Annotated in this window: 55 protein-coding genes and 2 pseudogenes (2 of these 57 only partly in view); 34 read left to right on the forward strand and 23 right to left on the reverse strand. The window is 58.8% G+C overall.

What is annotated here, in order from left to right; all coding sequences use genetic code 11:
• Both ACG74X_RS07500 and dusB read right to left on the reverse strand, forming a co-directional pair.
• Nucleotides 1–366 carry the start of a two-component system sensor histidine kinase NtrB gene (locus tag ACG74X_RS07500; RefSeq protein ID WP_411233689.1) on the reverse strand. Its footprint begins 741 nt before the window's first position, so the window shows 366 of its 1107 coding nt (coding positions 1–366); it begins with the start codon at nt 364–366; its stop codon lies beyond the left edge, outside the window.
• Nucleotides 363–1319 carry a tRNA dihydrouridine synthase DusB gene (gene dusB / locus ACG74X_RS07505; RefSeq protein ID WP_411234189.1) on the reverse strand — a complete coding sequence of 319 codons (957 nt, stop codon included), beginning with the start codon at nt 1317–1319 and terminating at the stop codon, nt 363–365. The genes ACG74X_RS07500 and dusB overlap by 4 nt, the downstream gene beginning before the upstream one ends.
• 207 nt (nt 1320–1526) lie before the next feature.
• Here dusB and ispF point away from each other — a divergent pair.
• The 3 genes and pseudogenes from ispF to ACG74X_RS07520 form a co-directional block, all read left to right on the forward strand.
• Nucleotides 1527–2006 (forward strand): annotated as a pseudogene (ispF, locus tag ACG74X_RS07510) (2-C-methyl-D-erythritol 2,4-cyclodiphosphate synthase); the annotation flags it as partial.
• Nucleotides 2006–2491 (forward strand): phosphatidylglycerophosphatase A, encoded by a 486-nt coding sequence (locus ACG74X_RS07515; protein ID WP_411234191.1) that lies wholly within the window; start codon nt 2006–2008, stop codon nt 2489–2491. The pseudogene ispF and the gene ACG74X_RS07515, both read left to right, overlap by 1 nt.
• An 8-nt stretch (nt 2492–2499) precedes the next feature.
• Nucleotides 2500–2976: a CinA family protein gene (locus tag ACG74X_RS07520; protein ID WP_411233690.1), complete on the forward strand. Its 477-nt coding sequence runs from the start codon at nt 2500–2502 to the stop codon at nt 2974–2976.
• A 6-nt stretch (nt 2977–2982) separates the two neighbouring features.
• Here ACG74X_RS07520 and ACG74X_RS07525 read toward each other — a convergent pair whose 3' ends face one another.
• Complete coding sequence (locus ACG74X_RS07525) at nt 2983–4398, reverse strand: MmgE/PrpD family protein (protein WP_411233692.1); 1416 nt, start codon at nt 4396–4398, stop codon at nt 2983–2985.
• Nucleotides 4361–4804 (reverse strand): type II toxin-antitoxin system RatA family toxin, encoded by a 444-nt coding sequence (locus tag ACG74X_RS07530; RefSeq protein WP_411233693.1) that lies wholly within the window; start codon nt 4802–4804, stop codon nt 4361–4363. Before ACG74X_RS07530 ends, ACG74X_RS07525 begins: the two co-directional genes overlap by 38 nt.
• Nucleotides 4805–4890: 86 nt before the next feature.
• On the opposite strand from ACG74X_RS07530, the gene hpt reads away from it, so the two are divergent.
• The 3 genes from hpt (at nt 4891) to ACG74X_RS07545 (ending at nt 6937) form a co-directional block, all read left to right on the forward strand.
• Nucleotides 4891–5433, forward strand: coding sequence for a hypoxanthine phosphoribosyltransferase (hpt, locus tag ACG74X_RS07535; RefSeq protein WP_411233694.1), 543 nt, complete (start codon nt 4891–4893; stop codon nt 5431–5433).
• Nucleotides 5434–5585: 152 nt separating this feature from the next.
• Nucleotides 5586–6050 carry a c-type cytochrome gene (locus ACG74X_RS07540; RefSeq protein ID WP_411233696.1) on the forward strand — a complete coding sequence of 155 codons (465 nt, stop codon included), beginning with the start codon at nt 5586–5588 and terminating at the stop codon, nt 6048–6050.
• Between the two features lie 5 nt (nt 6051–6055).
• On the forward strand, nt 6056–6937 hold the full coding sequence (locus ACG74X_RS07545; protein WP_411233697.1) for a c-type cytochrome: 882 nt from the start codon (nt 6056–6058) through the stop codon (nt 6935–6937).
• Here ACG74X_RS07545 and lipA read toward each other — a convergent pair.
• Nucleotides 6934–7884, reverse strand: a complete 951-nt coding sequence (gene lipA / locus ACG74X_RS07550) for a lipoyl synthase (protein ID WP_411233698.1) — start codon at nt 7882–7884, stop codon at nt 6934–6936. The genes ACG74X_RS07545 and lipA overlap by 4 nt on opposite strands.
• Before the next feature lie 159 nt (nt 7885–8043).
• A complete protein-coding gene (locus ACG74X_RS07555) occupies nt 8044–9084 on the reverse strand; it encodes a DUF6456 domain-containing protein (RefSeq protein ID WP_411233699.1) in 1041 nt (346 codons plus the stop codon).
• Nucleotides 9085–9329: 245 nt separating this feature from the next.
• Between ACG74X_RS07555 and ACG74X_RS07560 the strand changes: the two genes are divergently transcribed.
• Nucleotides 9330–9641: a DUF6477 family protein gene (locus tag ACG74X_RS07560; protein ID WP_411233700.1), complete on the forward strand. Its 312-nt coding sequence runs from the start codon at nt 9330–9332 to the stop codon at nt 9639–9641.
• Here the strand turns inward: ACG74X_RS07560 and ACG74X_RS07565 are convergent.
• A complete protein-coding gene (locus ACG74X_RS07565; protein WP_411233701.1) occupies nt 9634–11178 on the reverse strand; it encodes a trimethylamine methyltransferase family protein in 1545 nt (514 codons plus the stop codon). The two genes, ACG74X_RS07560 and ACG74X_RS07565, sit on opposite strands and share 8 nt — an antisense overlap.
• Before the next feature lie 205 nt (nt 11179–11383).
• Here ACG74X_RS07565 and ACG74X_RS07570 point away from each other — a divergent pair, with 205 nt between their 5' ends.
• The 14 genes from ACG74X_RS07570 (at nt 11384) to gluQRS (ending at nt 24542) form a co-directional block, all read left to right on the forward strand.
• Nucleotides 11384–11560: a hypothetical protein gene (locus ACG74X_RS07570; RefSeq protein ID WP_411233702.1), complete on the forward strand. Its 177-nt coding sequence runs from the start codon at nt 11384–11386 to the stop codon at nt 11558–11560.
• 97 nt (nt 11561–11657) lie between these two features.
• Nucleotides 11658–13229, forward strand: a complete 1572-nt coding sequence (guaA, locus tag ACG74X_RS07575) for a glutamine-hydrolyzing GMP synthase (protein WP_411233703.1) — start codon at nt 11658–11660, stop codon at nt 13227–13229.
• Nucleotides 13220–13834 carry a COG3650 family protein gene (locus ACG74X_RS07580; protein WP_411233704.1) on the forward strand — a complete coding sequence of 205 codons (615 nt, stop codon included), beginning with the start codon at nt 13220–13222 and terminating at the stop codon, nt 13832–13834. The genes guaA and ACG74X_RS07580 overlap by 10 nt, the downstream gene beginning before the upstream one ends.
• Nucleotides 13835–13973: 139 nt before the next feature.
• Nucleotides 13974–14831 (forward strand): DMT family transporter, encoded by an 858-nt coding sequence (locus tag ACG74X_RS07585; protein WP_411233705.1) that lies wholly within the window; start codon nt 13974–13976, stop codon nt 14829–14831.
• A 120-nt stretch (nt 14832–14951) separates the two neighbouring features.
• A complete protein-coding gene (locus ACG74X_RS07590; RefSeq protein ID WP_411233706.1) occupies nt 14952–16277 on the forward strand; it encodes an OmpP1/FadL family transporter in 1326 nt (441 codons plus the stop codon).
• A 116-nt stretch (nt 16278–16393) separates the two neighbouring features.
• A complete protein-coding gene (locus ACG74X_RS07595; protein ID WP_411233707.1) occupies nt 16394–17305 on the forward strand; it encodes a DMT family transporter in 912 nt (303 codons plus the stop codon).
• A gap of 57 nt (nt 17306–17362) precedes the next feature.
• Nucleotides 17363–18229 (forward strand): ATPase, encoded by an 867-nt coding sequence (locus ACG74X_RS07600; protein WP_411233709.1) that lies wholly within the window; start codon nt 17363–17365, stop codon nt 18227–18229.
• Nucleotides 18230–18232: 3 nt separating this feature from the next.
• A complete protein-coding gene (gene metA / locus ACG74X_RS07605) occupies nt 18233–19177 on the forward strand; it encodes a homoserine O-succinyltransferase (protein ID WP_411233711.1) in 945 nt (314 codons plus the stop codon).
• A gap of 9 nt (nt 19178–19186) precedes the next feature.
• Nucleotides 19187–20140, forward strand: coding sequence for an alpha/beta fold hydrolase (locus ACG74X_RS07610; protein ID WP_411233713.1), 954 nt, complete (start codon nt 19187–19189; stop codon nt 20138–20140).
• A gap of 54 nt (nt 20141–20194) precedes the next feature.
• Nucleotides 20195–21064, forward strand: a complete 870-nt coding sequence (gene ppk2 / locus ACG74X_RS07615) for a polyphosphate kinase 2 (protein ID WP_411233714.1) — start codon at nt 20195–20197, stop codon at nt 21062–21064.
• Complete coding sequence (locus ACG74X_RS07620; RefSeq protein WP_411233715.1) at nt 21057–21674, forward strand: TetR/AcrR family transcriptional regulator; 618 nt, start codon at nt 21057–21059, stop codon at nt 21672–21674. Before ppk2 ends, ACG74X_RS07620 begins: the two co-directional genes overlap by 8 nt.
• A 36-nt stretch (nt 21675–21710) precedes the next feature.
• Entirely contained in the window at nt 21711–23075 is a 1365-nt protein-coding gene (gene trmFO, locus ACG74X_RS07625) for a methylenetetrahydrofolate--tRNA-(uracil(54)-C(5))-methyltransferase (FADH(2)-oxidizing) TrmFO (RefSeq protein WP_411233717.1), read from the forward strand.
• Between the two features lie 13 nt (nt 23076–23088).
• A complete protein-coding gene (locus ACG74X_RS07630) occupies nt 23089–23700 on the forward strand; it encodes a class I SAM-dependent DNA methyltransferase (protein ID WP_411233718.1) in 612 nt (203 codons plus the stop codon).
• On the forward strand, nt 23697–24542 hold the full coding sequence (gluQRS, locus tag ACG74X_RS07635; RefSeq protein WP_411233720.1) for a tRNA glutamyl-Q(34) synthetase GluQRS: 846 nt from the start codon (nt 23697–23699) through the stop codon (nt 24540–24542). The genes ACG74X_RS07630 and gluQRS overlap by 4 nt, the downstream gene beginning before the upstream one ends.
• Nucleotides 24543–24581: 39 nt before the next feature.
• Here gluQRS and hisI read toward each other — a convergent pair whose 3' ends face one another.
• The gene (hisI, locus tag ACG74X_RS07640; protein ID WP_411233722.1) at nt 24582–24944 is read right to left on the reverse strand and encodes a phosphoribosyl-AMP cyclohydrolase; all 363 of its coding nucleotides are present in this window, start codon (nt 24942–24944) and stop codon (nt 24582–24584) included.
• Nucleotides 24945–25012: 68 nt separating this feature from the next.
• On the opposite strand from hisI, the gene ACG74X_RS07645 reads away from it, so the two are divergent.
• Nucleotides 25013–25465 carry an iron-sulfur cluster assembly scaffold protein gene (locus ACG74X_RS07645; protein ID WP_411233724.1) on the forward strand — a complete coding sequence of 151 codons (453 nt, stop codon included), beginning with the start codon at nt 25013–25015 and terminating at the stop codon, nt 25463–25465.
• A gap of 186 nt (nt 25466–25651) precedes the next feature.
• Here ACG74X_RS07645 and ACG74X_RS07650 read toward each other — a convergent pair whose 3' ends face one another.
• From ACG74X_RS07650 to ACG74X_RS07670, 5 genes are all read right to left on the reverse strand, one after another.
• Nucleotides 25652–25786 carry a hypothetical protein gene (locus ACG74X_RS07650; RefSeq protein WP_411233726.1) on the reverse strand — a complete coding sequence of 45 codons (135 nt, stop codon included), beginning with the start codon at nt 25784–25786 and terminating at the stop codon, nt 25652–25654.
• Nucleotides 25787–25872: 86 nt separating this feature from the next.
• The gene (gene recG, locus ACG74X_RS07655; protein ID WP_411233728.1) at nt 25873–27966 is read right to left on the reverse strand and encodes an ATP-dependent DNA helicase RecG; all 2094 of its coding nucleotides are present in this window, start codon (nt 27964–27966) and stop codon (nt 25873–25875) included.
• Nucleotides 27963–30206 (reverse strand): NAD-dependent DNA ligase LigA, encoded by a 2244-nt coding sequence (gene ligA / locus ACG74X_RS07660; RefSeq protein ID WP_411233730.1) that lies wholly within the window; start codon nt 30204–30206, stop codon nt 27963–27965. The genes recG and ligA overlap by 4 nt, the downstream gene beginning before the upstream one ends.
• Before the next feature lie 210 nt (nt 30207–30416).
• Complete coding sequence (ctrA, locus tag ACG74X_RS07665; RefSeq protein WP_411233732.1) at nt 30417–31127, reverse strand: response regulator transcription factor CtrA; 711 nt, start codon at nt 31125–31127, stop codon at nt 30417–30419.
• A 115-nt stretch (nt 31128–31242) separates the two neighbouring features.
• On the reverse strand, nt 31243–31515 hold the full coding sequence (locus ACG74X_RS07670; protein WP_411233734.1) for a DUF1153 domain-containing protein: 273 nt from the start codon (nt 31513–31515) through the stop codon (nt 31243–31245).
• A gap of 149 nt (nt 31516–31664) precedes the next feature.
• Here ACG74X_RS07670 and mnmA point away from each other — a divergent pair, with 149 nt between their 5' ends.
• Nucleotides 31665–32804: a tRNA 2-thiouridine(34) synthase MnmA gene (mnmA, locus tag ACG74X_RS07675; protein ID WP_411233736.1), complete on the forward strand. Its 1140-nt coding sequence runs from the start codon at nt 31665–31667 to the stop codon at nt 32802–32804.
• A gap of 144 nt (nt 32805–32948) precedes the next feature.
• The gene (locus ACG74X_RS07680; RefSeq protein ID WP_411233738.1) at nt 32949–34691 is read left to right on the forward strand and encodes a glycosyltransferase; all 1743 of its coding nucleotides are present in this window, start codon (nt 32949–32951) and stop codon (nt 34689–34691) included.
• A 39-nt stretch (nt 34692–34730) separates the two neighbouring features.
• On the opposite strand, the gene ACG74X_RS07685 is transcribed toward ACG74X_RS07680, so the two are convergent.
• The 3 genes from ACG74X_RS07685 to ACG74X_RS07695 are packed head-to-tail and all read right to left on the reverse strand — an operon-like array spanning nt 34731 to nt 36747.
• The gene (locus ACG74X_RS07685) at nt 34731–35396 is read right to left on the reverse strand and encodes an alpha/beta hydrolase (protein WP_411233740.1); all 666 of its coding nucleotides are present in this window, start codon (nt 35394–35396) and stop codon (nt 34731–34733) included.
• Nucleotides 35393–36022: a DNA-3-methyladenine glycosylase family protein gene (locus tag ACG74X_RS07690; protein ID WP_411233742.1), complete on the reverse strand. Its 630-nt coding sequence runs from the start codon at nt 36020–36022 to the stop codon at nt 35393–35395. The genes ACG74X_RS07685 and ACG74X_RS07690 overlap by 4 nt, the downstream gene beginning before the upstream one ends.
• Nucleotides 36019–36747 (reverse strand): precorrin-6A/cobalt-precorrin-6A reductase, encoded by a 729-nt coding sequence (locus ACG74X_RS07695; protein WP_411233745.1) that lies wholly within the window; start codon nt 36745–36747, stop codon nt 36019–36021. Before ACG74X_RS07695 ends, ACG74X_RS07690 begins: the two co-directional genes overlap by 4 nt.
• Before the next feature lie 88 nt (nt 36748–36835).
• Here ACG74X_RS07695 and ACG74X_RS07700 point away from each other — a divergent pair, with 88 nt between their 5' ends.
• Both ACG74X_RS07700 and ACG74X_RS07705 read left to right on the forward strand, forming a co-directional pair.
• Nucleotides 36836–38077, forward strand: coding sequence for an MFS transporter (locus tag ACG74X_RS07700; RefSeq protein WP_411233747.1), 1242 nt, complete (start codon nt 36836–36838; stop codon nt 38075–38077).
• Between the two features lie 96 nt (nt 38078–38173).
• Nucleotides 38174–38428: a hypothetical protein gene (locus ACG74X_RS07705; RefSeq protein WP_411233749.1), complete on the forward strand. Its 255-nt coding sequence runs from the start codon at nt 38174–38176 to the stop codon at nt 38426–38428.
• A 10-nt stretch (nt 38429–38438) separates the two neighbouring features.
• On the opposite strand, the gene ACG74X_RS07710 is transcribed toward ACG74X_RS07705, so the two are convergent.
• The 3 genes and pseudogenes from ACG74X_RS07710 to cysS all read right to left on the reverse strand — a co-directional run.
• Nucleotides 38439–39212 carry a squalene/phytoene synthase family protein gene (locus tag ACG74X_RS07710; RefSeq protein ID WP_411233751.1) on the reverse strand — a complete coding sequence of 258 codons (774 nt, stop codon included), beginning with the start codon at nt 39210–39212 and terminating at the stop codon, nt 38439–38441.
• 85 nt (nt 39213–39297) lie between these two features.
• Nucleotides 39298–40911, reverse strand: coding sequence for a citramalate synthase (gene cimA, locus ACG74X_RS07715; RefSeq protein WP_411233753.1), 1614 nt, complete (start codon nt 40909–40911; stop codon nt 39298–39300).
• A 526-nt stretch (nt 40912–41437) separates the two neighbouring features.
• Nucleotides 41438–42575 (reverse strand): annotated as a pseudogene (cysS, locus tag ACG74X_RS07720) (cysteine--tRNA ligase); the annotation flags it as partial.
• Between the two features lie 255 nt (nt 42576–42830).
• Between cysS and ACG74X_RS07725 the strand changes: the two are divergent.
• Together ACG74X_RS07725 and ACG74X_RS07730 are read left to right on the forward strand one after the other, a co-directional pair.
• Nucleotides 42831–44012, forward strand: a complete 1182-nt coding sequence (locus tag ACG74X_RS07725) for a pyridoxal phosphate-dependent aminotransferase (protein WP_411233755.1) — start codon at nt 42831–42833, stop codon at nt 44010–44012.
• The gene (locus tag ACG74X_RS07730) at nt 44012–44350 is read left to right on the forward strand and encodes a TfoX/Sxy family protein (protein WP_411233757.1); all 339 of its coding nucleotides are present in this window, start codon (nt 44012–44014) and stop codon (nt 44348–44350) included. The genes ACG74X_RS07725 and ACG74X_RS07730 overlap by 1 nt, the downstream gene beginning before the upstream one ends.
• A 54-nt stretch (nt 44351–44404) precedes the next feature.
• Here the strand turns inward: ACG74X_RS07730 and ndk are convergent, their stop codons facing one another.
• Complete coding sequence (gene ndk / locus ACG74X_RS07735) at nt 44405–44827, reverse strand: nucleoside-diphosphate kinase (RefSeq protein WP_299789107.1); 423 nt, start codon at nt 44825–44827, stop codon at nt 44405–44407.
• Between the two features lie 172 nt (nt 44828–44999).
• Here ndk and ACG74X_RS07740 point away from each other — a divergent pair, with 172 nt between their 5' ends.
• The 5 genes from ACG74X_RS07740 to ACG74X_RS07760 all read left to right on the forward strand — a co-directional run bounded on the left by ACG74X_RS07740 (nt 45000) and on the right by ACG74X_RS07760 (nt 49620).
• Entirely contained in the window at nt 45000–46853 is a 1854-nt protein-coding gene (locus ACG74X_RS07740) for an ABC-F family ATP-binding cassette domain-containing protein (protein ID WP_411233759.1), read from the forward strand.
• A 104-nt stretch (nt 46854–46957) separates the two neighbouring features.
• A complete protein-coding gene (locus ACG74X_RS07745; RefSeq protein WP_411233761.1) occupies nt 46958–47581 on the forward strand; it encodes a MarC family protein in 624 nt (207 codons plus the stop codon).
• A 95-nt stretch (nt 47582–47676) separates the two neighbouring features.
• Nucleotides 47677–48258, forward strand: coding sequence for a TIGR02281 family clan AA aspartic protease (locus ACG74X_RS07750; protein WP_411233763.1), 582 nt, complete (start codon nt 47677–47679; stop codon nt 48256–48258).
• Between the two features lie 74 nt (nt 48259–48332).
• Complete coding sequence (locus ACG74X_RS07755) at nt 48333–49148, forward strand: arginyltransferase (protein WP_411233765.1); 816 nt, start codon at nt 48333–48335, stop codon at nt 49146–49148.
• Nucleotides 49149–49245: 97 nt separating this feature from the next.
• On the forward strand, nt 49246–49620 hold the full coding sequence (locus ACG74X_RS07760; RefSeq protein ID WP_411233767.1) for a cupin domain-containing protein: 375 nt from the start codon (nt 49246–49248) through the stop codon (nt 49618–49620).
• Nucleotides 49621–49690: 70 nt separating this feature from the next.
• Here ACG74X_RS07760 and ACG74X_RS07765 read toward each other — a convergent pair whose 3' ends face one another.
• The 3 genes from ACG74X_RS07765 to ACG74X_RS07775 form a co-directional block, all read right to left on the reverse strand.
• A complete protein-coding gene (locus tag ACG74X_RS07765) occupies nt 49691–52042 on the reverse strand; it encodes a TRAP transporter large permease (protein WP_411233769.1) in 2352 nt (783 codons plus the stop codon).
• 14 nt (nt 52043–52056) lie between these two features.
• Nucleotides 52057–52986 carry a TRAP transporter small permease subunit gene (locus ACG74X_RS07770; protein ID WP_411233771.1) on the reverse strand — a complete coding sequence of 310 codons (930 nt, stop codon included), beginning with the start codon at nt 52984–52986 and terminating at the stop codon, nt 52057–52059.
• Between the two features lie 116 nt (nt 52987–53102).
• Nucleotides 53103–54188 carry a TRAP transporter substrate-binding protein gene (locus ACG74X_RS07775; protein ID WP_411233773.1) on the reverse strand — a complete coding sequence of 362 codons (1086 nt, stop codon included), beginning with the start codon at nt 54186–54188 and terminating at the stop codon, nt 53103–53105.
• Between the two features lie 636 nt (nt 54189–54824).
• On the opposite strand from ACG74X_RS07775, the gene ACG74X_RS07780 reads away from it, so the two are divergent.
• Nucleotides 54825–55569: the 5' portion of an acetolactate synthase 3 large subunit gene (locus ACG74X_RS07780; protein ID WP_411233775.1), read on the forward strand. Its footprint extends 1010 nt past the window's final position; 745 of the gene's 1755 nt are visible here — the first part of the coding sequence; it begins with the start codon at nt 54825–54827; the stop codon falls past the right edge of the window.

A 55569-nucleotide genomic window follows, 5' to 3' on the forward strand; every position in this document is an offset into this window, starting at 1 on the left:
CCCTGCCAATTCGCGCGGGCTGATCAGCAGGATCATACAGGTGTCATGGCCCTGCACCGGCGCGATCTGCAAATTGCACACCAAAGGCGCCCGCGACCCGGTGCCAATATCCACATCGTTGACAAACAAAGGCGTGCCGTTGTCACGGGCGCGGGCAAGGCTTTTTTCCATCGGGGCATCGACGGTCACCCTGTCCCAGATGGGCTGACCGCGCAGCCATTTGGCCGAATTGTTCAAAAAGCCTTCTGCGGCGGGGTTCATATCGACAATCCGGTCCTGCGCGTCGATCACAATCGCCGGAACCGGCAGCGACGACCAGATGGCGGCCTCATCGATCGCAGGCACAATGTCCGATGAGGCGGTCATGCGGCGCATTGCCTGTTGTCCAGCAGCGCCTCTGGCAGGGCTGCAAACACCCGCTTTGGGTCTGTGTCGGTCAGGATGGACTTGCGCAACGCGGGCGCGGTGCCCGCGTCTTGCATATACCAGCCCAGATGTTTGCGCGCGACACGCGACCCCAGATCGGCGCCATAAAACGACAGCATGGCGTCGTAATGCGTGCGGACCATGTCAACCAGGGCTGTGCCGGTCGGGATCATGGGACGCGGCGTGCCAAACAGGTCCGCCGCGATCTCGGCCAGTTTCCAGGGCTTGCCCTGCGCGCCGCGTCCGATCATCACGCCATCGGCCCCGCTTTGCGCAAGCGCCCTGCGCGCCGTATCGGAATCACGGATGTCCCCGTTGGCAATGACCGGAATGGACACGGCATGTGTCACCTGCCGGATCGCGCGCCAATCGGCCTGGCCCTTGTAGAACTGACAGCGTGTCCGACCGTGGATCACAATCATCGCAATCCCCAGCGCTTCGGCCCGTTGCGCCAGATCGGCGGCATTGTGGCTTGCGTCATCCCAGCCCAGCCGCGTTTTCAACGTCACCGGCACCGACACCGCAGAGACCACAGCTTCTATCAGGCGGCAGGCATGATCCAGATCGCGCAGCAAGGCAGAGCCGGAATACCCACCCACAACTTTCTTGGCCGGGCATCCCATATTGATGTCGATCACCTGCGCGCCCATGGCTTCGACCCTGCGCGCGGCCTCGGCCATCGCGTCCGGTGTGCGACCGGCCAGCTGCACCGAGGTGTTGCCAATCCCCGCCCCCAGCTCGGCTTTTTCACGGGTGCCGGGGCGTGCGGTCAGAAATTCACCGCTTGCGATCATCTCGGACACCACCCGCCCTGCGCCAAACTGCGACACCAGACTGCGAAACGGCAGATCGGTGATCCCGGCCAAAGGTGCCAAAAGCACGGGTGGCGACATCAGACTGTGAAAACTGGTCAAAGACACCGAGGCATTCCTTGTTGGACGTTCGTGAGCTACGCTGAGCGGGGCGTTTGATCAATGAATTTAGCCTGAAAAACAGACCGCGACAGAGCATTTGCCTATTTATTGGGCAAACAGCCCAGAGAGATTGCACAGGCCCCAGACAGTTCGTAGACACAGCAGCGCGAGGCAAAGGGATGAGTGATGAAAATTCGACTGGGCAACGGGTATGACGTTCACAAGTTTGGCCCCGGGGATCATGTCACCCTGTGCGGTGTGACCGTGCCTCATGATCACGCGCTTGTCGGGCATTCCGATGCCGATGTCGGGATGCATGCCATCACCGATGCGCTGTATGGTGCGCTGGCCGAGGGCGATATCGGTCAGCATTTTCCGCCGTCCGACCCGCAATGGAAAGGTGCGGCAAGCGACATCTTTCTGAAACACGCGGCCCATCTGGTGCGCGATCGCGGGTTCGAGATCTGTAACGTCGATTGCACGCTTGTCTGCGAATTTCCCAAGATCGGCCCACATGCGCAACAGATGCGTCAAAGCCTGGCCGACCTTCTGAACATCCCTGTGTCAGACGTATCGGTCAAGGCCACCACATCGGAAAAGCTGGGCTTTACCGGGCGCGGAGAAGGGATCGCGGCGCTGGCCACCGCGGCTTTGGTGGCACCATGATGAAGCTGGTCGCGACCTTTTTTGGCGTCGGGCTTTTGCGCCCTGCCCCCGGCACATGGGGATCACTGGCAGCGCTGCCGGTGGCTTATGCCATTCTGGCATTTGGCGGATTTTGGTTATTGGTCAACCTGACGGTCTTTGTGTTCATGTCAGGCTGGATCGCCACCAAAGAGGTGACGCGCGGCAAAGAGGACCACGACCCGTCCTATATCGTGATTGACGAAGTGGTCGGTCAATGGATCGCGCTGTTTCCGGTGGGGTATGGGGCGCTCATGATGGGGGTGTCGATTGATGCGTTGTGGCCCGGCTGGATAGCGGCCTTTGTCCTGTTCCGGGTGTTTGACATCACCAAACCCTGGCTTGTCGGGCGGGCGGATGCCCGCAATGACGCTTTGGGGGTCATGATGGATGATGTCTTTGCCGGGTTCTTTGCGGCGATTGGCGTGATCGCGCTGGCGGCGTTTGCGCATCTGGTGCTGATGTGACCGATCCTGTGGCAAAAAGTATTCTGCGCCGGGCCACGGCATTGGGGATCACCGTCACCACCGCCGAAAGCTGCACCGGAGGAATGGTGGCGGCCGCGATCACGGATATTGCCGGGTCCTCGACGATTTTCGAACGCGGCTTTGTGACGTATTCAAATGTCGCCAAGACAGACATGCTGGGCGTGGCCCCCGCCACGTTGGACGAATTCGGCGCCGTGTCCGAACCCGTGGCCGCCGAAATGGCGCAAGGCGCTTTGATGCAGGCGCAAGCCGGTTTGGCCGTGGCCATCACCGGGATCGCAGGCCCCGGCGGATCAGAGCATAAACCGGAAGGTCGGGTTTGTTTCGGGCTGGCCTCGGGCTCCGGGGTGACTACACAGACGGTCGAGTTTGGTGCCCTTGGGCGCGCATCGGTCCGTGCCGCGTCTCGCGACCATGCGCTGCGCCTGTTGGACCAGGCGCTGGCCGGAATGCCGTCAGCCTAGAATTTGTCAGTCGAACGCAGCCCCGGTCATGACGTGTGACAAATCAAGAGGGCTTTGCAGGTCGTTGCACAGCGCCCAAATCGTGTCTGCACGCGACGCGCCCAAAAGCGCCGCCGCCTTTGCCCGGACACGGGCCTCGCGATCACTCAGTGACATCGGCGCGTCAAGATCAAAACGCGCGACCGGCCCTGCGCCCGAATGTAATGTAACCGACACGCGGGACTGGGTTTCGGTCAAACTGTCATCTGCGCTGACGCGGACTTTGTCGCGCAGCGCGATAACCCCCGGATCAGCGCAAAGCGCGTCGGAATAGCTGTCCAACGCGGCTGTGGACCGCCCAAGCATGGCCATGGCGGTGACGGTTGAATAGCTGAATTTCGCGCCCAGCCCGGTGGTTGGTGCAGGCTGGTTGCAGACCGTCATCCACCTTGGATGGGTCGCAATGTCGATCTGTGCGATATCGCTGAGATCCAATGCAGGCAGCGTTGCCAGCGCTTCGAGCGTGGCATGGAGCCCGTGGCAGCAGGCATGGAACTTGTGGCTGACATCGGTAAACAGCCAGGTTGCGCCAAGCTCTGCAATCGCTGTGTCAACCGCGCCTTCGCCGGAATGGACCGCTCCGAAACCCAGTGGTCCGTCCATCGCACCCGGATTGGGCACAAATCCACGCGCCACCAGACTTGCGGCTTCGACACCGTTTGCGGCAGCAATCCCGGCGTTGAAGGGTTTGCCCATCGTACCGAACTGTGCCTTCAGACCCGAGGCGCGCGTCGCCGTCAGACCCAGGGTCGCTGCGGTCTGGTCGGTGTCAAACCCCAACACCCGCGCGCATGCGGCAGCAGCACCAAAGGCACCGGCTGTCGCGGTCTGGTGAAAGCCGGTTTGATAATGCGACCGGCCCAGCCAGATCCCGGCCCGAATGGACACTTCCATCCCGATCAAGGCCGCCTCAAGAAAGGTGGCGGAGGACACCGTTTCGCGCTCTGCCATGGCCAGGGCTGCCGACAGGATCGCCACACTGGGATGGCCGATATGGGCGAAATGCGTGTCGTCATAATCCAATGCGTGCGATGTCGTGCCATTGGTAAGCGCGGCAGCACGGGCGGGCAGCCTGGTGGACGTGCCGAACACCGACGCCTGCGGGCTGCCACCTTCGTCCAGAACCTGCGCGCGGCAAATCCGCGAGACGGGTTCTTGGGCACCAGCCACCCCAACCGCCAGCCAATCCAGCAGCGACAGGCGCAACACATGCATCGCATCGGCATCCATCTGGCCGGCCCGTGCGGTGGCCGCAAAGCGGGCAAGCGCGGGTGTGATCGTGTTTTGTGATGTCATTGTCATCCCTTTCTGGGCCATCCCGTCCGGACGCGCCCCGCCACCGCTGTCAGGAATATAGCTGTGCCGCGCGGCGTTCGAACGCACGCACGATCCGCTGCATCGCCTCGTAAAAGAACATCCCCGCAGCGCCTTGAAGAATGCGGTTCTTGAATTCAAAATCGACAAAGAACGTCACTTCGACACCATCCTCGACATCCCTGAACGCCCAGTTGGAATGCATGTGCCGGAACGGTCCGTCCAGATATTCGGTGTCGATCTTTTTCTCGTCAGGCCAAAGCACAACACGGCTGCCAAAGCGTTCGCGGAACACTTTGAAGCTGATCACCAGATCGGCCAGCATTTCCTCGTGATCGCCTCGGTCTTCGCGCGACCGGATGCGGGCTGCGGCCGTCCAGGGCAGAAATTTGGGATAATTGGCCACATCCGCCACCAAAGAATACATTTGGTCCGCTGTGTACGGAAGGGTACGGGTTTCGGAATGTGTCGGCATCTGCTCTGCGTCATATCTGGTTTGGTTTTGGTCGTGACAGTGGCGGTGGATGTCGTATTGTGCGCGCGAAAAATCAAGGAAAACCTATGTCTGAGCGTCCTTATGTCATCGACGAGATGATTTCAGCCAAGGCCATCGCCGCCCGTATCGAAGAATTGTGTATCGCCATCCATAAAGAATTCAAAGACACCGACAAGCTGGTTGTTGTGGGGCTGTTGCGGGGCAGTTTTGTGTTTATTGCCGATCTGGTGAGGGAACTGGATTTGCCCGTCGAGGTCGATTTTCTGGAAGCGTCCTCTTACGGCGACAGCATGGAATCCAGCCGCGAGGTGCGCATCCTCAAGGATCTGCGCGGTCAGATCGAGGGGCGCGATGTGCTTGTTGTCGAAGACATCGTCGATACCGGTCACACGCTTAAACATGTCACGCGGCTTTTGGCGTCCCGCAAACCCGGACGGCTGCGCACGATTGCGTTGCTGGACAAACCATCGCGCCGCGAAACCGATGTTGCCGCAGATTGGATCGGGTTCTCGATTCCGGACGAATTTGTCGTGGGCTATGGCATCGACTACGCGCAACGCAATCGGAACCTGCCCTATATCGGAAAGGTCCGTTTTCCCGACGTCTGACGCGCGGGTGCATCGGTGTAGCACCGATCGGCAACAAGCCGCGCAGATGGCGATATCACGAAAAGGTTGGGGCCGTTTTCAAAAACTTTCCTTTTGTTTCAAACGATCTGGGGTATCGTGATCAAAGTTTGATCTTGCTCAGGAGCATCCCAATGAAAACACTAGTGACCACAGCCATCGCAGCCGCCACGTTTGTGACAGCCTCCGCTGCATTCGCCCAGTCCGATTTCAGCGACGAGGTCAAAGCGCGTCAGGGACAGTTCCGGATCATGTCGATCAACTTGGGCATCCTGGGCAGTATGGCCAAAGGAGAGATCGAATATGACGCCGAGGCGGCACAGGCCGCGGCGGACACATTGGTCGCTGTCTCGACAATCCAGCAGGCTCCGCTGTGGCCCGAAGGGTCCGATGACATGAGCCTCGACGGAACCCGCGCGCAGACAACCATCTGGGATGAAAACGCCGATTTCCTGTCCAAATGGGCCGATTTTGGCACCGGTGCCGTTGCTCTTCAGGCGGCTGCGGGCGGTGGTCAGGCCGCGCTTGCGCCGGCAATGGGGCAAATCGGCGGCAGCTGTAAAGCCTGCCACGACAAACACCGGACCCCCGAAGAGTAATCAAAATGCGGCCGGTTCTATGGATAGGTGGTGCGGTTCTGGCGTCGATTGCGGCGGCAGGGCTGTTCCTGACGCGGGCCGTTCCGGTCGATGCCGCCGCGTTTGACGGCGTTACCGCCGACGCCGAGCGCGGTGAATCGGTGTTCATCGCGTCCGGCTGCGCGTCCTGCCATGCCGCCCCGGACGCCGAAGGTGACGCCAAGCTGGTTTTGGCGGGCGGAGAGCGGTTTCCCTCTGATTTCGGCACCTTCGTCGCCCCCAACATTTCCATGCATACCGAACACGGGATCGGCGATTGGTCATTGGCCGATTTTGCCTCGGCGGTCAAAAAAGGCGTGTCGCCGGATGGCGGGCATTATTATCCGGCCTTTCCCTATACATCTTACGCGATGATGACGGATCAGGACGTGGCTGACCTGTGGGCCTATATGCAAACCCTGCCCGCCGATGCCACGCCCAGCGAGGCCCATGACGTTGGATTTCCGTTCAACATCCGCCGTGCTGTCGGGGCCTGGAAACAGCTTTATCTTGATCCCGGCTGGGTGATGGAGGACGCGCCGACACCGGAACTGGAACGGGGGCGCTATCTGGTCGAGGTGCTGGCCCATTGCGCCGAATGTCACACGCCACGGACCGCTTTGGGGGGGATGGATGAAAGCCGCTGGATGGAAGGCGCGCCAAACCCGTCCGGGCGTGGGCGTATTCCGGCCTTGACCCCGGAAGAGTTCACATGGTCCGCCGTTGATATCGCCTATTATCTGGAAACCGGCTTCACCCCCGATTTTGACAGTGCAGGCGGCCATATGGTGGCTGTGATCAACAATTTCGCGCAGCTTCCGGCAAGCGACCGAGAGGCGGTCGCCGCCTATATCAAGGCCCTGCCCTAAGCGTTTGCCAGTTTGGCTTCGCGATTGGCCCGCAGCCGCGCGAAGTCATCCCCCGCATGATAGGACGACCGCGTCAGGGGCGTTGCCGATACCATCAAAAAGCCTTTGCCAAATGCCGCAGTTTCATACCCGGCGAATTCTTCTGGCGTGACAAACCGGTCCACCGCGTGATGTTTGGGGGTGGGCTGTAGATACTGACCGATGGTCAGGAAATCGATATCTGCCGCGCGCATGTCATCCATGACCTGCCCCACGGATTGCCGATCTTCCCCCAGCCCGACCATGATGCCGGATTTGGTGAAAATCGACGGGTCCAGTTCTTTCACGCGCTGCAACAGACGCAGCGAATGGAAATAGCGCGCGCCGGGGCGCACCTGGGGATAAAGGCTCGGCACTGTTTCAAGATTGTGGTTGAACACATCCGGGCGCGCCGCAACCACGGTTTCCAGCGCATCTGGTCCACATTTCAGAAAATCAGGCGTCAGGATCTCGATCGTGGTGTCGGGTGCGCGGTGGCGGATGGCGCGAATGGTCTGGGCAAAATGCGCGGCCCCGCCATCTTCCAGATCATCGCGATCGACCGACGTGATGACAACGTGGTTCAGTCCCAGTTTCTGCACCGCATCCGCCACGCGCCCCGGTTCAAACGCATCCAGCGTGTCAGGGCGCCCGGTGGCAATGTTGCAGAACGTACATCCACGGGTGCAGATGTCGCCCATAATCATCATTGTGGCGTGGCCCTGGCTCCAGCATTCGCCTGCGTTGGGACAGCTTGCTTCTTCGCACACGGTCACAAGCTTGTTCTCGCGCATGATTTTGCGCGTTTTGTTATAGCCCTCTCCCGAGGGGGCTTTTACCCGAATCCAGTTGGGTTTCTTGGGTTGTGCATTGTCCGGACGGTGGGCTTTTTCCGGGTGGCGCTGTTCGGGTATCTTGATATCACGCAACGGTTTTTCCCCGCAATCTGAGCTTTGGCTGTGCTTAGCATAATGCCCCACAAGAAGGAGTGCCAGTGTTGCATAGCCGCATTGCAGCCGTGGAATTTCGCATCAGATCTCAAAGGCTCCGGGACAGGCCATTGCGGTGACCTGCCCCGGAGCTGCGTGTCAGCCGATCAGCGCGTCCGCCTTGCCGCGTGTGCTTTGATAAAACAGGCTCAGGCGTTGCAGGGCGATGCGCAAAACAACCTTGCCGGACCGGGCCGACCATCCCATACGCTTTTCCGTGGCCTCCAGACCTTCACGCAGGCAGCAGCACCGCAACACAACATCGCTTAATCCCGGGCCAAGATCCTGAATCGCGTCAAGGGTGCGAAGAATGGCCTCGCGGCGGCGCAGATCAGACTTGGTTTTCGCCCAGTCATAGTGCTGTTGCAACGCCTCTGGCCTGTCCCAGCCCAGCAAATCGTCCGGCGCGAAACCCGCAACCGCGTAATCCTCGAACAGGCGGTCGCCTGCCATGATAAAGTCAGAGGCCAGAAACGGCCGACCATCCGGCCCCTTGCGCCGCGCCAGTATTGCCATCGGGCTTTCGAAACCGGGCCCGGTCGACACCGCGCGGTTGCGGGATCGGCGGTCGGGGTTCAGATCGCCAAACGCGTCATGGCCATCCTCTGTGGCCTGCGCGGCGCGACAATCCTTGGCAGCGATCAGCGCCGGCAGCTCGGCCCGCCCCTCATGGGTGATCCGGTAGCGTTTGACGGTCGTGCCGCCTTCTTCGGCCACCCATTTTCGCAGGATCAACGCAGCGGCCAGATCAATACCAAGAGAGCTGATCACATGCGTCTGGCCTTCACCGACCACCCGCACAATCGCAGGCTGCGGCAGGTCGCGATTGTAAAGCAGCATCGCACCGGGCTGGCTCAGATGGCGCAATGCATCGGATGCAGCATCAATCGCCGCCTCATCCCGAGCACCGGATTCGCGCGCAGGCTCCATCTCGGCCAGCGCCTTGTCCAAAAGCGGGTCATCGCGCATCGCTTCGAGCTTGCGCACCTGGCGCAGCACCGTCGACGCGTGGCATCCATCGATCCGTGCAATTTCGCGGATCGGCTGACCCTTGGCAACATGGGCCAGATACCGGCGTGCGGCATCCGGCAAAAGTGCGTCAAAACCATCGCGTGTTTTCAGTTGTGGTAATTCAGTCATTCATATCCCCCATAGGCTGTCTGTCAAATCAATCCCCAGGCTTATCCACAGACATGCACAACCTAAAGATGTATTGGTTTCAGATTTGTTAACTTTTGACCACTTCAATCGGTTTTGTTTCCAAATAGTAAACAATTTTAATCAGGACCGTGCGCTGCTCTTGGCCGGGCGCAACACACCCTAGGGTTGTGTCATCCTGATCCCTGTTCCGCGTTGACATCCAGCGCCACCAAAAGGGGAAACACATGCAAGATCTACTGACCCAACTGTCCAACCTGCGTCGCCCACGCCTGCTGATCCGCGCAGCACGTATTGCGGTGCCCGATTACCGCCGCGCTACGCGCCTGCCCCGCTTGCTGGGCTACGGTATGACGCAGAAATCAGGCCCTGCCCTGATGAGACTGATGTGCCTTGAGGCCGAAATGAACGACAAACGTGAAAACGGCGATGCCTCTTACAGCATCGCCGATCATGTCGAGCTTCTGACCGCGGTCATGGGCGAGTCGCATCTGATGCGGGCACAGATGACCCCTCCGCAGCTGCGGTCGGTCACATAAAGCTGTCCGGCATCGACGCTTTCTTTTTGGCAACATACTCGGTCAGCGCGTCATCAATGGCCGGGTCCAGGGGGGGCTGGCGGTAGTTGTCGATCAGGTATTGCACCCGTTCGGTGGCCAAAGCCACAGTGTCCCGCGCGCCTTCCTCGGACCAGGTCTCATAGGGTTTGAAGTCAAACACTTCGGCCCGCCAGAACGCCGATTTGAAATTGGCCTGTGTGTGCGCGCAGCCCAGATAATGACCGCCCGGTCCAACCTCTGCAATTGCGGCCATGGCCTGGGCGTCTTCGTCCATGGCCACGCCCTGCGCCATTTTGTGCAGCGCGCCAAGCTGGTCGGCATCCATGACGAATTTCTCGAACGACGACACAAGCCCGCCTTCAAGCCACCCGCAGGCGTGCAGCATGAAATTCACCCCCGACAGCAACCCCATATTCAGGCTGTTGGCGGTTTCGTAGGCGGCCTGCGCATCGGGCAGTTTCGACCCGTTAAAGCTGCCGGCTGACCGGAATGGCAGCCCCAGACGGCGCGCCAGCTGCCCGGCCCCATAAGTGATCTGGCTGGCCTCGGGCGTGCCGAATGTGGGCGCGCCAGAGTTCATGTCAATCGACGTGACAAACGCGCCAAAGATCACCGGCGCACCGGGCCGGATCAACTGGCTATAGGCGATGCCCGCCATCACCTCGGCCAACACCTGCGTCAGCGTGCCCGCAACCGACACCGGGGCCATGGCCCCGCCCACGATAAACGGGCTGATGATACAGGCCTGATTGTTGCGCGCGTACACTTCCAGCGCGCCCATCATCACATCATCGAATGTCATTGGCGAATTGATATTGGTCAGCGAGGTCATCACCGTGTTGTTCTGGACAAAGTCCTTGCCGAACAGAATCTCGCACATCTCCACGCTGTCCTGTGCGCGGCTGGCTTCGGTGACCGACCCCATGAACGGCTTGTCACTCAGCGTCATATGCGCCTTGAGCATGTCCAGGTGGCGTTTGTTGACCGGTATATCGGTCGGCTCGCAAATGGTTCCACCCGAATGGTGCAGCCATTTCGACATATAGCCCAGCTTCACGAATTTCTCGAAATCCGCCATCGTCGCATAGCGCCGCCCACCTGCGGCATCATGCACAAAGGGCGGGCCATAGACCGGGGCCAGCACCAGATTGCGACCGCCGATCTCAACAGACCGATCCGGGTTGCGGGCGTGTTGGGTATATGTCGACGGCGCTGTCGCGCACAGCGTGCGGGCCAGCCCTTTGGGCAAACGCACCCGTTCCCCCGTAACATCGGCCCCTGCCGCGCGCCACCGATCCAACGCGGCCGGATTGTTCACAAAGGCAACGCCGATCTCTTCAAGAACGGTTTCGGCATTGGCCTCGATAAGTTCAAGCGCCTCTTCGGTCAGAATTTCGAAATCGGGAATGTTTCGCTGGATATACCTGGCCGTCTCAACCGAAACCGCTGTGCGCTCTGCCCGCCGGGCTGCGCCGCCGCCGCTGCGGGACCGTCTGCGTGTTTGTGTGTCTGCCATGTGTCACCTCCATGCGGATACAAGTGAACCCGGCCCCGCGTCCGGTCTTCCCTTCAATAATACGACACCTCCGCACGGCAGGGGCGGATTGCGGCCTGTGCGTGGCGAAAGCGACATTCCGTGATTTCCACGCTGTGGCAATCGGATCGGGAACCTTTTACCGTGCCATACGTTACTCCTGCCCAAACACTCAAAGGAGACCGTCATGCGGTATGCGCCAAAAAAGACCGCGGCCATGATTGCCGTGCTGGTGTTGGGGCTGGCCATCGCGCTGCTGGGGTTCTCGGGCCATATGATTTCCTTCGGGGTCTCGATTGTTTTGTGTTTCCTGGTCTGGATCATCGGCGCGCGTGTTGTGCACCTGGCCTTCGCGAAAGACTGATCCAAACACAGCAGCCAAGTGCAAGGGCGCAAAATTCAAGCGCACCAAGGCAAATCCGGAATATTGCCATTTACCATGGCTCTGCCTATCAGGAGCCATGAGCACACAAGAACATGACCGCCTTCTAATCATCGACTTCGGCAGCCAGGTCACGCAGCTGATTGCGCGTCGTCTGCGCGAGCTGAATGTCTATTGCGAAATTCATCCCTACCAGAACGTGACGGATGACTTTCTGACCGAGTTTGCCCCCAAAGCCATCATCTTTTCCGGTGGCCCGGACAGCGTGATGCGCGACGGCTCCCCGCGTCCTCCGAAATCGACGTACACGCTGGGCGTGCCGATCCTGGGCATCTGCTACGGCCAGCAGGTGATGATGCACGATCTGGGCGGCATGGTCGAAGCGGGCGAACACGCCACCGCCGAATTTGGCCGCGCCTATGTGACCCCCACGGACCTGCGCGACGATTTGTTGTCGGGCTGGTTCATGGATGGCTCGGGCCGTGAACAGGTCTGGATGAGCCACGGCGATCATGTCTCTGAAATCGCACCGGATTTTGACGTTTTGGGCACATCGCCCGGCGCACCTTTTGCCATCACCGCAGACACCAAACGGCAGTTCTACGCGGTCCAGTTCCACCCCGAGGTACACCACACGCCGAACGGCAAAACGCTCTACCAGAACTTTGTCCAACTGGCCGGATTTTCCGGTGATTGGACGATGGACGCTTACCGCGAACAGGCCATCGAAAAGATCAAGCACCAGGTGGGCGACAAAAAGGTCATCTGCGCCCTGTCCGGCGGCGTTGACAGCTCGGTCGCGGCCGCCCTGCTGCACGAGGCGATTGGCGATCAGCTCACCTGCGTCTTCGTCGACCACGGCTTGTTGCGCCTGAACGAGGCCGAGGAAGTCGTGGCCATGTTCCGCGACCACATGAACCTGCAGGTCATCCACGCGCAGGAACAAGAGCTATTCCTGAGTGAACTGGAGGGCCAAAGCGACCCCGAAACCAAGCGCAAGATCATCGGGCGTCTGTTCATCGACGTGTTCCAGAAATACGCCAACGAGATCGAAGGTGCCGAATTTCTGGCCCAAGGCACGCTCTATCCGGACGTGATTGAATCCGTCTCGTTCAGTGGCGGGCCATCGGTCACGATCAAAAGCCACCACAATGTCGGCGGTCTGCCCGAAAAGATGGGCCTGAAACTGGTCGAACCGCTGCGCGAATTGTTCAAGGACGAGGTGCGCGCGCTGGGTCGCGAACTTGGCCTGCCCGACAGCTTTATCGGCCGTCATCCCTTCCCCGGACCTGGTCTGGCCATCCGCTGCCCCGGTGAGATCACCCGCGAAAAGCTGGAGATCCTGCGCAAGGCCGACGCGGTCTATATCGACCAGATTCGCAAGCATGGCCTCTATGACGACATCTGGCAGGCTTTCGTGGCCATCCTGCCGGTCCGCACCGTCGGCGTCATGGGGGACGGGCGCACCTATGATTACGCCTGCGCCCTGCGCGCGGTGACATCTGTTGACGGCATGACCGCCGATTACTACCCTTTCAGCCACGAATTCCTTGGTGAAACCGCCACGCGGATCATCAACGAAATCAAAGGCATCAACCGCGTGACCTATGACATCACGTCAAAACCTCCGGGGACGATTGAATGGGAATGAAATGTGCTGTTCCGCTGCTCTTTTGTGCAACTGCGGCCCTTGCAGAGCCAAGCTATACCCGCGTGATCGGCGTGGCGATGGATGACACGCTGAACATTCGCAGCGCACCCTCTGCCAGCAGCGACGATATCGGCGATTTGGCCCCGGACGCGCGCGGCATCGAAGTGACCGGGCTTGACGGCACCGGCGACTGGGCACGTATCGGTGTCGGAGAAATCAATGGCTGGGTGGCTGCGCGGTTTCTGGAACCCGACCAGATGCAGACCTTTGCAAAAAGCGCGGTGCCACATGGTGTGTTCTGCCAGGGGACCGAACCGTTCTGGGGGTTGGGGCTTTATGAAACCGATGCTGTCTATTCGAACCCGGACGATGGAGACATCGCGCTCACGCTCGACAGTGTGACCATCGCGCAAGGCCGCCTTGGCAGCCCCGCCCTGTTTACGCTGTCCAGTGCCGCAAATGACGCGATCGAAGCCACCATCATCGGCGCGACCTGCAGCGACGGGATGAGCGACCGCACCTATGGCTGGACGGTCACATTGCAACACAGGGCCCCCGGTTCACAGCGGTTCCTGACGGGATGCTGCAGCTTGCCGCGCGACTAAAGTCCGCTGGTTTAATAAAATTTTATATATTATTAACAGTGTATTAAGATGCAACTTTAATAGGCAGCGTTACCCGTGGGTAACCGTCTTGCGCGCAACGCCTCTTGCACCTGCACGGCGGTCGTGACCTAACACAGCTATGAGCGAAACCGTCAAAGCCTGCCTCTGGATGATCGGGGCCATCGTGTCCTTCACCTCGATGGCCATCGCCGGGCGCGCGGTGAGCCTGACGCTCGATACGTTCGAAATCATGATGTATCGCAGCCTGATCGGCATTGTCATCGTGGTCGCTCTTGCGGCCAGTGCAGGCACCTTGCATCAGGTACGGACGCGCAAGCCCGGATTGCATTTCATTCGGAATGTCAGCCATTTTGCCGGTCAGAACCTGTGGTTCTATTCAATCACCGTGATCCCTCTGGCCCAGGTGTTCGCACTTGAATTCACATCGCCGCTCTGGGTCATGCTGCTGGCCCCGTTCGTGCTCGGAGAACGGCTGACCCGGTCACAGGTGATTGCTGCCGTGTTCGGCTTTATCGGCATTCTGGTGGTCACCCGCCCCAGCCCCGACACGGTCGAGCTGGGCTTGCTGACCGCCGCGCTTGCGGCGATCGGCTTTGCCGGATCGGCGGTGTTGACCCGCAAGCTGACGCGCACCGAAACCATCACCTGCATTCTGTTTTACCTCACAGTGATGCAAGCGGTGCTTGGCCTTGGCTTTGCCGGCTTCGATGGTGACATTGCCCTGCCCACGGCTGCCAATCTGCCCTGGGTCGTGATCATCGCCATCGCCGGGCTGGTGGCGCATTATTGTTTGACCACCGCGCTGTCGCTTGCGCCCGCCACAATTGTGATGCCGATTGATTTCACCCGCCTGCCGGTGATCGCGATTGTGGGGGTGGTGCTTTACTCGGAACCACTGGACCCGTTCGTGTTATTGGGGGCCGCTATCATTTTTGGTGCAAATTATTATAATATCTGGTCCAGTACCCGCGTGTAACGCTTTTGTGACGCTGCGGCAGAACCTGCGAGTTGACGCTGGGTAAAAATTGACCCGCGAACAGGCTCTTGGCTACGCTTTTTTAACGGTTTGGCTGCAAACCCAAGGGATGAGGGTCCGATGACAAAATTGATGACAAGCGCAGTCGCGCTGACACTGGCAGCAGGCGCTGCAAACGCGGGCGGGATTGAACGGTCGAACAACGACTATGGGTTTCTGTTCAGTGAAAATGATCAGGTTCAACTCAGCTTTACGCATATCAACCCTGACATTTCAGGCACCTACACACCGGCCCTGACAGCGGCCGGGGGGGGCGAAAACAAAACCGGCAATATGGCCAAAAGCTACACCAATTATGCTTTTGCCTATAAGAACAACATCAACGAAAAACTGACGTTTGGTCTTTACGTCAACAACCCCTATGGTGCCGCGTCTGAATACACCCAAGGTGTCTATTCCGGGCTGGTTGCCGATTGGGACAGTGACCAGATCGCTGTTGTGGGCAAATATCGCGTGACAGATCGCGTCTCGGTCTTTGCCGGTGCCCGCTATGTCGAAAGCAACGCGGATATCACGATCCCCGACCTTCTGGTGCGCAGCCGGGTTGGCTCCAACGCGCAGGGTATCGGTGCGCAGGCCCAGACATTGGGCGCTCAGGCGCAGGATCTGGGTGCGCAGGCGCAGGCGGCGGCGGCTGCCGGTGATTTGGCGGCGGCACAGCAACTTGGCGCGCAGGCACAGGCCCTTGGGGCCGAAGCACAGGCGCTTGGCGCACGCGCGCAAACGCTTGGCGCGGCGGCACAGGATTTCGGCACGTCAATGGAATACAACGCCACCGGCAGACGCGTCGGGGACTGGGGCGGTATTCTGGGTGTTGCCTATGAAATCCCCGACATCGCGCTGCGCGTCGCCCTGTCCTGGCAAAGCGAAATTGAACATTCATTCGCAACCAGCGAATCCATTGCGGGGCTTGGCATCGATGTGGACAGGGGCGACACCAAGGTCACAATGCCGCAAAGCGTGGCGCTTGATTTCCAGACCGGTGTGGCACCGGGAACATTGGTATTTGGTCAGGTCAAATGGACAGAATGGTCCAAATGGGAAGTGCGCACCCCCGAATATGAAGATGTCACCGGTGTGGCGGTCACAGGGTTCGACGATGACCGCGTGACCTGGTCGTTGGGCGTTGGGCGTGCCTTTTCCGAAGATCTGTCCGGCTTTGCGCTGATCCGATACGAGGCGCAGAACGACAACCCGACTTCGCGCCTGTCACCGCGCGATGGCTTTGTCAGCTTTGGCGTCGGAGGCCAGTATAAGATCGACAACATGACCCTGCGCGGCGGAATCGAATACGCGTGGGTTGGCGATGCAGAAGACGCCTCTGGTGTGAAATTCGAAGGCAACTCCGGCATCGGTGTCGGGCTGTCACTGACCGTCGATTTCTAACCGCGCCCCCAGTTTGATTTGCAAAGTCCCGTCAGACCCGCGCTGACGGGACTTTTTTATGCCTTGCGCAGGTTCCGGGTCGCGCCGAACGCTTTGGGACGGCTAAAGCACGTCACATGATACAACAAACAACCCTGTCTTCCCGCGCGTGGATCGAACTCACGCTGCTTGCCACAATCTGGGGCGCGTCCTTTCTGGCGATCCGAACGGCGCTGGATGAAATCGGGCCATTGACCTCTGTCTTGCACCGGACTTTCTGGGCCATGCTGGTGTTATGGATCGTGGTGATCCTTCGCAAACAGGCGCTTCCCAAGGACATGCGCCTCTGGGGGGCGTTTCTGGTGATGGGGCTTTTGAACAATGTCATCCCCTTCAGTCTGATGGCCTGGGGGCAACTCTACGTGCCCACCGGCCTCACGTCGATCTTCAACGCGGCCAGTGCGATTTTCGGCATCGTGGTGGCCGCCCTGGTTTTTGCCGATGAACGGATCACGCCGCGCAAAGCTCTGGGTGTCGGGCTTGGCTTTCTGGGCGTGTGTACGGCGATTGAGCTTGAGGCGCTCAAAGACTTTGACACCGGCTCGCTTGCGCAGTTCGCGATTGTCGCCGGGACGGTGTCATATGCCTGCGCGGGTTCTTGGGCCCGCAAATATTTGGCAGGTGTTCCGCCCCTGGTGGCCGCTGCCGGTATGTTGACCGGATCAGCGCTGATCATGATCCCGCTGACCCTTTGGGGCGAAGGCGTGCCGTCTTTTGCAGTGTCCGCATCAACCTGGGGCGCGATTGCCTATTACGCGATCATTGCGACCGCATTGGCCTACCTGCTGTATTACCGTGTTCTGGCCATGGCGGGCAGCGGCAATCTGCTTTTGGTCACGCTTTTGATCCCGCCTGTCGCCATCACTTTGGGTGCGGTGGTTCGGGACGAGACATTGCAAACGGGCGATTATCTGGGCTTTGCGCTTCTTGTGTTGGGGCTAAGCGTGATCGACGGTCGACTGTGGCACCGCAGACGGACAACCGTTTGACGCCCTTGCATCACCCCGGTAGGTCACGTCACACACAGCGCGGCAAGGGTAAGCGGCATGATCTATACATCAGGACAGGACTGGCGCACGGCGCGTCACAAACGCGTGGTTTTGTTTGCGATGTCGGGGCTGGGAAAGACGCATTTGTCCAATATCCTGCGCGACAGCGGCGATTGGTTTCACTACTCCATCGATTACCGGATCGGCACCCGCTACATGGGCGAATACATCGCCGACAATGCCAAGCGTGAGGCGATGAAAGTCCCGTTTCTGCGCGATCTTCTGATGTCGGACTCGATCTATATCGGGTCGAACCTGACCTTTGACAATCTGGCCCCCGTCGCCGCCTATCTTGGCAAACCCGGCAATCCGGACCGGGGCGGACTGACGATGCAGGAATACCGCAAACGACAGGACCAGTTTCGCCGCGCGGAAATGGCGGCGCTGTTGGACACCGGGTATTTCATCGACCGCGCCCAGGATTTGTACGGCTATCCGCATTTTGTATGTGACACCGGTGGCTCCATTTGCGAATGGGTCGATCCGCACGACCCAAACGATCCGATCCTGAGCGAGCTGTCCAAACACGCGCTTTTGGTGTGGATCAAAGGCGATGAGGCGCACACGCAAGACCTGATCCAAAGGTTCGACAAGGCCCCCAAACCGATGGCCTATCAGCCCGAATTCCTGACACGGGTGTGGACCGATTATCTAAGCCAGAACAATATCAAGGAAGACGATGTTGATCCTGACAGCTTTATCCGCTGGACCTATGCACAGGCCCTGGCGCACCGTCAGCCGCGCTATCAGGCCATGGCCGATCGGTGGGGCATCACGGTTGACGCCAGCGCCCTTGCAGAGGCGCGATCCGCCAATATCTTTGACACCGTGATTGCAAACGCGCTCGACCAGAACAGGCCCTGACCCATGCCCATCAAACTGCCCGACAACCTTCCCGCCTATGACGTGCTCAAGCGCGAAGGCGTTATGGTCATCCCAGACGAGCTGGCTGGCCAGCAGGACATTCGTCCGCTGCGGATTGCTCTGCTCAATCTGATGCCCAAGAAAATCCAGACGGAAAACCAGTTTGCCCGCCTGATCGGGGCCACACCGTTGCAGATTGAATTCAGCCTGATCCGCATGACAGAGCATCAGGCCCGCAACACGGCTGCGGAACATATGGAGAGCTTTTACCGCCCGTTCTCCGAAGTTCTGGCCAGCGGCGAAAAGTTTGACGGGCTGATCATCACCGGCGCGCCGATTGAGCATTTACCCTATGATCAAGTGACTTACTGGGACGAGCTCACGCAGGTGATGAACTGGACCCAGACCCATGTTCATTCGACCTTTGGCGTGTGTTGGGGGGGCATGGCCATGATCAACCATTTTCACAACGTGCCCAAAATCGACCTTCCGACCAAGGCGTTCGGTTGTATCCGGCATAATATCCTGACCCCGGCCTCGCCCTATCTGCGCGGCTTCTCGGATGATATGGTGGTGCCGGTTAGCCGCTGGACGGAAATCCGTCGCGAGGACATCACCAAAGCCGGCCTGCCGATCCTGATCGACAGCCCCACAGCCGGGCCCTGTCTGGTCGCAGATCCGGACCACCGCGCGCTCTATGTGTTCAACCATTTTGAATATGACAGCGGCACGCTCAAGGATGAATACGACCGCGACATCGCCAATGGCACACCGATCAATGTGCCCGCCAATTATTACCCGAATGACGACCCCACTCAGCCGCCGCTGAACCGGTGGCGCAGTCACGCGCATCTGCTCTATGGCAACTGGGTCTCCGAGATCTACCTTACAACTCCGTTCGATAGCGAGTTGATTGGCGCGGCCAGTACGGATCTGCGCAAAAAATAGGAGGCCATCTTGGCATTCAGATCGTTTGGCGTGCTGTTTGGCTGCGCTGCGGCCTTGGTGCTGACCACGTCCTGCACCGCCCAATACCGCGAATCCCGGGCCGAGGATCAGTTCCCACCCGAGGGCCAGTTTCTGACCGTGAACGGCACCCGGGTGCATTACGTGACCAAAGGCGCAGGCCCTGATGTTGTTCTGATCCACGGCGCATCCGGCAATCTGCGGGATTTCACCTTTTCGATGGTGGACAAACTGGCGGACCAGTACCGCGTCACCGCGTTTGACCGACCCGGGTTGGGTTATACCGAACGGGTCAATCCCGACGGCACCTCGATCACCGAACAGGCGATTTTGCTGTCCGACGCGGCGGCAGAGCTTGGGCTGCAACAGCCCATTGTGCTGGGCCAGTCTTATGGTGGCGCGGTTGCTTTGGCCTGGGCCGTGGAACGCCCCGATAGCCTGTCGGCCCTTGTCCTGGTTTCGGCGGCCTCCAACCCCTGGACCAGCGATCTGAGCACCTTTTACCAGGTCACATCCAGCCATGTCGGCAGCGCCACCGTGGTCCCGGCCATCACCGCGTTCACGCCCAACAGCATTGTGGAACAGGCGATTGACGGCGTGTTCCGCCCGCAAAGCGCACCCGAGGGATATTCGGAGCATATCGGCGCCCCTTTGACATTGCGCCGTGTGTCGATGCGCGCCAATGCCATGCAACGCGCCAATCTGCTGGACGAGATTGAGGCGCTGCATCCCCGCTATGGCGAAATTTCCGTGCCGACCGAGATCATTCACGGTGATGCCGACACCACCGTTGGCCTGTCCATCCATTCGATCCCGCTGTCCAATCAGATCGAGGGCGCGAACTTGACGGTTCTGGAGGGCATCGGTCACATGCCGCATCACGCAGCGGAACCCGAAGTCATCGCCGCGATTGACCGCGTCGCGTCACGTGCTGGTTTGCGTTAAAGCGATTAACATCCCATATTGACGTCAAAGAGCAGGTTACAGAAAGGGCCATCTATGGACCTTCCCTTTGACGGCGCGATCAGCGCTTTCTTCAACAACGAGGCCCCAGACACCATTCGCTGCGCGATCAAAGACGCGAAAAAGGGCGAGATTCTGAATAAGAACTATCCTTATTCGGACCGCATGCCGCGCAAAGCCTATAAAAAAGACCTTGCGGCGCTGCAGATTGAACTGGTCAAGATGAAAACCTGGGCCCGTGAAACCGGTGCCCGGGTCGCCATTGTTTTTGAAGGTCGCGACGCTGCCGGAAAAGGGGGCACAATCAAACGGTTCCGCGAGAACCTTAATCCGCGCGGCGCAAAGGTGGTCGCCTTGTCAAAACCAAGCGATACCGAGCAAAGCCAATGGTATTTTCAACGCTATATCGACCACCTGCCCGCCGCCGGTGACATCACCTTTTTTGACCGCAGCTGGTATAATCGCGGCGTGGTGGAACATGTGTTCGACTTTTGCACGCCCCGGCAACGCCAACATTTTTTCAACCAGGTGCCCGAGGTCGAAAAAATGCTGGTCGAGGACGGCATCCACCTGTTCAAGATATGGTTGACGGTCGGCCGCGCGGAACAATTGCGGCGCTTTCTGGCACGTGAACGTGATCCGCTAAAGCAATGGAAACTCAGCTGGATTGATGTTGAAGGGCTCAAACGTTGGGACGGGTATAGTGAAGCGATCCACGAAACCCTGACAAAAACCCACAGCGCCCATGCGCCCTGGACGGTTGTGCGGTCGGACGACAAACGCCGCGCCCGCCTGAATGCCATTCGCAGTGTTCTGACCCAGCTGGACTACAGCCGCAAAAAAACCAAGGCGCTGGGGCAGATCGATCCCGAAATCTGCGGCGGACCGGACCTTTGGGATGCCTAAACGCGGATATCACCACGGCAATCTCAGACAGGCTTTGATCGAGTCAGCGCTTGAGCTGATCACCGAAAAAGGCCCGACCGGCTTTACCCTGTCCGAGGCGGCCAAACGGGCCGGTGTGACCCCGGCAGCGGTGTACCGGCATTTCGAAGGCCGCGAAGATCTGATCGCCGAGGCGGCGTTGCAGGGCTACCAGATTTTCGCCGATGTCATGCAATACGCCTATGACAGCGGCCAACCCTCGGCGTTGGCCGCCTTTGAGGCCACCGGGCGCGCTTATCTGGCCTTTGCGCGCAAATATCCCGGCCACTACATCGCAATGTTCGAGAGCGGCATTTCGGTCAATCGGACACCTGAATTGGCCGCTGTGTCGGCCCGGGCGCGCAATGTGTTTGAAAAGGCCGCGATGGATTTGTCGCAGCATATTCCGTCTGACAAACGGCCCCCCGCCTCGATGTTTTCCGCCCATATCTGGGCGCTCAGCCACGGTGTGGTCGAACTTTATGCCCGCAATTCGCCTGGAACGACATCTCCTTTTCCACCCGAAGACCTGCTGGAAACCGGCATTGGCGTGTATTTGCGCGGGCTGGGGCTGGTCCCGCAGGATCAGTGACGTGACAAACCGGCCATCGGGCATTACATGCGCAGTATGACACAAGACCTTCACATCGTCGGCGGCGGAATGGCCGGATCAGAAGCGGCATGGCAAGCGGCCAATCGGGGCGTCAGGGTGGTGATCCATGAAATGCGCCCAAAGGTCGAAACCTTTGCCCACAAGACCGGCGATCTGGGGGAAATGGTGTGTTCAAATTCGTTTCGCTCGGATGATCATGAACAAAACGCCGTGGGCTTGTTGCATTGGGAAATGCGCGAAGCTGGCGGGCTGATCATCGACACCGCGCATCACCACCGCCTGCCCGCAGGTGGCGCGCTGGCGGTTGACCGCGATGCGTTTTCGGCAGAGATCACACAGCGTCTGCACGCGCATCCGCTTGTGTCGATCAGCCATGAAGAGATCAGCGCCCTGCCCGATGACGGCACATGGATTTTCGCCACCGGCCCGCTGACCAGCGCCGCGCTTGGCGACGCGATCCAGAAAGAAACCGGAACGGACCGCCTTGCGTTCTTCGATGCCATCGCCCCCATCGTCTATGCCGACAGCATCGACATGTCCAAAGCATGGCTGCAATCGCGCTATGACAAGGGCGACAACGAAGAAGAGCGCATGGCCTATATCAACTGTCCGATGGATCGCGACCAGTATGAGGCCTTTATCGACGCCCTGCTGGCGGCGGACAAAACAGAATTCCACGAAGGCGAAACCGCAGGTTACTTCGACGGCTGCCTGCCGATCGAAGTGATGTCAGAGCGCGGTCGCGAAACCTTGCGCCACGGCCCGATGAAGCCGGTTGGATTGACCAATCCACATCAGCCAGACGTCAAACCCTGGGCGGTTGTGCAATTGCGTCGCGACAATGCGCTTGGCACGTTATACAACATCGTGGGCTTCCAAACCAAGATGAAGTACGGCGCGCAAGCCGATGTTTTCAAAATGATTCCGGGTCTTGAAAGCGCCAGCTTTGCCCGCTTGGGCGGCATCCACCGTAACACGTTTCTGAACTCTCCGAGCCTGCTTGACGCGGAAATGCGGCTGAAGTCGCGCCCCAATATCCGGTTTGCAGGTCAGGTGACGGGCGTGGAGGGGTATGTCGAATCCTCGGCCATGGGGTTGCTGGCCGGTCGCATGGCGGCGGCTGAAATCCTGGGAACGCCCTTGCCCATCGTGCCCCAGGACAGCGCCCATGGCGCGCTGATCCATCACATCACCGGGGGCGCGGACGCCAAGACGTTTCAGCCGATGAACGTGAATTTCGGCCTTTTCCGACCGGTAGAGGGCCTGAAAGGCGGACGGCGTGGCCGTCGCGACCGGTACAAAGCCTATACCGATCGGGCCAAAGCGGCCTGGTCATCCTGGCTGGACGCACAGGCGCTGGACGCGCCTGCTGCGGAATGACTATGCTCTGCACATGAAAAAAACCTATCTCGACAAAGTTTATAATGTTCAGGGTGCGGATGCGACCAAGGCGCTTTATGATGCGTGGTCTGAAAGCTATGAGGCCGAACTTGCCGAAAACGGCTATGCCACCCCGCGCCGCGCCGCCGAAGCGTTGGCCGCAGCCCTGCCCGACCGCACCCTGCCCATCCTTGATTTCGGGTGCGGAACCGGATTGTTCGGGCTTGCCCTCAAGCTGAATGGCTTTACCCGGATTGACGGTGTCGATATGTCCGCCGAAATGTTGGCGCAGGCGAACGCCAAGTCGGTCTACCGTACGCTTGAACAGATCGAACCGGACGGTCCGCTGCCGAACACAGATGTCTATGCCGCCATCGCGGCGGTGGGTGTCATCGGCGCAGGGGCCGCCCCCTTGTCGGTGTTCGACAAATTGTTCGCCGCCCTGGCACCGCGTTCTTTGCTATGCTTTTCGTTCAACGATCACACGCTTGAAGATCCCAGCTTTGAAGACCGCGTCAATGATGTGCTGACCAGCGACGCTGCGCAGAAAATCAGCCGCGATTATGGTGATCACCTGCCGGGGCTGAACTTGAACTCTGTGGTTTATGTTATTCAAAAGACGTGACCTTTACCACCCGATTTGCACCAAGCCCGACAGGACACTTGCATCTGGGCCATGCCTATTCGGCCTGCCTTGCCTATGCGATGGCGCACGCAGCGAAGGGCCGGTTTTTGCTGCGCATCGAAGACACCGACACCGCCCGCAGTCAACGCCACTTTGAAAACCAGATCTATGATGACCTCGGTTGGCTGGGCCTGACATGGGAAACGCCTGTGTTGCACCAGTCCCGGAACAGCGCAGCCTATGACGCCGCCCTGCACAGGCTGGGCCAGCTTGGCCTGCTGTATCCCTGTTCCTGCACCCGGGGTGACATCCGCCGCGCGGCCTCTGCCCCACAAGAAGGCGCGCCGCTGCACGGGCCGGACGGGCTGATCTATCCGGGCACCTGCCGTCACCGCGCATGGGACGACCGCGCCGACACCGATGCGGTGCGTCTGGATATGCAACGCGCCCTGCACCATCTCGGTGCCTTGCCGCACTATCAAGAGACCGGCGTCGTGGCCGCAATTCCGTTGACGGATCAGCACATGATAACTGAAATCGGTGACGTGGTTCTGGCGCGCCGCGATACCGGGATGGCCGCCTATCACCTGAGTGTTGTGGTCGATGACGCAGCCCAGGGCATCACCCATGTTGTGCGCGGAAAGGATCTTGCCGCGGCCACCCCAATCCATGTGCTGCTGCAGGCGCTTTTGGGCTTGCCCACGCCCGTGTATCACCACCACGCGCTGATCCGCGATGAGGCCGGAAAACGGCTTGCCAAACGTGACGATGCCCGCGCCATCGCGACATACCGCGCCGAAGGGTTAAGCCCTCAGGAGGTCAAAGCACTGGTTAGTCTTTGATCCGCTTTGCGCGTCTCTTTTTTATAAATATGCAATCCGTCAGCCTGACACGGGCGACAGGATCTCCACTTCTGCACCATCTCTAATCTCTGTATAAAAACAAGAGGGTCGATTGGTATGGCAGGCGGGCCCGGTTTGGTGAACGGTGACAAGCAGACAATCACGATCGCAATCGACTCGCAGCGCGACAAGCTTTTGAACATGGCCGGAACTTTCGCCTTTGACCCAAAAGGCTTGCCGCGACCGGGACCAATAAGTCACCTTGCCGGTCTTTAATGTGCGCGCCACGGCCTCGGCGTTCATCCAGGCCATCATAAGCACATCACCGGTCGCGGCATCTTGTGCAATGGCGGGGATCAGGCCCTGCGTGTCATAGACCAAAGTCGCGGGATCGAACGTCATGGGGAAAAACCTTTTTGCATCCGCCGTTTGGTCGCCTATCTATGAGATGCGCAACGAAAGGGAAAGCCATGTCCGGCGACTCCGACCTGATCAAACTCTACTCTGCCCGCATTCTTGAACTGGCGGCCGATATCCCGCATCACACGCGTCTTGAGGCACCTGCGGTGACCGTGAAAAAGAGGTCGCCCCTTTGCGGGTCGACCGTGACAGTGGATCTGACACTTGAGGGCGGCAAGGTCAGTGCGTTTGGCCAAGACGTCAAAGCCTGCGCGTTGGGCCAGGCCGCCGCGTCTGTTGTTGGCGGCGCGATCATGGGATGCACCCCGGCGCAGATCCTTCAGGCCCGGGATGAACTGAAAACCATGTTGAAAGAAGACGGCCCCGCCCCTGCGGCACCGTTTGACGGGCTCCAGGTGCTGCGGCCGGCGGTGGCCTATAAAAACCGCCACGCCTCTATCCTGTTGACGCTTGATGCGGCGTCCGAGGCCGTGAGCCAGCTGGCGCAAACGCAAAGCGCATAACTACCCCGATTTTACAAAAAAACCGCCGCACTTCAGATCCTGAAGGCGGCGGGACAGTGGCGTGTTCGTTGAAGCCGTCAAAGCTATTGAAGGCAGGCGACCTTCGTTGGGACAGTGCATCAAAGTTGGGACAGGGATGCAAAAGCTATCGGGCAAGAACCACGCAGGCAGAAAAAGGTAACAAATTCAGACAAGCACAGGCAGATGCAAGGCTGCAATCAGCATAAAGATCAATGACATGGCCCCAAGCGTATCCTGAACAAGCGCCGTGTTGGTTTGCGCCTTGGCTGCGTGAAACGAGGTTTTGATCCGCTGCATCATGATGACGTCCTCCTTGTTGCCTCTTTGTTCTCATATCACTCACGTAATGTAAAGAACTTTATGAGAACATTTGAGAACAAAAAGGGTCAGCCCACGGAAATAAGCTGAATCGCCTGATCCTGCCGCATCAGGTACAGCAACACCCGCGCCGCTTTGCCCCGTGCGGATTTCAGGTGCGGATCATCCTGTAGCAACTTGCGCGCATCATCCTGTGCAATCGCCATCAGGCTGGCCTGCCGTTCCAGATCGGCGATGCGAAAGCGGGGCAACCCGGATTGCGCTGTGCCCAGAACATCTCCGGCCCCGCGCATCTCAAGATCGACTTCGGAAATGCGAAACCCGTCTTCGGTTTCCCGCAGCGTGGTCAGTCGTTTCAGCCCGCTTTCATTCAGCGGTGGTTGATACAACAAAAGGCACGTCGATTCCGCAGAGCCGCGCCCCACCCGCCCGCGCAATTGGTGCAGCTGTGCCAAACCGAAGGTTTCGGCCCGTTCGATCACCATAATAGACGCATTGGGCACATTGACGCCCACTTCGATCACCGTTGTCGCCACCAACACGCCCGTCTCTCCGGCCACAAACCGTGCCATCGCCGCGTCTTTTTCGGCCGGGGGCATTTGACCATGCACAAGCCCGACAACGCCCTCTCCCAAGACCGCGCGCAACCGCTTGAACCGGTCTTCGGCGGCGGTCAGGTCAAGCACTTCGCTTTCTTCCACCAAAGGACAGACCCAATAGGCTTGCCGCCCCTCGGCCACGGCGTGTCGCAGCCGGTCAATCACGCTGTCCATCATTTCATTCGACAAAAGCGCGGTTTTTACAGGTGTTCGGCCCGGCGGTTTTTCATCCAGCACCGAAACATCCATATCGCCATACTGGGCCAAAGCCAGCGACCGGGGAATCGGTGTGGCGGTCATGACCAGCACATCCACCGCCAACCCTTTGCGCCCCAGTTCGAGACGTTGTCGCACACCAAAGCGATGTTGTTCATCAATGATCGCCAAACGAAGATCATCAAACGCCACATCCTTTTGAAACACAGCATGGGTCCCGACAAGGATCTGGATATCGCCCCGCGCCAGGGCGGCCAGTTTCGCCTTGCGCTCGGCCCCCTTGTCGCGCCCAGTCAGCAGCTCCAGCACCACGCCTGCGTCTTCGGCCAAAGGCTGCAGGCTTTCCAAATGCTGGCGAGCCAGAATTTCGGTCGGCGCCATCATGACGCCCTGCCCCCCGGCTTCGGCCACCGTCAGCAACGCCATAAAGGCAACAAGGGTCTTTCCCGACCCCACATCGCCTTGCAAAAGGCGGTTCATGCGCTGCGTCTTTTCCAGATCATCGGTGATGTCCTGAATGGACCGCATCTGCGCATCGGTGGGTTTATACGGCAATGCCGCGAACACCTTGCGTCGCAATCGCCCGTCCCCGACGCTGGACACCCCCGGTTTGGCCCGGCTCTGGGCACGGGCCAGTGCCAGGGTCAGTTGATGCGCCAGCAATTCGTCATAGGCCAACCTGCGCTTGACGGGGCTGTCCAAAGACAGATCAGCCGTGCCCTGCGGCGCGTGGGCCTGGGTCATCGCGTCGCGCCAGCCGGGCCACTCTTCCCGTTTGACCAAGGCCGGATCGGCCCATTCCGCCAGATCGGGTGCGCGGTCCAATGCGTCGCTTGCCGCCTTGGCCATTGTTTTCTGGGATACCCCCGCGGTCAGCGGATAAACCGGTTCAAACTCTGGCAGGGTATTGGCCTCATCCGGCAAAACGACATGATCAGGATGGACCATTTGCGCCATACCATCGAAAAACTCGACCCGGCCCGACACGATCCGCCGCGCGCCAAAGGGCAAAAGCTTGGACACATAGTCACCACGGGCGTGAAAAAACACGATCTGGAATGCGGTCTGCGCGTCCTCGACCATCACCCGGTAGGCTCCGCCCTTGTTGCGCGCGGGGCGATGCTGGCCGATTTCAACCTCGACCGTCAGCGTTGCCGGCAAATCGGCACCTTGCACCGTGTCGCGCAAGCGCCGGTCGATCACCGAATGCGGCAAGGTGTAAAGCAGATCGCGTGGGGCCTCTACGTCGATATGGGTCAACAGGGCCGCGGTCTTGGGGCCGATCCCTTTTAGCCCGCTGACTGCTGCAAAGAGCGGGAAGAGGATTTCGGGACGGCCGCTGCTCATGCGCCCGCAATCAGATCGAACCAGCCATCTTCGTCAATGATGTCGATACCCAGTTCGCGCGCCTTGGTTTCTTTTGACCCGGCACCCGGCCCGGCAACCAGCAAATCGGTTTTCGACGACACCGATCCCGACACTTTGGCCCCAAGACTTTCGGCGCGCGCTTTGGCTTCGGCGCGGGTCATGCGGGTGAGCGTGCCGGTAAAGACAACCGTTTTCCCGGCGACCGGGCTGCCCTCTGTCTGGGGGCGTTCCGCATCCTGAATGTCCAGATGCGCGACCAATCGGTCAATCGAGGCGCGTTCAGCCTCTTGTCCGAAACTGGTCAGCAGCGACACAGCCACGGTGGCACCGATGCCATCAATCCCGGTCAGATCATCCCACGCCGCCTGAACAGGGCCCGGCACGTCTTTCCACATGGCCTTGCGGATCACCGACAGATTGGCGCGACGGCCCTCTTTACTGGCAAGACGCCGCTCTTCGTCCAGCGCGCGTTCTGTGGCCAGATAGGCCTCGGCGGCGGGTTTGGCCGCATCGATGGCCTCCGCCAAAGCGGCCCAGCTGCCGTAGTGACGCGCCAGATCATTGGCCGCCACTTCCCCGACATGCCGCAACCCAAGGGCGAACAGCAAACGCCCCAAAGCGATGGTTCGCTTTTCATCAATGGCATCGAACAGGTTTTGCGCAGATTTATCCCCCCAGCCTTCGCGGTTCTTAAGCGCCTTCAACCCGCCGCCATAGCGGTCTTTCAGCGTAAAGATGTCCGCCGGTTCCCTGATCCAGCCATCCAGATAAAACTGTTCCACCTGTTTGGCCCCCAGCCCTTCAATGTCAAACGCGCTGCGTGACACAAAATGTTTCAGCTTTTCAACCGCTTGTGCCGGACAGATCAGGCCACCACTGCAGCGTCGCACGGCATCGCCCTCTTCGCGGATGGCGTCTGAGCCGCATTCCGGGCAGGTGGTTGGAAATGTGAACGGTTTGGCCGTTTCCGGCCGTTTGGACAAATCGACATCCGCAACTTTCGGGATCACGTCACCGGCGCGGTAGACCTTAACCCAATCGCCTTCGCGAATGTCCTTGCCCTCGCGGATGGGGGCACCGTTTGCGTCACATCCGGCGATATAATCTTCGTTGTGAAGCGTCGCATTTGATACAACCACACCGCCCACCGTCACCGGCGTCAGACGGGCCACCGGGCTGAGCGCGCCGGTGCGCCCCACCTGAATGTCGATCGCCTCAAGCCGCGTCCAGGCCAGTTCAGCGGGAAACTTGTGCGCAATCGCCCATCTGGGTGTGGTCGACCGGAACCCCAGCCTGTCCTGAAAGGCAAGGTCATCCACCTTGTAGACCACGCCGTCAATGTCATAGCCCAAAGTGGCGCGTTGCGCTTCAATTTCGCGGTACTGTGCCAGCATTTCGGCCGGGGTGGCGCAGCGTTTGGTCAGGGGATTGGTCTGAAATCCAAGCGATTTCATCCGGTCAATCGCCCCCATTTGCGTGTCGGACAGCGCATCGCTTAAAACTCCCCAGGAATAGGCAAAAAACCGCAGCGGGCGGTCTTTGGTGATGTTCGGGTCCAACTGCCGCAACGATCCGGCTGCGGCGTTTCGCGGATTGGCAAACGCCTTGCCACCGCGCTGCGCCTGCCGCGCATTCAGATCGGCAAAATCAGCGTGGCTCATATAAACCTCGCCCCGGATTTCGAGCGTCTTTGGTGCGCCGGTCAGATGCGTGGGGATATCCCCAATGGTGCGCGCGTTAGCAGTGACGTTTTCGCCGACTGTCCCATCCCCGCGCGTGGCGGCTTGCACAAGCGCCCCGTTTTCATAACGCAACGCCAAAGACAGGCCGTCGATCTTGGGTTCGGCCGTGTAGGCCAGCGGATCAGCCTCTGACAGAGCCAGATAGCGGCGAACGCTTTGATCAAAGCTGAGGATATCGTCATCGTCAAACGCGTTTGACAGTGACATCATCCGCTGGGCATGGCGGATCTTTCCGAATCCTTCGGCCGGGGCAGCGCCGACCTGATCGCTGGGACTGTCGCTGCGTTTCAGTTCGGGAAAGCGCGCCTCGATCGCCGCATTCCGGCGCTTGAGCGCGTCGTAATGGGCATCTGAAATGTCCGGCGCGTCCTGGGTGTGATAGGCTGTATTTGCCGCCGCCAAAGCGGTTGCAAGCCGTTCAAGCTCAGCCGCTGCCTCTTTCTCGGACAAAGCTTCGACTGATATTTCCTGCCCCATCAAAATGCCCCTTCACCGCGATCTTGGAACAGAGTGATAGGGCTGGCTGTGACCAGCGTCCAGATTGGATAACGACTTGCCCGGCAAAATCACAGGCCACATCGCCATACCGCGCGTGCCGATTGTCCACATGTCGGATTAAGCCACCGATACCCGGACAAGCGTCACGCAGTCCTGCGCACCGCCTTGCCGGGCATCAATGGGTATGTGTCAGGCCCCAACCGCGATCTTGCCGGGTTCCAGAATATCGGGGTCGCGCAGGACATAGCCACGCCCCCACACGGTTTCGATATAGCTGCCATCTTCGGTGGCTTCGGCCAGCTTTTTGCGCAGTTTGCAAATGAACACATCAATGATCTTGAGTTCCGGTTCATCCATACCGCCGTACAGATGGTTCAGGAACATTTCCTTGGTCAATGTGGTGCCCTTGCGCAAGCTCAGCAGTTCGAACATCTGGTATTCCTTGCCCGTCAGATGCACGGTATTGCCGTCCACCTGAACCGTTTTGGCGTCAAGATTAACTTCGATCTTGCCGGTGCGGATAATGGACTGGGAATGGCCCTTTGACCGGCGGATGATGGCGTGAATGCGGGCCACCAGCTCTTCCCGGTGGAACGGTTTGGTCAGATAATCATCCGCCCCAAATCCGAACCCCTTCACCTTGTCTTCGCTGCCGTCATTGCCCGACAGGATCAGGATAGGCGTTTCAATTCGTGCCAGACGCAACTGACGCAAAACGTCAAATCCGTTCATATCCGGCAAGTTAATATCAAGAAGGATCAAATCATAATCATAGAGCTTGGCCAAATCGATGCCTTCTTCCCCCAAATCGGTGGAATAGACGTTCAGGTTGGCATTGCCCAACATCAGTTCGATACTTTTTGACGTCGTTGGGTCATCTTCAACCAAGAGTACGCGCATCAAGTTTCTCCGCTAAGTCAGCGTCCGGCAAAACGACACTGATCAAAAAAGGTTAATCCCAGGTTACTGCACCTCAATCGAATAATGCAACCTTAGATTGCAGTAAAATTACAAATTATCTAAAACGTTGAACAGCGGTTGCTTTCAACGCATCTTTTCCGTGCCGTTCAGATGCTGAAATCCATCCGTCCAGTTCTTCTTCGCTCAGGTCATAGCGCGCCAATGCTTCTTTTTTTGTAATCAATTGATGAATAACAGCATCCACGACAATGGCCTTGCGTGACGCAACCCAGCGATATGTGTTTTGTGGTGGCAAATCCGCGTGGGTCAGAATTGACCCGTCAGCCAACGTCACGGTTCGTGGCCCGCTTGCCCTTTTAAGATACATGTATCGGCCCTTTCCAAAAGCCCTGATCGTTTGTATCCCGCAGACTGATCCGATCAGCCTTAATGTGACGTGAAGCCAAGGGTTGAGAATATGTTGGATTTGCCTATATTTTGCGGGATTACCCCCTAAACCTGTCTGCGGAGACCGTCATGGCCCTTGATGCGCCCAAGCTCAATTCGCTTGGCTTTGCCAAACCCCCGTCCCAAACACGCGTCGTTGTGGCGATGTCGGGCGGCGTGGACAGTTCGGTTGTGGCGGCGCAATTGGCCGAAGAAGGCTATGATGTGGTCGGCGTGACCCTGCAGCTTTATGATCACGGTGCCGCATTGGCAAAGAAAGGCGCGTGTTGCGCGGGGCTGGACATTCACGACGCCCGGCGTGTGGCCGAGGATATGGGCTTTCCGCATTATGTTCTGGATTATGAGAACATTTTTAAGGACGCGGTGATTGACGAATTCGCCGACAGCTATCTTGCCGGGGCAACACCGGTACCCTGCATTCGCTGCAATGAGCGCGTGAAGTTTAAGGATCTTCTGGAGACCGCCAAGGATCTTGATGCGGATTGCATGGCCACGGGGCACTATATTCAACGCAAAATGGGTCCTTCCGGGCCCGAATTGCATTGCGCCGAAGATGCCAATCGCGATCAAAGCTACTTCCTGTTCTCGACCACGCCCGAGCAGCTGGAATATTTGCGGTTTCCTTTGGGCCACCTACCCTCGAAAGACGCGACCCGCGATCTGGCGGCGCGTTTCAATTTGCAGGTTGCCGACAAGCCGGACAGTCAGGACATCTGTTTCGTGCCCAATGGCAATTACGCCAGCGTGATCGAAAAGCTGCGGCCCGGCGCGGCAGAGCCTGGCGACATTGTCGATATCAACGGCAACGTCCTGGGCCATCATGACGGCGTTATTCATTACACCATCGGCCAACGGCGCGGTCTGGGGATAGGCGGCCTGAGCGACCCGTTATATGTGGTCAAGCTGGATGTGGATGCCAAACAGGTCATCGTTGGGCCCAAAGAGCTGCTGTCCACCCGTGTAATTCCCGTCCGCGAGATCAACTGGCTTGGAGATGGGGCGTTCAACAGCCGTGCGGAATGGCACGTGTCGGTCAAAGTGCGGTCGACCCGCCCCCCCCGAGAGGCAATTATCCGCCCTGTGTCCGATACCGAGGCCGAGGTCGAGCTGGTGACCCCGGAAGAAGGCGTCAGCCCAGGGCAGGCGTGCGTCTTTTACGATCCGGACAGCACGCGTATTCTGGGCGGCGGATGGATCTGGCGCGGTTGACATGGGCGATTGAAACGCTGTGGTGCCTGTTTCACACTGCCGGCATCTCTGCCTGAGGAAACTGGCCACAGCATGCTTTGCGCTCAGCCAACACGGATAGTCTGCATCGTTCCACGCCTTGGAGCGAGCGTCGGGGGTGGCAAGATGAATGCCATTTTCAAACGGATGAACCTGCTGGCAGAGCGCGAGGCAACACAGGTCGTTCTGCTGAACATACAACACGGCGTGAACCAGAAAATCGCTTTTGCCAATCTTCGCGCGCAAGGGGTGTTCCACCCGGATATACGCCATCAATCCCTATACGAGTTTTGCACAGCCAAAGATCATCAGGCCCCCGGCCCTGCCGAATTGGACTTGCCAGACTGGGAGACGCAAAAAACCCGACACGGCGGGAAGCGCACGACCAGTTACTACCAGGACGGTTGTCGCGTCATGCGCGACACTCAAGAGCCCACGTCCGCCGGTGATCTTCTTATCAGAGAGATCGTCACAGATCGCGACAGGGATATCCGTCTTAAATACCTCGACGATACGATCGTTGAATCGCGTGTGCGCTTTGGTGACGGTGTGGTCATCAAATCCTATTTTGCCCACGGTCAGGTGGCCTGCACGCTTCGACAGGAAAACCGGGCGTTTGTGTGGGCCGACAGTGCCGTTTTGGGCGAGCGGTTTCACAATGAAAACAATATGCACAAAGCCATTGTCGAACAGGGCTTTCCACCTGACTGTATCGTTTTTGTGGACGGGATCACCACCGCCTATCTGTCGCGGCATATTTCAGCCCGCAAGGTATTGGTGCTGCACGCAGATCACCGCGCCCCATCAGGTGATGTGGTGCCGCGCTCGCGGCATCTGATCGAAAATTTCGAGGGTGATGCGATCCTCACCGCAACTCATGTCCACAAGGCCCGGCTGGAAAAAGATCTGAAACACGCCGCGCCGATCCGTGTCATTCCGCATTATACCGACCGCCCCGAACCGTCAGACGCATCGCGGGCGCATATTTGCACCGTCTCCCGGTTGGAACTGACGGGCAAACCCATCCATCAATGTATCGAGGCGTTCACGCGCATCATGCATCTGATCCCGGATACAAATTACCTCATCTATGGGTCGGGCCTTGGACAGGCCCGACTTCAGCAGCTTATTGATCACAAAGGCTGTGGCGACCGTGTCTTTTTGAAAGGCTACACGACTGATCCGTCACAGGTCTTTCGCAAGTCGTTGATGTCCTTGGCCCCCACGCTGACCGAGGGTTTTGGCCTTTCCTTGCTGGAATCCCTATCCTGTGGATGTCCGGTTATCAGCTATGACGTAGATTACGGGCCACGCGAATTGATCCGGCCCGGACAGAACGGAGAATTGGTAGCACCGGGTGATATTGACGGCATCGTCAAGGCGATCCGGACAGTGTTGGATCACCGCGCGGATTATGCCAAGGCCGCCCGTCAAACCGCGCATCAATATTCGTTTGAGGTTTACCAAAAGAACTATGACGCGCTTTTGGATGACCTGACGGGGCGGAATTTTTCGTTCGACATTGGGGCGCGCGATCTCAAATGGGAAACCCGTCTGGCGGTGTCCTCCGCGCCACGCATGTATAAGGCACGGTTGCTGGATTTATACATAAAACTGTGCGCAGACACGCGTGATCTGGAGGGGATGTATCAGGGATTTCAGCAAAAGCTGGATCTTTTCCCAAGCCTTCAGCGTCCGCTTATGCGATGCATCTGGCTGAGCCGCAAACTTGGCCGTGATAATGAATGTCGCGCTTATCTGGCCGTATTTGCACAGCGTTTCCCAGTCAATTATCGCCATTTCCTTGGGCGTTATCCGATTTTTCAGGACATTGCGGACGCGCTTGATCCGGACGCGCGGGTGCGCTGAGATCCCCTGCGCGGTCACGTATGGCCGTGTGACAAACGCCTAGAGGCTACATTTATCGCGCATGAAGGCCAGGGCCACGGACAAGCCGTCGGGGGCGATGCCGTGGGCTGTGCCTTTCATGATATGGGCAAACACGTCCTGCCAACCGGCTTCCTGCAAGGCTTCGGCGGCGGCGGGCAGGGATTGGACCGGGACGACATCATCCTGATCGCCATGGACCAGCAGAATGGGAAAGCGGCTGACCACCTCGTCGGCCAAAAGTTCCGGGGCCAGCAGACGGCCGGAAAAGCCGACCAACCCGGCAATCGGATCTTCGCGGCGCGGGGCCACATGCAGGCCCATCATGGTGCCCTGACTGAACCCAAAGATCACGACCTGTTCGGGCAGCAAGTCTTCATCGACCATCAAGGCATCCAGAAACGCGTTCAGATCGTCCACGGCGCGGGCCATGCCGGCCATTGATTCTTCCTCGGACGACCCGTCAATCCATGGGATCGGGAACCACTGAAATCCAAACGGCGCACCGGCACAGGCTTCGGGGGCGTCGGGCGCGACAAACAGCGTATCGGGCAGATGTTCACCCAACGGATCGGCCAGCCCCAGCAGATCAGCCCCGTTCGCACCATATCCGTGCAGGAACACAACGGCAGATCGTGTGTCTCCGGAAACCGGTTCTTTGCGTCCGGCAGTCAGTACCCGTGTCATGCGATCCCCTCTCGATCCTTGGCCACATGGTAGTAGGCCCAGAGCGCCCGCGCCGCAACCGATCTCCAGGGTGACCAATCCTGCGCCATGGCGCGCAAGGCTTTGTCCTTTGGCCGGTCCGGCAGGTCGAACAACAGGCGCGCGCTTTCCTGCAGCGCCAGATCCCCCGGCGCGAACACATCGGCACGCCCTAACGAGAACATTGCATAGATTTCAGCGGTCCAGACACCGATGCCGGTGACGGCCGTGAGCGTCTTTACCACTGTCTCGGTCGGCGCGGTGCGCAGGGCGGCATAGTCGATCCCGGCCTCGGCCAGCGCGCAGGCATAGCGCGCCTTTTGGCGGCTGAGGCCCAGTTCGCGCAATCCGTCGGGCCCATGCTGCAACACCGTCTCGGGTGTCACAGCCCCGGCGGTTTCCAACCGGGACCAAATCGCGCGGGCCGACGCCACGCTGACCTGTTGACTGACGATGGCGCTTAAAAGCTGGCCAAACCCGTCAGGTTTCAGCCGCAACGGCAAAGGGCCGGTTTGCGCCAAGGCGTGTGCAAACCGCGCCTCTCTGCGGGCCAGCCATTCGGCACCCTCTGCGACACAGGCGTCCGATGTAATCAAACGTTCTGTCATAGTCGCGTCTCCAGCCAGTTTAAGGCGGCGTCAACTGTATGCACGATGGTGCCTCCTGACGGTTTGGGCCGTGCGATCATATAGACCGGACATCCAAGCGCGCGCGCCGCGCCAATCTTTGGCCATCCGCCCTCACCGCCTGCATTGCGCGTCAGCACCGCGTCAATCCGATACCTGCGCATCAGCGCGATTTCCGAGTTCAACGTAAAGGGCGGCGTGTCGTACAAAAACCGTCCGTGGCGCAGTGAACAGGGTGCCGTGTGACGCGACAGCTGGCGCACAAACGCCGTTGCATGGCGCAGCGCCCGCAGCTCTGCCAACGCCGGACGGCCCAGCGTGACCAGCACCCGCGCCCCCGGCGGAACAAGACCGGGCGCGTCGCGCGCATGACGCAAAGGCACCCACCTGTCGCGCCGGTCGGGCCGCCATCCCGATCGGATCAGACAAAGCAGCGGGCAACCGGTCTGCGCCGCGACGCGTGCGGCAATTTCGAATGAGGGCGCGTCACAGGGGTGCGGGGCGGCCACGATGACACGGGCGGCCTGCGCATAATGGGCAAATTCGACCTGTTCCGCTGCGGTGCTACCCGAAACCCTGCCCCGGGCTGGCTGCCAAAGCCGGGCAGAGGCGCCCAGTCTTTGCACAAGATCACGCGCTTCGGCCGATCCGCCAAGGATGGCGATCTGCCCGGCGCAGGTGCTCTTGATATCGGTCGAGATCTTCATTCCCGAGGGCTTACACAACCACGAGGCAAAGCGCCACGGGCGCACCACGCATCTTGATGCGCGCCGCGATTGGTCCTAGGCAATGGGCATGAGCACACTAGACCCAGCCGCCCAGCAGGATGACGCCCTCCAGCACAGTCGCGCCAAGCGCAATGTCATGGTGCTGGTCTGTGCGCAGGCCATTCTTGGCGCGCAGATGCCGATGATCTTTACCGTTGGCGGTCTGGCCGGGCAGTCGCTTGCGTCGAATATCTGTTTTGCCACGCTTCCCATTTCGCTCATTGTTCTGGGCTCTATGGTCACGGCAACACCGATTTCGGCTTTCATGCAGAAATACGGCCGCCGTGCGGGGTTTATCGTGGGGTCGATGGGCGGTGCTCTGGGCGGTGCGATCGGCGCATACGGTCTTTATATCGCGTCCTTCCCGGTGTTCCTGCTGGGCAGTTTCCTGACCGGGATCTACATGTCTGCTCAGGGGTTTTACCGTTTTGCGGCTGCCGATAACACGTCCGAGACCTTTCGTCCCAAAGCGATTTCCTATGTCATGGCCGGCGGGCTTGCCGCCGCCATTATCGGCCCGCAACTGGTGAAAGCCACGGCCGACAGCTATGTGGTGCCCTTTCTGGGAACCTATATCGCGGTGATTGTTCTGAACATCGTGGGTTCGGTTCTGTTCTGGTTTCTCGACATTCCCAAACCGCCCGTCCCGTCCGAAGACGCGCCCAAGGGGCGGACCCGTTGGGAGCTTTTGACAACACCGCGCATTGCGGTTGCGATAATCTGCGCCATGGTCACTTATGCACTGATGAACCTTGTCATGACCTCCACCCCGCTTGCCGTGGTGGGCTGTGGGTTCACCGCCGGAAATGCCGCTGACATTGTGTCGGCCCATGTTCTGGCGATGTTTGCGCCGTCGTTCTTTACCGGCCACCTCATTGTGCGCTTTGGGGTCGAAAAGATTGTCGCGGCCGGACTTGTCATTTTGGCCGCAGCCGGGGCCGTTGCGCTTCAGGGGGTCGAACTTGGCAATTTCTACATCGCTTTGATTCTTCTGGGGCTTGGCTGGAATTTCGGCTTTATCGGGGCCACAGCCATGCTGACCTCAGCGCACGAGCCGCATGAACGCGGGCGCGTTCAGGGCATGAATGACGTTCTGGTCTTTGGCGGTGTCACAGTTGCGTCACTGGCCTCTGGCGGGTTGTTGAACTGTTCCGGCGGGACACCCGCAGAAGGCTGGAGCGCGGTGAATATGGCCATGGCCCCGTTCCTGATGCTGGCGGGCGGTGCTTTGATCTGGCTGATGTTCCAACCCCGGGATGACATGGCCTGATCGATAAAATTGGATATATTTTGACACATGCGGGAAAGATCATTTTCAGACTTACCCGGCTAGACCAAGGCAGTTTCCACCAGAACGGTGTCTGCCATGCGCTCTTATTTTACACGAACTCTCATCGTTGCCCTATTGGGGCTGACCGGTTGCCAACATTATGACAAGGCGGCGCATTTTGCCGTCGGGGCTGCAGTGTCCCACGCAGTGACCACCCAAACCCAAAGCAAAGCGGCAGGATGTGCTGCGGCTGTGGGTGTTGGGGTGTTGAAAGAATTGATCGACGATCATTCAGATCCGTTGGATATTCTGGCGACGGGGCTTGGATGCTCTGTTGTGTTGGCGTTCTAGCCCTGGGTCATCAGCGCGCGGTTGCGGCGTGCCACATCAAGCGCATTTTCTTGATCGCCTCAGAAGTGCCCAGCGTTCCATCCGCCACACGACGCGGATCTGCCACGACCTGCTGCAAAAGCGGTTTTGCCTGCCATGTGGCCAGAATCACGGGGCGGGCCGTGCGTGGCAGCTGGTTCCGGTCAGCGCGTGCTTTGTTCAGACGGTTGAGGCCGTCTTGGGCCACGGCCTGAACCGCGTCTGTGCGCCCATCCACAAGCGGAATCCGTCCCTGGCGCTCCAACTCCGGCACGGCTTTCAGAAATTGCGCCAGACCACTGGCATAACCCAGATCGCGCAGCACATCGGGCGACTGTCCGCTGAGCGATTGCGCGCCCGCCAAAAGCAAGGATGCCGACGTGTCCTCAAGATAACGGGTAAAGGCCGCCTGATCCTCGAACGGATCACGGTGCACATCCCAAAGACGGGCGGTCACGGCCTTTTGCAATTGGCGCGCCGCCTCAGCGTCCAGAACGTGTGCAAGCGATGTCACCACCTCGTGCCGCCTGACATGCCCGCCAGACGCAATCTCTTCCAAGGCGTCGGTCCACCATTGCAACCGCATCTCGGCGATCAACGGCTCTTGTGTCACCCATGGCGCGCGGGACACTTCGACGTTGAGGGCATAAATCGGAAACAGCGTTTTGCGCGCTTCAACCGGGGCCGCCATGGTCGCGGCGAACCGGTCGGGATCGCCGCGTTCCACCAGTTGCGCACAGGCCGTCAGATCCGCGTCGAACCTCATGACGCAAACACCTGCACCGGCGCATCCGCCCGCCGTCCCCATCGCGACGGATATTTCCGAGCCGCAAAGATCGTGCCTCGATCCATCACGCCCGGTCCCGGATCAGTTTCCAACGCACCGCATCCAGCAAAGCCTCGAACGACGCGTCGATGATGTTTGCACTCACACCGACCGTCGCCCAGCGTCGTCCGGCTCCATCTTCGCTGTCAATGATCACACGCGTCACCGCCTCGGTGCCACCTTGGGTGATCCGGACCTTGAAATCGACCAACCGCATGTCGTCGATCTTGTCCTGATACGGCCCAAGGTCTTTGGCCAGCGCTTTGGCCAAGGCGTTCACCGGGCCCCGGTCATTGCCCAGATCATCCATTGATTCACTGACCGACAGTTTTTTCACGCCATCGACCTTGACCACCACAACCGCTTCGGACAGCGAAATCATCTTGTTATACTTGTTCTTGCGCCGTTCGACCGTTACCCGATAGCGCTTGACCTCAAAGAAATCGGGCAGCTGACCCAGCTCGTCGCGCGCCAGCAACTCAAAGCTGGCCTGAGCGGTGTCATACGCGTACCCCTCGGCCTCGCGGGCTTTGATCCGGTCAAGAATACGCGCAAGGGCCGGGTCCTTGTCGGGCACCTCGATCCCGGCTTCCGCCAGACGCCGCCGCAGATTGGATTGCCCCGCCTGATTGGACATCGGGATGATACGGCGATTGCCAACTGTTCCGGGATCGACATGTTCGTAAGTGGTCGGATCTTTCAGGATCGCACTGGCATGCAGCCCGGCCTTATGCGCAAAGGCCGACGACCCGACATAGGCGGATTGCTTGAGAGGCACCCGGTTCAGCACCTCGTCCAACATCCGGCTGATCCGCGTCATGCCATCAAGCGCGTCCAGCGTCACTCCGGTGTCGAAGGCGCTTTTATACGGATCTTTCAGCAGCAGTGTCGGGATCAGCGACGTGAGATTGGCATTGCCGCAGCGTTCACCCAGCCCGTTCAGCGTGCCCTGTATCTGACGTGCCCCCGCATCCACCGCCGCAAGCGTCCCGGCGACCGCCATTTCGGTGTCGTTGTGGGTGTGGATGCCCAGATGGTCGCCCGGAATACCCGCGCCAACGACCGCGCGCGTGATCGTGCCGATCTCTTGCGGCAGCGTGCCGCCATTGGTGTCGCACAAAACGACCCAGCGGGCCCCGGCCTGATACGCCGCTTTGACGCAGGACACCGCGTAACCGGGATTGGCTTTGTAGCCGTCAAAGAAATGTTCGGCATCAAACAAGGCCTCGCGCCCCTGCCCCACGATATGCGCAATCGACGCGCGGATGTTCTCGACGTTTTCGTCGAGCGTGATTCCAAGTGCTGCGGTGACATGAAAATCATGGGTCTTGCCGACAAGGCACACCGCCTTGGTTTCGGCATTCATCACCGCCGCCAGAACGTCGTCATTGTCAGCCGACCGGCCCGCCCGCTTGGTCATGCCAAAGGCGGTGATAGTGGCCTTGGTCTGGCCGACCGCATCGAAAAACGCGTTGTCGGTGGGGTTCGCACCGGGCCAGCCGCCTTCGATATAGTCAATGCCAAGCGCATCAAGCGCCTCGACAATGCGGAGCTTTTCAGGTGTCGAAAACTGCACACCCTGCGTCTGCTGGCCGTCGCGCAAGGTGGTATCGTAGAGAGTTAGGCGCTCGCGGGTCATAGTGTTTCTTTAAGCTTCTGAAGATCAAAACCATCCAAAAAGTAGAGTTTTGGACCATCTTTTGTATCAACAAGCTCAAACCCCAAGCGTTGAAGGTTGCATCGAAGCTCGTCCGCGAGATCATAGTTTCTTACGCTCTTTGCTTCTTCTCTGTCGCGCACCAACTCAACTATTCCAGCCTTTTGGATTGCAGACATCTTCTCAATATCGAGATCTGCAAGTGCTGCATTTTCCAATAGTTCTAGCTCTTCGGGAAATTTACGCTTCAGAAGTTCATGGTACTCACCGAGACGTTCTATTCCCTCAATAACTTCAGGTTTTATGAGTTGAATTGGCGGAACCTTGATCTCATGATTTAAGCTGGGAATGTTGGGTGCCTTGAGGCTCTTGAACGACCCCGAAATCTTATCACCAATTTCACTAAACGACTTCATCACTTCGGCAAGCCAAAGTGAAGCAGGATGCCATTCTGGAACTTGTTGGAAATCCCTTATCGGCCTTCGCCTCCAACTCCATTCTCCAGCTGCGTCTGAGAGCAAACCCAATAACTGACCAGATGCCTTCAAAGTTCCGGCATCTTTTCTTGCTGCAATTTTTTCCATCTCTGAAATAGCCAGAGGCGTATTCAGATCATCCAAAAGTGCTTGAGCTACCTTTTTTGATGGTTTTGTTGGCTCTACAAACTCTGTCATCTGCCTCCAGCGTTCCAGTGTAGCCTTGGCTTCGCCGGCCTTCTCCGCTGTCCAATCCATCGGCTTGCGGTAATGCGTGCTCAAAAACACAAACCGGATCACCTCGCCCGGCACACCCTGATCCAGCAAATCGCGGATGGTAAAGAAATTGCCCAGCGATTTGGACATCTTCTTGCCCTCGACCTGAAGCATCTCGTTGTGCAGCCAATACCGGGCAAAACCGTGACCGGCGCATTTCGATTGGGCGATTTCGTTCTCGTGATGCGGAAACATCAGATCGTTGCCGCCGCCGTGGATATCGAACGTATCCCCCAGCAGATCATAGGCCATGGCCGAACATTCGATATGCCAGCCCGGACGTCCCCGGCCCCACGGGCTGTCCCATCCGGGCAGATCATCCGAGGAGGGTTTCCACATGACAAAATCCATCGGATTGCGCTTGTAGGGGGCCACCTCTACCCGCGCGCCTGCGATCATGTCATCGACAGACCGACCCGACAGCTTGCCATAGCCCTCTTTCCACGACTCCACAGCAAAGAGCACATGGCCCTCGGCCTCGTAGGCATGGCCTTTCTCGATCAGCTCTTCGATCATTGTGATCATTTCCGCGATATAGGCGGTGGCGCGTGGCATATGGGTGGGTTCCAGCGCACCAATTGCGGCCATGTCTTCAAGATACCAGCGCGTCGTTTCTTCGGTGATGTCCCCGATTGACCGCCCCGAGGCAGCAGCGCGGGCGTTGATCTTGTCATCGACATCCGTAAAATTGCGCACATAGGTGACGTGATCAGCCCCGTAGACATGCCGCAAAAGCCGGAACAACACGTCAAACACAATCACCGGGCGCGCATTGCCGATATGGGCGCGGTCATAGACCGTCGGGCCACAGACATACATCCGCACATTTTTAGGATCGAGAGGCTCGAACACTTCTTTGGTACGGGTTGCCGTGTTGGTCAGGCGGATCGTCATAGCTTTGTCCTCGCGGGCCAGTGTCGCGGCGGACGTATCAATTTCAACTCGGTAAGGAAATAGACGACCTGTCCGCCGGCAAAGTTAGCGGACCCAGCAGCACATAATGAGGGACGTGTTTGTCATGCGTGGGGGCATACCGGGTGGAGTATCGGTCGGTCAAGGGACCGGATGGTCCACAGGTCACCGAAAGACACATCTGGACTTTGGCTGTGCGGGTCTGGCAGGACTGCGCTATCAGGTGTGGAGGGAATGATGCCAAAACTGTCACAGCGGATTACCGGATTGAACGGCGGCGGATCGGATGGGTGGGACGTGTTTTACCGCGCCCGCGCCATGGTCGAGGCCGGTGAAGACGTGGTCGAGCTGACCATCGGCGAGCATGACATCCGCACCGACCCGGCGATCCTGAACGCGATGTATGACAGCGCGGTTGGCGGCCACACCGGCTATGCCAGTGTTCCCGGTGTCGGCGCATTGCGCGACGAGATCGCGGCACGCATCACGGCGCAAAGTGGGGTGCCGACAGAACGCAAAAACGTCATGGTGACGCCCGGCGGCCAAGCGGCCCTGTTTTCGGCGCATATGGCAGTGTGCGGGTCCGGTGATCCTGCAGCATTTATCGACCCGTATTACGCCACCTATCCGGGGGTTGTCCGGTCGGTCGGAGCCATACCGCGCCCCGTGCCGACGCGGTCGCGCTTTGGGTTCCTGCCACAGAAAGACGCGTTGCAGACCGCCTGTCGGGGGGCGGCATCGCTAATGATCAACACGCCCAACAATCCAACGGGAGCCGTTTATCCCAAGGCCACTCTTGAGGAGATTGCCGCGGTCGTCGAGGCCGAGGACATGTGGCTGATCTCGGACGAGGTCTATGACACACAGGTCTGGGAGGGCACACATCTGTCGCCGCGTGCCCTTCCCGGCATGCAGGACCGAACGCTTGTTGTCGGCTCGATGTCGAAAAGCCATGCCATGACCGGCAGTCGAATTGGCTGGATCGTCGGTCCGGAAGACGCAATCACCGCCCTGATTGATCTGGCAACCAACACAACCTACGGCGTGCCCGGCTATATTCAGGATGCCGCGCTGTTTGCGCTTCGGGCCGGTGCCGAGATCGAAGACCGCGTGGCCGCGCCGTTCCTGCGCCGACGCAACATGGCCCGACAGATCCTGCAAGACCAGACGATCGTGCGATCCATTCCCGCACAGGGGGCCATGTATGTCATGCTGGACGTGCGCGAAACCGGCCTGTCCGGGGAAGCGTTTGCCAATGCCCTGCTGGACAGTCACCGCATTGCCGTGATGCCCGGTGAAAGCTTTGGTCAGTCGGCTGAGGGCCATATCCGTGTGGCGATGACGGTGGCCGATGATCGGTTCGAAACCGCCCTGCGCACGATCTGCACATTTGCGGCCGGTTTGGCCAAGGCCGCGTGATGGCGGACCCGGTTTCGGCAATCCGCAATCTGGGACCGGCAATGGAGGCTGCCTGCGCAAAGATCGGCATTCAGACAGCCGATCAATTGCGCGCTCTTGGGGCAGACGAGACCTACAAGCGATTGCTGATATCCGGCCTGCGCCCGCATTTCATCGGGTATTACGTGCTACATATGGGATTGCAGGGACGCCCCTGGAACGACTGCACAGCCGACGAAAAGAAAGCGCTGCGTGTGTCGTTTGATCGGATCAAGGCAGACATCGCCCGACGATCGGATGTGGCCCCGTCGGGGATTGAACAGGTGCTGGATGAAATAGGTGTTGGCGAAAAACGCTAAATAAAAAAGGCCGGGCAAGAGCTGCCCGACCCAAACTTGCAGGCGCGATCCGGATCAGCCGACCAATTCAAGGCCCGAGAAGAAAAACGCGATTTCTTCTGCAGCTGTTTCCGGAGCATCCGACCCGTGAACAGAATTTTCGCCAACGGATTCGGCAAACTCAGCGCGGATTGTGCCCGGTGCTGCATCAGCGGGGTTTGTAGCGCCCATGACTTCGCGGTTCTTGGCGATTGCGCCTTCGCCTTCGAGAACCTGAACGACAACCGGCTCGGACGCCATGAATTCGCACAGTTCGTCATAGAACGGACGCTCTTTGTGGACCGCATAGAACTGACCCGCCTGTGCTTTGGTCAGATGAATGCGCTTTTGCGCGATGATGCGCAGACCGGCCTCTTCAAACTTGGCGTTGATCTTGCCAGTCAGGTTGCGGCGGGTGGCATCGGGTTTGATGATCGAAAATGTCCGTTCGAGGGCCATGAGGTGCTCCATTAAGTTGGTTGATTGCGCGCCCGTTAGCATGGGTGTTTTCCAATGGAAAGGTTGGATTTGGGGCTTTGCCCCCGGCGCTTTGCGCCTCCCCCAAGGTATTTTTTGCCCAAAGAAACCAAGAGCGCTGGTCTGTCGGGAGTGGCGTTGGTAAGGGCGGGGCATGTTGAAGATTGAAGATATCACCTATGCGGTTGACGGACGGCCTTTGTTCGAGGGCGCGTCTGCGGTTATTCCCGACGGGCACAAGGTTGGTCTGGTGGGGCCGAACGGGGCTGGCAAAACCACGTTGTTCCGGCTGATCCGCGGAGACCTGGCGTTGGAGGGGGGCACGATTTCAGTGCCGCGCGGTGCGCGTATTGGTGGTGTCAGCCAAGAGGTGCCGGGATCGGAGGTGTCCTTGATCGACACCGTTCTGGAGGCCGACACCGAACGCGCGGCCCTGATGGCCGAAGCCGAGACCGCCACGGACGCCAGCCGGATTGCAGAGGTGCAAACACGGCTTGCCGATATTGATGCCTGGTCAGCAGAGGCACGGGCGGCGTCGATCCTGAAGGGGCTTGGATTTGATTCGGCTGATCAGCAGATGCCCTGTTCGGCCTTTTCCGGCGGCTGGCGTATGCGGGTGGCGCTGGCCGGTGTGTTGTTTGCCCAGCCGGATTTGCTGTTGCTGGACGAGCCGACGAACTATCTTGATCTTGAAGGCGCGCTGTGGCTGGAAAGCTATCTGGCGAAATATCCCTATACGGTGATTGTGATCAGCCATGACCGTGGATTGCTGAACAGGGCCGTGGGCGCAATCCTGCATCTCGAAGACCGGCGGCTGACCTTTTATCAGGGCCCCTATGACCAGTTTGCCCGCCAACGCGCCGAGCGGCGTGCGCAGGCGGCGGCGGTGGCGAAAAAGCAGGCGGCGCGGGTGGCGCATCTGCAATCCTTTGTAGACCGGTTCCGGGCCAAGGCCAGCAAGGCCAAACAGGCCCAGTCGCGGCTGAAGATGATCGAGCGGATGGATATGGTGGCGGCCCCCGAAGAGATCGCCAAGCGGGTATTTTCATTCCCGCAACCCGATGAGCTGTCGCCGCCGATCATCCGGGTCGAAAACGGCGTGACCGGCTATGGAGAGACGGAAGTTCTGCGCAAGCTGGACCTGCGGATTGATCAGGACGACCGCATCGCGCTTTTGGGCAAGAACGGTCAGGGCAAATCGACGCTTGCCAAATTGTTGTCTGACCGGTTGCCGTTGATGGCGGGGCGGATCACGCGTTCGTCCAAGCTGCGCATCGGGTTCTTTGCGCAGCATCAGGTGGACGAGTTGCATGTGGATGAAACCCCGCTGGATCATTTGCGGCGAGTGCGCCCCGGTGAAATGCCGCCCCGGCATCGCGCGCGGCTGGCGGGGTTTGGACTTATGGCAGATCAGGCCGATACGTTGGTGGGTCGGTTGTCCGGCGGTCAGAAGGCGCGGCTGTCTTTGCTCTTGGCGACGATTGATGCGCCGCATCTGTTGATTTTGGACGAGCCGACAAACCATCTGGATATTGAAAGCCGCGAAGCGCTGGTCGAGGCGCTAACCGCCTATTCCGGTGCGGTGATCCTTGTCAGCCACGATATGCATTTGCTGTCGATGGTGGCGGATCGGCTGTGGCTGGTGAAAGACGGCAACGTCAAACCGTATGATGACGATCTGGACGCCTATCGCACCATGCTTTTGACGTCCGACAAACCCGCCAAGCCACAAAAGGCAAAACCCGCGCGCCCTGCCCGGCCCAGCAAAGACGCGCTGCAGGCACTGCGCTCGGAGGTGCGCAAATGCGAAGCGCGGGTGGAAAAGATCGAAACCATGCGCGAGACGCTGGCCAGGAAACTAGCCGATCCGGCGCTGTACGAGGACGGTCGCAAGGGCGAATTGGAGACCTGGAATCGCAAATATGCCGAGGTGATGGACGGGTTGCACCGGGCCGAAGCGTTATGGGAAGCTGCGGTAGAAAAACTGGACGCGGCACAGGCGCGGTGACGCAACCCAGGCGTTCGTTTCCAGATCGCTGAGCCGAACATATTTCAAAGGTCACCACGATCACAGGGCTTGCCCTTTGCACAGGTCGGACCTAACGCTGAGCCATGGATATCGCTTTTCTTGTCTCGGCGTTTGTAACGCTTTTCGTGGTCATCGACCCCATCGGTCTGACGCCGGTGTTTATCGCATTGACCCCGGGCATGACCGTGCAGCAACGGCGCGCGATTGCGATCCGGACGACCTTGATTGCGGCTGGATTGTTGTTTTTGTTCGCCTTTCTGGGCGAGCAGGTGCTGGGCTTCATCGGGATTTCGATGCCGGCCTTTCGTATTGCTGGCGGTATCCTGTTGTTTCTGACCGCACTGGATATGCTGTTTGAGCGGCGCACCAAACGACGCGAAGATCAAGCCGGAGCCGAGGACGTCCCCGACCCGTCAGTGTTTCCCATGGCAATCCCGCTGATCGCGGGTCCAGGGGCCATCGCATCGGTGATCCTTTTGACCGGTGAGGCCAGCGGCACGCTGGGATTGGTGTCGGTGTTGGGCGTGCTGGTTGCGGTTTTGCTGCTGGCTTTCGTGTTTTTCCTCAGCGCCAACATGTTCGAACACGCATTGGGCAAGACGGGGATTCTTGTGGTCACGCGTCTGTTGGGCATGCTGTTGGCGGCCTTGTCGGTGCAGTTCGTTCTGGACGGCATTCGCGGGTTTGGCATGGGTCTGGGCGGCTGACGCAAGCTGTGCAACACAACACAGAGCGTCCGCAGACCTACAAACGCCCCCGTCTATGCCCTATATTTCATCCATGACAGAAAGGGGCGCGCGCGATGACAAGCATGGATTACGGCAATCTGGCCTATCTGGTTTTGTTGGGGTCGGTGCTTGTGTTCTGGTTTTTCGTGCAAAACCGTCAAAGCCTGAACAAGACGTTGCAGCATGGCGCGGCTTGGGGGCTGATTTTCCTGGGCGTGATTGCTGCGGTTGGTCTTTGGGGCGATATTCGCCAGACGGTGCTGCCACAGCAGATGGTTCTGGACGAGACCGGTCGCATTGAGGTGCCGCGCAGCCCGGATGGGCATTATTATCTGACGCTTGATATCAATTCAGAGCCGATCCGGTTTGTCGTCGACACGGGCGCAACCGGAATGGTTCTGACGCTGGATGATGCGATGCGAATCGGATTGTCGGAAGAAGACTTGATCTTTTATTCCGAAGCGATGACGGCAAACGGGCCTGTGCGCACCGCCCCTGTGCGTCTGGATGATGTGGCGCTCGGGCCGTTCCGTGACCAGTCTGTACGCGCCTTTGTCAACGAGGGCGAAATGTCCAAATCGCTTTTGGGGATGGATTATCTTAATCGGTTCAACCGCTTGGAAATCAGCGGCGGGCGATTGATCCTGGAACGCTGACCTCGCGGTTTCTGGGGGGTTGGCGACGTTAATTGGTTGGTTTACGGTCCACCGGAACCGATCAAAGGATGATCATGCGCCATTCGTTGCCCATTGCGCCGCAGTTTTATGTCACGGCTCCTCAACCCTGTCCGTACCTGCCCGGTCGGATGGAGCGCAAGCTGTTCACCGCGTTGCAGGGCGAGCATGCAGACAAGCTGAACAACAGCCTGTCGAAACAGGGCTTCCGCCGTTCCCAAAACGTGCTGTACCGGCCGTCCTGTTCGGATTGTTCGGCCTGCATGTCGGCGCGGATCAGTGTGGAGCATTTCCGGCTTTCCAAAAGTCAGAAACGCACGGTGAAACGCAATGCGCAACTTCGCCGCCGCGCCTCTAGCGCCTGGGCGTCGGAAGATCAGTACGAGCTGTTTCGCACCTATCTTGATGCACGCCACGCCGATGGCGGCATGGCCGATATGGATGTCTTTGACTTTGCGGCGATGGTCGAAGAGACGCCGATCCGATCTCGTGTGATCGAATATACCGACGAGATCTCGAACGCCTTGGAAGCGGTGTGTCTGACCGATGTGCTCGATGACGGGTTAAGCATGGTGTATTCGTTCTACACCCCCGATGCCCCAGGCCGCAGCCTTGGCACCTATATGATTCTTGATCATGTGCAAATCGCGCGCGAAGCGGGTTTGCCTTATGTGTATCTTGGATATTGGGTGCCGGGCAGTGCCAAGATGGGCTACAAGGCCACCTTTTCCGGGCTAGAGATTTTCCGGCACGGCAAATGGGAAGCGTTCAAAGACAAGGACGCCTATTCCGCAGACACGCATCCTTTGTCGACCGATCCGATTGCCGAACAGGTGGCAAACATATCTTTGCCGGATCTGCGCGGTCCCTGACATGGGTGCCGCTAAACCATAGCTTTTCTTTCCGACATTCGGGAACACTCTGGCGCTTCATTGCGTTTACGGGATGAACCATATGAAGGAGGCTGACATGGCTGAGAGAGACAAGCTCGTTTTACCGATTGCAAAGCTCGCGCGAGACAATGATCAATTCCGCGAAGTGATCTGGACCGGCGACGAGACGCAACTGGTGCTGATGGCGATCCCCGAAGGTGGTGAGATCGGTGGCGAAACCCATGAGGGCCATGACCAGTTGCTGTATTTCATTGACGGCATGGGCAAAGCCAAGATCGGTGAGGACGAGATGGACATTTCCGCCGGTGACGTGGCCATCGTGCCGTCCGGCAAATATCATAACTTCAAAAACACCGGCACAGGTATGCTGCGTCTTTACACGACCTATTCCCCGCCCGAGCACGAGGCGGGTACAGAACATGACACAAAAGAAGAGGCCGACGCGTCATAGGGGCGTTAGCATGACACAACGAAAAAGGCCGCTTGCAATAAGCGGCCTTTTTTATGTGCTGCGGCAGCCCTTAGGGGATCAGATCCGGAATGATGGTCACGATGCCCGGGAAGAACCACAAGATGGCAAGACCGAAGACCTGAATGGCAACAAACGGAATGATCCCGCGATAGATATGGCCCGTTGTGACCTCTTTCGGGGCAACCCCGCGCAGGTAGAACAGCGCAAATCCAAAAGGCGGCGTCAGGAACGACGTCTGAAGGTTGACGGCAATCATGATAGTGACCCATTTGGGATCAAACGATCCGCCATAAATCACCGGCCCGACGATTGGCACGACGATGTAGATGATCTCAAGAAAATCGAGCACAAACCCCAGAACGAAAAGCACCAGCATCACGATCAGGAAAACCTTGAGTTCGTTATCAAAGCTCTGAAGGAATTGCTGGATGTAATGTTCTCCCCCAAAAGAGATCACGACAAGGTTCAGCAATTGCGATGCGATCAGAATGGTAAACACCATACTGGTCACCTTGGCCGTTTCGCGCACCGCCGGGCTTAGCACGCCGGTGCGATACAGAACCCAACAGCTGTAGATCAAACCGAACAGCGCATAGAGATATGCGCCATAGGCCACCAGAAAGCCAATCCAGCTTTCTGCGGTGGCGGTTTCAAGGTTGATGCGCAGGTCAAAGTTGATGCCGACCAGGATCATGATCGCCACCGCAAAGGTGGTGTTGATGATGACTTTGGCGGATTTGTCCTCTTCCTTGAGCTTGCGATAGGCGGCCAGCATGATGGCCCCCGCCGCGCCAAGAGCCGCTGCCGGTGTCGGGTTGGTGATCCCCCCGAGGATGGACCCCAGCACCGCCACGATCAGCACAAGCGGCGGAAAGACCACGCGGATCAGCTCGTTCTTGGACAACAGTTTGACCGCATAGCTGCCCCCCCAAAGCGCGATCGCCGCGGGAATTGCCATGAACAGCACCGTGCCCATGGCCGAGGTTGTCGGACGGATCAAAAGAACATCCACCAGCAGCAACAAAAGCAGACCCCCTGCCCCGATCACAATCGGGCGCGGGTCCGAGCTTGGCGAAACCCCGCGGGCAAAGGACAGAACCAGACCGACCATCAGAGAGAGGATCGCGATGCCGGTGCCGATGGGGGCTGCGGCGGCGATCTTGGCTGCGATGGCGTTGGTCATTTCCTCTTCTGTCAGACGCACGCTCTGGGCCTGCCCTCCGGCCGCATCAATCGCTGCTTTTTCGGCAACGGCGGCGTCCCAGGCCTCTTGCCCGTGCAGTTCAATCATGGAAGCCTGACATTCCGGCCCAACATTGGTCCGCAGGCTGGCCGCCTCTCCGATGTCGGAAAAACTGTCGACCTGATAGCTTTGTGAGCCGACAAGATTGACCTGGCCCATAAAGATCGTGCCGGCAATCAATGCCACAGGCACCAACAGAAACCAACTCAGCGCTTCGTTCCGGGTCACCGGTTCCGCGTTGGTCGACCCCAGTTCAACCGCCGGTGCCTTGGACGGATTCAAAATCGCAAAGCCAAACGCATAGGCCGCGTACAAGCCCGCCAACAGAATGCCCGGCAACAAAGCCGCCTGGAACAACGTGCCGACCGACACAACAGCCGGTTCGCCAAGATAGGTCAGCGCGTCCGTACAGCCCGCCAACTGGGCGCGGTTTTCCTGCGCGGCAGAGTAAAGATCCCCGGCCAGTGTCCCGAGCAGGACAATCACAATGGACGGCGGGATAATCTGGCCCAGCGTTCCAGAGGCCGCAATCACACCCGTGGCCAATTCCGGCGAATAATTGTTCCGCAGCATCGTGGGCAACGCCAGCAGGCCCATCGTGACAACCGTGGCCCCGACAATGCCGGTCGAAGCCGCCAGAAACGCCCCCACAACCACAATCGACACCGCCAGCCCCCCCGGCAGCGGGCCAAAAACGCGCGCCATCGTGGTCAGAAGGTCATTGGCGATCTTGGAGCGTTCAAGGACGATCCCCATGAGAACAAACATCAAAACCGCAAGCAGCGTTTCGATTGACTGACCGGCAAGCACGCGTTCGTTGATCCGGTTCACAACAAACGAAATGTTGCGGTCAAGCGCGGTTTCCCAGCCCATCGGGAACACTGGTTCGCCCGTGCGGGGCAGATCCGGAAACCTGAAAATCGAAATGGCCTTGGGATTGGTGCCCTCCGACACCAGCGCCGCATAGGCCGCCGAAGACGTGTCTATCGCCTGATGGATCAACAAGCCCGCGCTGTCCAGCGCCGCGATGATTGCAAAGGAAATGATCCCTGCCCCCGCGATGGCAAAAGCCACCGGAAAGCCTGAAAGGATCGCGCTGAAAAGCGTGAGGAAAACGATGATCAGGCCGATCTCGACGCCATCAAGTCCAAAAAGCATGACTGGTTCCGCCCCTAGAATTCTTTGTTTTCGTAGGCTGCTTCTTCGGTTTCGAAGACATCCTTGTCGAAGTATTTGCCATCGCTGGCTTCGCCTTCCTTCCATTCAAGAAAAGAGCGGAAAAAGAACGCAACGGCCTGTAGAAAGATCATTGCGCACATGATCACAAGCAGAACTTTGAACAGGAAATAGCCGTTAAAGCCGTTCGGGCTAAAGCCGATGGTTTCCACATTCCAGCGCAATGCACGGGCCTTGTTGAGCAGACGATCAAGGCTTTCGGACGCCGACGGATTGGGGACAATCAAATGTCGCCACATGAAAAACCACGAGTAGAGCCAGATCAACACCGCCATCGGCATCATGAAAATGAGGCTGCCGATCATGTCAATCACGCGTTTGGTGCGGAACGAGACCGCAGAATACACCAGATCAACGCGCACATGACCGCGCTGCACAAAGGTGTAGGTCAGGCAAAGCGTCACCACCATGGCATTGTAGAGCTTGAGCTCTTCGGACCACCACGACATGTCAAACTGAACCGGGATACCAAACCCGATGGCCATGTCCGGGCGCGAAAAAATCCGCTGCATAAACACGATGATCACTTGCTGGATCACCATCAGCAACCCGGCCCATGCAAAGAACCGCCCGACCCGGTTGGCGAACCCCTCAAGCACGCGCACACAGCCCCACATGAAGCTGTTGTTCCAGATGCCGATCGCGGTGAAGACCAGAAATGTGGTGAGGACAACAAACAGAAGTTCAACCGACGCGCCGTAATACACAAAGCGCATGATGGCCTGACTATCGCTCCAGTTCAGCCAGCTTTGTGGATTTATCAGGGCAGAGACCAGATTGACAAACGACATTGCGATGTTGGTGACAATCCAAACGACAAAGTCGAAAACAGTGCCCAGCACACCGCGCGTGGCTGTCTCGTCCATGAGCTATCCCTTTATCCCTGTTTTTTCGGGATAAACGCCACGATCTTTCCGTGTGCGCAACCCTTTTGTTGGACCCGCCCGCACATGGCGCGGACGGGTCTGTTGTGTATCGTGTCTTACAGACCGACGACGCGGTTCCGCTGTGCTGCAAAGGCTCCTTCGGACAGGCTGCCCCATTTTGCAGAGGATGTCATCGAGGCCATGTAGCTGTCGTAGCAATTCTTATACAGCTCATCGTCCATATTCTCGGCGACAACCTCTTCGGCGGCGGCTCCGAATGCATCCCAGACGGCATCGGGGAATTCGAACAATTTCACGCCACCCGATTGCAACCGCTGAAGCGCCGCCGAGTTGTTGGCCATGAACAGCGACATCGTCCAGAGATTTGACGCTCGGGCCACTTGTTCAACAACAGCCTGATGCGATGGCGACAGGCTTTCATACAGTTCCAGGTTCAGTGTCAGGTTCAGGTTGGGCCCCGGCTCGTGGAAACCGGCAGTATAGTAATTCTTGGTGATTTCCTGGAACCCGGCGGTTTCATCCGCCCAGGGGCCGATCCATTCCGTGCCATCAATCGCGCCTGAACTCAGCGCCTGGTACACTTCAGATCCGGGAAGGTTCTGAACCGATGCGCCCAGCTTGCCCAGAACCTGACCGCCCTGACCGGGCATCCGGAAGCGCAGGCCCTGGAAATCCTCTGGGCTGTTCATTTCCTTGGCAAACCAGCCACCCGATTGTGGGCCTGTGTTGCCCGCCGGGAATGCCTTGAGGCCGAAGATGCTGTAAAGATCATCCCCCAGTTCCTTGCCGCCATCATGTTCCCACCAGTTGGCATATTCCATGAAGTTCATGCCGAACGGAACCTGGCTAAAGAACGACAGCGCAGGATGCTGGCCGAGGAAATAGTAGTCAACGCCGTGATACATGTCGGCCTGACCTGCCGCCACCGCGTCGAACACTTCGAAGGCACCAACAAGTTCGCCTGCGGCCTTCAGCTCGACATTCAGCGCACCGTCTGTTGCCGCGGTGATCTGGTCGGCGCAGTATTGCGCGCTGTCATGGACGCCTGCAAGGCCACGGCCCCAGGTGGTCACAAGTGTCAAGGTGCGGTTGCCCTGTGCATAGGCCGGTGCGGCCAGCGAAGATGCAGCGACTGCCGCGCCGCCGGCTGTGGTGGTTTTCAGAAAAGAACGACGATCCATTGGATCCTCCCGTAAGTTGTCATGGCGGCCGCTTTTGAATGCAGTCTGCCGGGTGCTTGATGCGCGCACACTCTAGCCAGATTGATCCGAAAAAAAACCCCTTTAATTCAGGAAGTCAAAAATTAGATTGTGCATAAATTTCACAGGCTTGACCAAAACCTTTAAGATAGTTTCCACCAATAACCCAAACCCGACAGGATCTTTTGCGCACAGCAATGACACGCGCCTTCGGCCCGCCCAAGAGTGTTGCCCGTTGCAAGGACTGTGATGCGCGCAATAGCACCGCACGCACGGCATGCTATGGCAGCAGACCCGAAATTTGTTCGATTGGGCGCGCTGTGACAGGGTTTAATTTCCGAAAATTACCCGTATGCGACAGGCTGACGCAACAATCGGCAAGAAAAACTGCGATCAAGGTTCTTTTTTCATGCGTTTCCGTGTTGACGCCCGTGACACGTCACCATAGTGTCCCCGCACGCGAAACGGAGCTAGATGACATGCGCGACCTAGTCGTCATTGTAGACCAAAGGTGCATGGGCCGGTAACGGAACCTGATCAGGACCCCATGCGCCCCCGACTGAACACCGGGGGCTTTTTTTTGCGTATCAACGAAGTGTCTGTAAACGGAGCATAGCGATGACACGTCAGATGACCGGAGCGAAAATGGTAGTCCAGGCCCTGAAGGATCAGGGTGTCGACACAGTATTCGGATATCCCGGTGGCGCTGTGCTACCGATTTATGACGAGATTTTTCAGCAGAACGGCATTCGCCATTTTCTGGTGCGCCACGAACAAGGTGCTGTGCACGCCGCCGAAGGCTATGCGCGGGCCACCGGCAAGCCCGGTGTTGTGCTGGTCACATCCGGCCCCGGTGCCACCAATGCCGTGACCGGCCTGACCGATGCGTTGATGGACAGCATTCCGATTGTTGTTCTCACTGGTCAGGTGCCCACCTTCATGATCGGCTCGGATGCCTTCCAAGAGGCGGACACCGTGGGCATCACCCGCCCCTGCACCAAGCATAACTGGCTGGTCAAGGACACCGACAAACTGTCCAATGTGATCCACGAGGCGTTCCATGTCGCAACCTCGGGCCGTCCCGGCCCGGTGCTGGTGGACATCCCCAAGGACGTCCAGTTCGCAAGCGCGACCTATACGGAAAAGGCCAAGGTGAAGGTCAGCCATTACCAGCCGCAGGTCAAAGGCGATATGGAGACGATCACACAATTGGTCGAAGCCATCGAAAACGCCGAGCGCCCGATCTTTTACACCGGCGGTGGCGTGATCAATTCCGGCCCCGGTGCCAGCCAGTTGCTGCGCGAACTGGTTGAAGCTACGGGGTTCCCGATCACCTCTACTCTGATGGGGCTGGGCTGCTATC

It is taken from the genome of Marivita sp. S0852 (assembly GCF_046591575.1).
Taxonomy (GTDB): domain Bacteria; phylum Pseudomonadota; class Alphaproteobacteria; order Rhodobacterales; family Rhodobacteraceae; genus Marivita.

What these genes read in the sequence shown, in the direction of transcription:
- ACG74X_RS07600 (WP_411233709.1), top strand. Translation starts at nt 17,363, where the DNA reads ATGATCTATACATCAGGACAGGACTGGCGCACGGCGCGTCACAAACGC.
- ligA (WP_411233730.1), bottom strand. Translation starts at nt 30,206, where the DNA reads ATGGGGCAGGAAATATCAGTCGAAGCTTTGTCCGAGAAAGAGGCAGCG.
- trmFO (WP_411233717.1), top strand. Translation starts at nt 21,711, where the DNA reads ATGACACAAGACCTTCACATCGTCGGCGGCGGAATGGCCGGATCAGAA.
- ACG74X_RS07555 (WP_411233699.1), bottom strand. Translation starts at nt 9,084, where the DNA reads ATGACTGAATTACCACAACTGAAAACACGCGATGGTTTTGACGCACTT.
- ACG74X_RS07690 (WP_411233742.1), bottom strand. Translation starts at nt 36,022, where the DNA reads ATGACAGAACGTTTGATTACATCGGACGCCTGTGTCGCAGAGGGTGCC.
- ACG74X_RS07515 (WP_411234191.1), top strand. Translation starts at nt 2,006, where the DNA reads ATGAAGCTGGTCGCGACCTTTTTTGGCGTCGGGCTTTTGCGCCCTGCC.
- ACG74X_RS07725 (WP_411233755.1), top strand. Translation starts at nt 42,831, where the DNA reads ATGCCAAAACTGTCACAGCGGATTACCGGATTGAACGGCGGCGGATCG.
- ACG74X_RS07645 (WP_411233724.1), top strand. Translation starts at nt 25,013, where the DNA reads ATGTCCGGCGACTCCGACCTGATCAAACTCTACTCTGCCCGCATTCTT.
- metA (WP_411233711.1), top strand. Translation starts at nt 18,233, where the DNA reads ATGCCCATCAAACTGCCCGACAACCTTCCCGCCTATGACGTGCTCAAG.
- ACG74X_RS07540 (WP_411233696.1), top strand. Translation starts at nt 5,586, where the DNA reads ATGAAAACACTAGTGACCACAGCCATCGCAGCCGCCACGTTTGTGACA.
- ACG74X_RS07775 (WP_411233773.1), bottom strand. Translation starts at nt 54,188, where the DNA reads ATGGATCGTCGTTCTTTTCTGAAAACCACCACAGCCGGCGGCGCGGCA.
- ACG74X_RS07730 (WP_411233757.1), top strand. Translation starts at nt 44,012, where the DNA reads ATGGCGGACCCGGTTTCGGCAATCCGCAATCTGGGACCGGCAATGGAG.
- ACG74X_RS07565 (WP_411233701.1), bottom strand. Translation starts at nt 11,178, where the DNA reads ATGGCAGACACACAAACACGCAGACGGTCCCGCAGCGGCGGCGGCGCA.
- ACG74X_RS07680 (WP_411233738.1), top strand. Translation starts at nt 32,949, where the DNA reads ATGAATGCCATTTTCAAACGGATGAACCTGCTGGCAGAGCGCGAGGCA.
- ACG74X_RS07560 (WP_411233700.1), top strand. Translation starts at nt 9,330, where the DNA reads ATGCAAGATCTACTGACCCAACTGTCCAACCTGCGTCGCCCACGCCTG.
- ACG74X_RS07545 (WP_411233697.1), top strand. Translation starts at nt 6,056, where the DNA reads ATGCGGCCGGTTCTATGGATAGGTGGTGCGGTTCTGGCGTCGATTGCG.
- ACG74X_RS07570 (WP_411233702.1), top strand. Translation starts at nt 11,384, where the DNA reads ATGCGGTATGCGCCAAAAAAGACCGCGGCCATGATTGCCGTGCTGGTG.
- ACG74X_RS07650 (WP_411233726.1), bottom strand. Translation starts at nt 25,786, where the DNA reads ATGATGCAGCGGATCAAAACCTCGTTTCACGCAGCCAAGGCGCAAACC.
- ACG74X_RS07710 (WP_411233751.1), bottom strand. Translation starts at nt 39,212, where the DNA reads ATGAGGTTCGACGCGGATCTGACGGCCTGTGCGCAACTGGTGGAACGC.
- ACG74X_RS07700 (WP_411233747.1), top strand. Translation starts at nt 36,836, where the DNA reads ATGAGCACACTAGACCCAGCCGCCCAGCAGGATGACGCCCTCCAGCAC.
- guaA (WP_411233703.1), top strand. Translation starts at nt 11,658, where the DNA reads ATGAGCACACAAGAACATGACCGCCTTCTAATCATCGACTTCGGCAGC.
- mnmA (WP_411233736.1), top strand. Translation starts at nt 31,665, where the DNA reads ATGGCCCTTGATGCGCCCAAGCTCAATTCGCTTGGCTTTGCCAAACCC.
- cimA (WP_411233753.1), bottom strand. Translation starts at nt 40,911, where the DNA reads ATGACCCGCGAGCGCCTAACTCTCTACGATACCACCTTGCGCGACGGC.
- ACG74X_RS07770 (WP_411233771.1), bottom strand. Translation starts at nt 52,986, where the DNA reads ATGGACGAGACAGCCACGCGCGGTGTGCTGGGCACTGTTTTCGACTTT.
- ACG74X_RS07580 (WP_411233704.1), top strand. Translation starts at nt 13,220, where the DNA reads ATGGGAATGAAATGTGCTGTTCCGCTGCTCTTTTGTGCAACTGCGGCC.
- dusB (WP_411234189.1), bottom strand. Translation starts at nt 1,319, where the DNA reads ATGTCGCCACCCGTGCTTTTGGCACCTTTGGCCGGGATCACCGATCTG.
- ACG74X_RS07585 (WP_411233705.1), top strand. Translation starts at nt 13,974, where the DNA reads ATGAGCGAAACCGTCAAAGCCTGCCTCTGGATGATCGGGGCCATCGTG.
- ppk2 (WP_411233714.1), top strand. Translation starts at nt 20,195, where the DNA reads ATGGACCTTCCCTTTGACGGCGCGATCAGCGCTTTCTTCAACAACGAG.
- ACG74X_RS07760 (WP_411233767.1), top strand. Translation starts at nt 49,246, where the DNA reads ATGGCTGAGAGAGACAAGCTCGTTTTACCGATTGCAAAGCTCGCGCGA.
- hpt (WP_411233694.1), top strand. Translation starts at nt 4,891, where the DNA reads ATGTCTGAGCGTCCTTATGTCATCGACGAGATGATTTCAGCCAAGGCC.
- ACG74X_RS07595 (WP_411233707.1), top strand. Translation starts at nt 16,394, where the DNA reads ATGATACAACAAACAACCCTGTCTTCCCGCGCGTGGATCGAACTCACG.
- recG (WP_411233728.1), bottom strand. Translation starts at nt 27,966, where the DNA reads ATGAGCAGCGGCCGTCCCGAAATCCTCTTCCCGCTCTTTGCAGCAGTC.
- ACG74X_RS07705 (WP_411233749.1), top strand. Translation starts at nt 38,174, where the DNA reads ATGCGCTCTTATTTTACACGAACTCTCATCGTTGCCCTATTGGGGCTG.
- ndk (WP_299789107.1), bottom strand. Translation starts at nt 44,827, where the DNA reads ATGGCCCTCGAACGGACATTTTCGATCATCAAACCCGATGCCACCCGC.
- ACG74X_RS07590 (WP_411233706.1), top strand. Translation starts at nt 14,952, where the DNA reads ATGACAAAATTGATGACAAGCGCAGTCGCGCTGACACTGGCAGCAGGC.
- ACG74X_RS07740 (WP_411233759.1), top strand. Translation starts at nt 45,000, where the DNA reads ATGTTGAAGATTGAAGATATCACCTATGCGGTTGACGGACGGCCTTTG.
- ACG74X_RS07765 (WP_411233769.1), bottom strand. Translation starts at nt 52,042, where the DNA reads ATGCTTTTTGGACTTGATGGCGTCGAGATCGGCCTGATCATCGTTTTC.
- ACG74X_RS07695 (WP_411233745.1), bottom strand. Translation starts at nt 36,747, where the DNA reads ATGAAGATCTCGACCGATATCAAGAGCACCTGCGCCGGGCAGATCGCC.
- ACG74X_RS07685 (WP_411233740.1), bottom strand. Translation starts at nt 35,396, where the DNA reads ATGACACGGGTACTGACTGCCGGACGCAAAGAACCGGTTTCCGGAGAC.
- ACG74X_RS07630 (WP_411233718.1), top strand. Translation starts at nt 23,089, where the DNA reads ATGAAAAAAACCTATCTCGACAAAGTTTATAATGTTCAGGGTGCGGAT.
- ACG74X_RS07750 (WP_411233763.1), top strand. Translation starts at nt 47,677, where the DNA reads ATGACAAGCATGGATTACGGCAATCTGGCCTATCTGGTTTTGTTGGGG.
- ACG74X_RS07530 (WP_411233693.1), bottom strand. Translation starts at nt 4,804, where the DNA reads ATGCCGACACATTCCGAAACCCGTACCCTTCCGTACACAGCGGACCAA.
- ACG74X_RS07620 (WP_411233715.1), top strand. Translation starts at nt 21,057, where the DNA reads ATGCCTAAACGCGGATATCACCACGGCAATCTCAGACAGGCTTTGATC.
- hisI (WP_411233722.1), bottom strand. Translation starts at nt 24,944, where the DNA reads ATGACGTTCGATCCCGCGACTTTGGTCTATGACACGCAGGGCCTGATC.
- ctrA (WP_411233732.1), bottom strand. Translation starts at nt 31,127, where the DNA reads ATGCGCGTACTCTTGGTTGAAGATGACCCAACGACGTCAAAAAGTATC.
- ACG74X_RS07755 (WP_411233765.1), top strand. Translation starts at nt 48,333, where the DNA reads ATGCGCCATTCGTTGCCCATTGCGCCGCAGTTTTATGTCACGGCTCCT.
- ACG74X_RS07745 (WP_411233761.1), top strand. Translation starts at nt 46,958, where the DNA reads ATGGATATCGCTTTTCTTGTCTCGGCGTTTGTAACGCTTTTCGTGGTC.
- ACG74X_RS07670 (WP_411233734.1), bottom strand. Translation starts at nt 31,515, where the DNA reads ATGTATCTTAAAAGGGCAAGCGGGCCACGAACCGTGACGTTGGCTGAC.